This is a genomic window from Pseudomonas syringae, from assembly GCF_021605415.1.
Taxonomy (GTDB): Bacteria; Pseudomonadota; Gammaproteobacteria; order Pseudomonadales; family Pseudomonadaceae; genus Aquipseudomonas; species Aquipseudomonas syringae_S.
This window is the reverse complement of record NZ_WKEQ01000037.1, coordinates 1-49,128: the sequence shown is the minus strand read 5'-3', so window position 1 is coordinate 49,128 and position 49,128 is coordinate 1. Positions and strand designations below refer to the sequence as shown.

General features: G+C 59.5%; 41 protein-coding genes, 1 tRNA gene, 1 pseudogene and 1 riboswitch. Of the genes and pseudogenes, 19 read left to right on the top strand and 24 right to left on the bottom strand.

Going from position 1 to position 49,128, the window contains the following annotated elements; genetic code table 11:
* Positions 1-184: 184 nt before the first annotated feature.
* Positions 185-496 carry a cupin gene (locus tag GIW69_RS21820; protein WP_236484851.1) on the top strand — a complete coding sequence of 104 codons (312 nt, stop codon included), beginning with the start codon at positions 185-187 and terminating at the stop codon, positions 494-496.
* Between the two features lie 47 nt (positions 497-543).
* Here GIW69_RS21820 and GIW69_RS21815 read toward each other — a convergent pair whose 3' ends face one another.
* Positions 544-681 carry a hypothetical protein gene (locus GIW69_RS21815; RefSeq protein WP_236484850.1) on the bottom strand — a complete coding sequence of 46 codons (138 nt, stop codon included), beginning with the start codon at positions 679-681 and terminating at the stop codon, positions 544-546.
* 164 nt (positions 682-845) lie between these two features.
* On the opposite strand from GIW69_RS21815, the pseudogene GIW69_RS21810 reads away from it, so the two are divergent.
* A pseudogene (locus GIW69_RS21810) lies at positions 846-1,236 on the top strand (HAD-IA family hydrolase); the annotation flags it as partial.
* Between the two features lie 78 nt (positions 1,237-1,314).
* On the opposite strand, the gene GIW69_RS21805 reads toward GIW69_RS21810, so the two are convergent.
* Positions 1,315-1,788: a MarR family transcriptional regulator gene (locus GIW69_RS21805; protein ID WP_236484849.1), complete on the bottom strand. Its 474-nt coding sequence runs from the start codon at positions 1,786-1,788 to the stop codon at positions 1,315-1,317.
* Positions 1,789-2,042: 254 nt separating this feature from the next.
* Here GIW69_RS21805 and GIW69_RS21800 point away from each other — a divergent pair, with 254 nt between their 5' ends.
* Both GIW69_RS21800 and GIW69_RS21795 read left to right on the top strand, forming a co-directional pair.
* On the top strand, positions 2,043-2,996 hold the full coding sequence (locus tag GIW69_RS21800; RefSeq protein WP_236484848.1) for a PDR/VanB family oxidoreductase: 954 nt from the start codon (positions 2,043-2,045) through the stop codon (positions 2,994-2,996).
* A 36-nt stretch (positions 2,997-3,032) separates the two neighbouring features.
* Entirely contained in the window at positions 3,033-4,109 is a 1,077-nt protein-coding gene (locus tag GIW69_RS21795; protein WP_236484847.1) for an aromatic ring-hydroxylating oxygenase subunit alpha, read from the top strand.
* A gap of 54 nt (positions 4,110-4,163) precedes the next feature.
* On the opposite strand, the gene GIW69_RS21790 is transcribed toward GIW69_RS21795, so the two are convergent.
* The 13 genes from GIW69_RS21790 to GIW69_RS21730 form a co-directional block, all read right to left on the bottom strand.
* On the bottom strand, positions 4,164-5,807 hold the full coding sequence (locus tag GIW69_RS21790; RefSeq protein ID WP_236484846.1) for an arylsulfatase: 1,644 nt from the start codon (positions 5,805-5,807) through the stop codon (positions 4,164-4,166).
* Between the two features lie 47 nt (positions 5,808-5,854).
* Positions 5,855-6,646, bottom strand: a complete 792-nt coding sequence (locus GIW69_RS21785; protein WP_236484845.1) for a cyclase family protein — start codon at positions 6,644-6,646, stop codon at positions 5,855-5,857.
* Positions 6,627-7,619, bottom strand: coding sequence for an NAD-dependent epimerase/dehydratase family protein (locus GIW69_RS21780; RefSeq protein WP_236484844.1), 993 nt, complete (start codon positions 7,617-7,619; stop codon positions 6,627-6,629). The genes GIW69_RS21785 and GIW69_RS21780 overlap by 20 nt, the downstream gene beginning before the upstream one ends.
* A gap of 10 nt (positions 7,620-7,629) precedes the next feature.
* Positions 7,630-8,613, bottom strand: coding sequence for a fumarylacetoacetate hydrolase family protein (locus GIW69_RS21775; RefSeq protein ID WP_236484843.1), 984 nt, complete (start codon positions 8,611-8,613; stop codon positions 7,630-7,632).
* Positions 8,610-9,191 (bottom strand): cupin domain-containing protein, encoded by a 582-nt coding sequence (locus GIW69_RS21770; RefSeq protein ID WP_236484842.1) that lies wholly within the window; start codon positions 9,189-9,191, stop codon positions 8,610-8,612. The genes GIW69_RS21775 and GIW69_RS21770 overlap by 4 nt, the downstream gene beginning before the upstream one ends.
* Positions 9,192-10,427, bottom strand: a complete 1,236-nt coding sequence (locus GIW69_RS21765) for an MFS transporter (protein ID WP_236484841.1) — start codon at positions 10,425-10,427, stop codon at positions 9,192-9,194. It abuts the gene before it with no gap.
* Complete coding sequence (locus tag GIW69_RS21760; RefSeq protein WP_236484840.1) at positions 10,417-12,891, bottom strand: MMPL family transporter; 2,475 nt, start codon at positions 12,889-12,891, stop codon at positions 10,417-10,419. The genes GIW69_RS21765 and GIW69_RS21760 overlap by 11 nt, the downstream gene beginning before the upstream one ends.
* A gap of 4 nt (positions 12,892-12,895) precedes the next feature.
* Positions 12,896-13,996, bottom strand: a complete 1,101-nt coding sequence (locus tag GIW69_RS21755) for a YCF48-related protein (RefSeq protein WP_236484839.1) — start codon at positions 13,994-13,996, stop codon at positions 12,896-12,898.
* Positions 13,997-14,059: 63 nt separating this feature from the next.
* Positions 14,060-15,448, bottom strand: coding sequence for a DUF1329 domain-containing protein (locus GIW69_RS21750; protein WP_236484838.1), 1,389 nt, complete (start codon positions 15,446-15,448; stop codon positions 14,060-14,062).
* A gap of 12 nt (positions 15,449-15,460) precedes the next feature.
* Complete coding sequence (locus GIW69_RS21745) at positions 15,461-17,158, bottom strand: DUF1302 domain-containing protein (protein ID WP_236484837.1); 1,698 nt, start codon at positions 17,156-17,158, stop codon at positions 15,461-15,463.
* A gap of 58 nt (positions 17,159-17,216) precedes the next feature.
* Complete coding sequence (locus GIW69_RS21740; RefSeq protein ID WP_236484836.1) at positions 17,217-18,341, bottom strand: FAD-dependent oxidoreductase; 1,125 nt, start codon at positions 18,339-18,341, stop codon at positions 17,217-17,219.
* An 85-nt stretch (positions 18,342-18,426) separates the two neighbouring features.
* Positions 18,427-18,837 (bottom strand): Rieske 2Fe-2S domain-containing protein, encoded by a 411-nt coding sequence (locus tag GIW69_RS21735; protein ID WP_236484835.1) that lies wholly within the window; start codon positions 18,835-18,837, stop codon positions 18,427-18,429.
* Positions 18,838-18,840: 3 nt separating this feature from the next.
* Positions 18,841-19,782, bottom strand: a complete 942-nt coding sequence (locus tag GIW69_RS21730) for a VOC family protein (protein WP_236484834.1) — start codon at positions 19,780-19,782, stop codon at positions 18,841-18,843.
* 291 nt (positions 19,783-20,073) lie between these two features.
* Here GIW69_RS21730 and GIW69_RS21725 point away from each other — a divergent pair, with 291 nt between their 5' ends.
* The 4 genes from GIW69_RS21725 to GIW69_RS21710 all read left to right on the top strand — a co-directional run bounded on the left by GIW69_RS21725 (position 20,074) and on the right by GIW69_RS21710 (position 24,689).
* Positions 20,074-21,036 carry a LysR family transcriptional regulator gene (locus tag GIW69_RS21725; RefSeq protein ID WP_236484833.1) on the top strand — a complete coding sequence of 321 codons (963 nt, stop codon included), beginning with the start codon at positions 20,074-20,076 and terminating at the stop codon, positions 21,034-21,036.
* Positions 21,037-21,094: 58 nt separating this feature from the next.
* Positions 21,095-22,252 (top strand): prolyl oligopeptidase family serine peptidase, encoded by a 1,158-nt coding sequence (locus GIW69_RS21720; protein ID WP_236484832.1) that lies wholly within the window; start codon positions 21,095-21,097, stop codon positions 22,250-22,252.
* A gap of 629 nt (positions 22,253-22,881) precedes the next feature.
* On the top strand, positions 22,882-24,231 hold the full coding sequence (locus tag GIW69_RS21715; protein ID WP_236484831.1) for an amidohydrolase family protein: 1,350 nt from the start codon (positions 22,882-22,884) through the stop codon (positions 24,229-24,231).
* An 11-nt stretch (positions 24,232-24,242) separates the two neighbouring features.
* Positions 24,243-24,689, top strand: coding sequence for a heme-binding protein (locus tag GIW69_RS21710; RefSeq protein WP_236484830.1), 447 nt, complete (start codon positions 24,243-24,245; stop codon positions 24,687-24,689).
* Here the strand turns inward: GIW69_RS21710 and GIW69_RS21705 are convergent.
* The gene (locus tag GIW69_RS21705; RefSeq protein ID WP_236484829.1) at positions 24,674-25,609 is read right to left on the bottom strand and encodes a LysR family transcriptional regulator; all 936 of its coding nucleotides are present in this window, start codon (positions 25,607-25,609) and stop codon (positions 24,674-24,676) included. The two genes, GIW69_RS21710 and GIW69_RS21705, sit on opposite strands and share 16 nt — an antisense overlap.
* A 285-nt stretch (positions 25,610-25,894) precedes the next feature.
* Between GIW69_RS21705 and proP the strand changes: the two genes are divergently transcribed.
* Positions 25,895-27,394, top strand: a complete 1,500-nt coding sequence (proP, locus tag GIW69_RS21700) for a glycine betaine/L-proline transporter ProP (protein WP_236484828.1) — start codon at positions 25,895-25,897, stop codon at positions 27,392-27,394.
* 54 nt (positions 27,395-27,448) lie between these two features.
* Here proP and GIW69_RS21695 read toward each other — a convergent pair whose 3' ends face one another.
* Positions 27,449-28,375 (bottom strand): Gfo/Idh/MocA family protein, encoded by a 927-nt coding sequence (locus GIW69_RS21695; RefSeq protein WP_236484827.1) that lies wholly within the window; start codon positions 28,373-28,375, stop codon positions 27,449-27,451.
* A gap of 154 nt (positions 28,376-28,529) precedes the next feature.
* The gene (locus tag GIW69_RS21690; RefSeq protein WP_236484826.1) at positions 28,530-28,994 is read right to left on the bottom strand and encodes a nuclear transport factor 2 family protein; all 465 of its coding nucleotides are present in this window, start codon (positions 28,992-28,994) and stop codon (positions 28,530-28,532) included.
* Positions 28,995-29,094: 100 nt separating this feature from the next.
* Here GIW69_RS21690 and GIW69_RS21685 point away from each other — a divergent pair, with 100 nt between their 5' ends.
* Positions 29,095-29,520 carry a winged helix-turn-helix transcriptional regulator gene (locus GIW69_RS21685; protein WP_236484825.1) on the top strand — a complete coding sequence of 142 codons (426 nt, stop codon included), beginning with the start codon at positions 29,095-29,097 and terminating at the stop codon, positions 29,518-29,520.
* Between the two features lie 19 nt (positions 29,521-29,539).
* Here GIW69_RS21685 and GIW69_RS21680 read toward each other — a convergent pair whose 3' ends face one another.
* Entirely contained in the window at positions 29,540-31,642 is a 2,103-nt protein-coding gene (locus tag GIW69_RS21680) for a TonB-dependent siderophore receptor (protein ID WP_236484824.1), read from the bottom strand.
* Between the two features lie 310 nt (positions 31,643-31,952).
* Here GIW69_RS21680 and yghU point away from each other — a divergent pair, with 310 nt between their 5' ends.
* Positions 31,953-32,792 (top strand): glutathione-dependent disulfide-bond oxidoreductase, encoded by an 840-nt coding sequence (gene yghU / locus GIW69_RS21675; RefSeq protein WP_236484823.1) that lies wholly within the window; start codon positions 31,953-31,955, stop codon positions 32,790-32,792.
* A gap of 170 nt (positions 32,793-32,962) precedes the next feature.
* On the opposite strand, the gene GIW69_RS21670 is transcribed toward yghU, so the two are convergent.
* Positions 32,963-34,063 carry a polyamine ABC transporter substrate-binding protein gene (locus tag GIW69_RS21670; RefSeq protein ID WP_236484822.1) on the bottom strand — a complete coding sequence of 367 codons (1,101 nt, stop codon included), beginning with the start codon at positions 34,061-34,063 and terminating at the stop codon, positions 32,963-32,965.
* Between the two features lie 265 nt (positions 34,064-34,328).
* Entirely contained in the window at positions 34,329-35,735 is a 1,407-nt protein-coding gene (locus GIW69_RS21665) for a cytosine permease (RefSeq protein ID WP_236484821.1), read from the bottom strand.
* A 317-nt stretch (positions 35,736-36,052) separates the two neighbouring features.
* Here GIW69_RS21665 and GIW69_RS21660 point away from each other — a divergent pair, with 317 nt between their 5' ends.
* Positions 36,053-36,538 carry a flavin reductase family protein gene (locus GIW69_RS21660; RefSeq protein WP_236484820.1) on the top strand — a complete coding sequence of 162 codons (486 nt, stop codon included), beginning with the start codon at positions 36,053-36,055 and terminating at the stop codon, positions 36,536-36,538.
* Positions 36,539-36,844: 306 nt separating this feature from the next.
* Positions 36,845-37,888 (top strand): LLM class flavin-dependent oxidoreductase, encoded by a 1,044-nt coding sequence (locus GIW69_RS21655; protein ID WP_236484819.1) that lies wholly within the window; start codon positions 36,845-36,847, stop codon positions 37,886-37,888.
* A 126-nt stretch (positions 37,889-38,014) separates the two neighbouring features.
* Here the strand turns inward: GIW69_RS21655 and GIW69_RS21650 are convergent.
* A tRNA-Gln gene (locus tag GIW69_RS21650) sits at positions 38,015-38,089 on the bottom strand.
* A gap of 382 nt (positions 38,090-38,471) precedes the next feature.
* Entirely contained in the window at positions 38,472-39,485 is a 1,014-nt protein-coding gene (locus GIW69_RS21645; protein ID WP_236484818.1) for a GlxA family transcriptional regulator, read from the bottom strand.
* A gap of 148 nt (positions 39,486-39,633) precedes the next feature.
* A riboswitch (cobalamin riboswitch) is annotated at positions 39,634-39,827 on the top strand.
* A gap of 146 nt (positions 39,828-39,973) precedes the next feature.
* Between GIW69_RS21645 and GIW69_RS21640 the strand changes: the two genes are divergently transcribed.
* Genes GIW69_RS21640 through GIW69_RS21625 form a run of 4 tightly spaced genes read left to right on the top strand, consistent with a single transcriptional unit; the run spans position 39,974 to position 44,121 of the window.
* The gene (locus tag GIW69_RS21640) at positions 39,974-40,987 is read left to right on the top strand and encodes an ABC transporter substrate-binding protein (RefSeq protein ID WP_236484817.1); all 1,014 of its coding nucleotides are present in this window, start codon (positions 39,974-39,976) and stop codon (positions 40,985-40,987) included.
* Positions 40,984-42,000, top strand: a complete 1,017-nt coding sequence (locus tag GIW69_RS21635; protein ID WP_236484816.1) for an iron ABC transporter permease — start codon at positions 40,984-40,986, stop codon at positions 41,998-42,000. Before GIW69_RS21640 ends, GIW69_RS21635 begins: the two co-directional genes overlap by 4 nt.
* Positions 41,997-42,770: an ABC transporter ATP-binding protein gene (locus tag GIW69_RS21630; RefSeq protein ID WP_236484815.1), complete on the top strand. Its 774-nt coding sequence runs from the start codon at positions 41,997-41,999 to the stop codon at positions 42,768-42,770. Before GIW69_RS21635 ends, GIW69_RS21630 begins: the two co-directional genes overlap by 4 nt.
* A gap of 19 nt (positions 42,771-42,789) precedes the next feature.
* On the top strand, positions 42,790-44,121 hold the full coding sequence (locus tag GIW69_RS21625) for an OprD family porin (protein WP_236484814.1): 1,332 nt from the start codon (positions 42,790-42,792) through the stop codon (positions 44,119-44,121).
* 102 nt (positions 44,122-44,223) lie between these two features.
* Here the strand turns inward: GIW69_RS21625 and GIW69_RS21620 are convergent, their stop codons facing one another.
* Entirely contained in the window at positions 44,224-45,129 is a 906-nt protein-coding gene (locus GIW69_RS21620; RefSeq protein WP_236484813.1) for a glycine betaine ABC transporter substrate-binding protein, read from the bottom strand.
* A 253-nt stretch (positions 45,130-45,382) separates the two neighbouring features.
* On the opposite strand from GIW69_RS21620, the gene GIW69_RS21615 reads away from it, so the two are divergent.
* Both GIW69_RS21615 and GIW69_RS21610 read left to right on the top strand, forming a co-directional pair.
* Entirely contained in the window at positions 45,383-47,419 is a 2,037-nt protein-coding gene (locus tag GIW69_RS21615; protein WP_236484812.1) for an NADH:flavin oxidoreductase, read from the top strand.
* A gap of 169 nt (positions 47,420-47,588) precedes the next feature.
* Positions 47,589-49,128 (top strand): DUF6531 domain-containing protein (locus GIW69_RS21610; protein ID WP_236484811.1); only part of this gene is annotated, 1,540 nt, incomplete at its 3' end.

The window sequence follows — 49,128 nt, the reverse complement described above, 5'->3', positions numbered from 1 at the left end:
CCTAAGCAGATCATCTGTGCAGCGATGCGCAAACTGCTGCACTTCGTATACGGAGTGCTCAAATCGGGTCAACCATATGACCCAAATCTTGCAGTTGCGCGGTGAGATTTAAGACGGTATCTACAGGTGGCGAACGGCTCTGATAAATTAGTACACATCACTGTCTGTGCGAGAACCACGACCCATGAGAGTTATCCGTAGCAAGGACTTCACCGCCACCCGCGCTTGGGGGGCTGACGACATAGCTAACATGGATGGAACCACCGTCCGCCTCCATTGGACCGACCAACCTTACAAGTGGCATGTGAATGATGGCGAGGAGGTATTCGCAGTCCTGGACGGCACTGTGGATATGCATTATCGCGAGTCAGGAATCGAACACGTCGTGACATTGGTGGTTGGCGATGTCTTTTACGCAGGGGTTGGATGTGAACACGTTGCGCATCCTCGTGGACAAGCGCGGATTCTGGTTATCGAACGTGAGGGCAGCGTTTGATGAGCTGTTCATCTGCGCCGAAAGAACCACATCAAAAAACGACGTAATCAGTCGACTGGAGCGACGTTCTGCCAGGCATAGGTTTCGGTGTAGAGCGGATCCCCTTCGATGCGGATCGTGCGAATACGAGGGTCGGCAATAAACTCCGAATCGCGCTCTGCAGACGGATGCTCCTGATGCGCCATGCAGTGCCTTGGTGCTGGCCGTCATTCTGACACTTCACTCGAGGATCGAAGCGCTCCAGGCTACCGGCGCACGCCCCTTGCAGGTCATTGCGCAACGCGATCCAGCGTGGCGCTCACAACTGACACTCCGCTGCCAAGTACTCACATCGAATCAAGTATCGGCCCATGGCTACGTCGCCAACCACGTGGTAGCGACCGACGAAGTGCCTAATGGTCGCCCACACCCAGCCCAGGCGTTGGCTAACGTGATCGCATTGGGCATCAGCGACGTCGCCGCTTGCGTCAAGGTCGACGACACCTGGCCCGGCATCCTCGAAGGCCGCAGTGCCGGCATGTGGACAGTCGCGCTGACGTGCTCCGGCAACGCCTTGGGTTTGACCTACGAACAGTACAAGGCGTTGTCTGCTGACAAACTGGCAGAAGAACGCGCGCGCATCATCAAGATATTCGAAGGCTCTCGCCCGCACTATCTGATCGACACCATCGTCGAGTTGCCGGCAGTCATCGAAGACATCAATGCCCGCCTGGCACGCGGAAACCCCTCAAGGCTCCTGAATCTACCCGGCCACTGAAGTGACAGTGGCCGCTCCCAGGACGCGCCCAGGCCTGATTCCTTGGTCAGGCATTTCCATCCTATGCCTGAATATCGGGTTCCACCGCATTCACTGCCTCCAACTGAGCACTCATGCGGTGCAAGAAGCCAATGAGCATTTCGACTTCATCATTCTTCAGGGTCGCCAGTAGCAACCTCTCTCTCTCAAGGGCTGTCACCAACACTTCGTCATGCAACTTGCGGCCTGCGGGTGTCAACGACACGGTGTATCGGCGTGCATCTACCGCGTCCATCTGAGTCGAAACATGTCCATCCCGCTCTAACTGCTTAAGCGCTCGACTGACAGCGCTTTTATCCAGGCCAATGACCTGAACGATTCGATTAGCGCTGATGTGGTCTTCAACCGCAAGCATTGCCAGCACCCGCCATTCAACGATGCCAATCCCGAAATGCTTGCGGTAGCAAGCTGATGCGCCGCTCGCCATCTTGTTCGTCAGCGAGGTCAGCAGTGCCGGAACGTAATGCTCCAGGTTCAAGGGAGATGGTTGAGTCATGACGAGCGGTTCCTGAAAGGCGATTGAATTGGTTGACACCGCAACCGAAAAGCTTAGGATAAGAATCACACACGATTGCGCGTCCGCATCATAAGCGAGCGGCAAAACAATAAAAAACCCAGAGGTGCCGTGTCATGACCTGCCTGCTCCTATCGCTCACTTCCTGATCTCCATTCTCAACGCATTTAGCCGGTAACACCGGCTCAACATCCACTTGCTTTCAAACACTGCACATCCGCGGTGGGGTTACGCTCATGCTCGAAGTTTATGTATCTAGAAAAATATCTGAAGCTGAGGGTGTCTGCAGTTTCGAATTGATGGCTGCCAACGGCGCAGAACTGCCCGCGTTCTCAGCGGGGGCCCATGTCGACGTGCATGTTGCTCCTGGGCTTACTCGGCAGTACTCACTGTGCAACGCCCCACACGAACGCGACAGATACGTTATCGCGATACTTAACGAGCCTGCGTCTCGCGGAGGATCCAAGCGCATGCACGCCGATGTGACAGAGGGCTCAATACTCTCCATTGGCAGCCCTCGTAATCTTTTCGATTTAGACCTTTCAGGCGAACGCTATGTCTTGTTCGCCGGTGGTATCGGCATTACTCCGATCATTGCAATGGCTCATACCCTGATCGCAGCGGGCAAGTGCTTCGAGCTCCACTACTGCGGCCAATCCATTGAACGGTTGGCATTCCTCGGGATTTTGAACGCCCCCCCCTTCGCTGATCATGTTCGGCTGCATGTCGATAACGGCCCGTCCGAGCAACGCCTGGATGCTGCTCAAATCCTCGCGAATCCAGCGCATGGCGACCAGCTTTATGTCTGCGGCCCGTCCGGCTTTATGTCACATATTCAATCCACCGCGAAGGCTTCTGGATGGAGTGACAAGCAGGTCAATCGGGAGGACTTTAGCGCCCCGCCTCAGGCTCTCGAAGGTGATCAGCCCTTCGAAATCGAGCTGTCTCGGTCAGGTCGTGTGATCGAAGTTCCTGCGCAAAAAACCGCCCTTGAAGTGCTGCTAGAGCACGCTGTGGAAATCGAAAGCTCCTGCGAGCAAGGCATCTGCGGCTCTTGTGTCACTCGCGTTTTGGCGGGTCAGCCTGACCATCGAGATCAATACATGAATGCATCGGAACACGCACGGAACGACTGTTTTACACCGTGCTGTTCACGCGCGCGCAGTCCTCGTCTTGTGTTGGATCTGTAACTCCTTAAAAAACAATCCTGATAGCTGGAGATCGTTATGAGTACATCGCAAGCCCAATCGCTCGCTTATGATGCTGCACCTCCAAAAGAGCTGGCCAAATTCCCGCTGAACCAGTGGTACGTCGCTGGGTTTGCCTGGGAGCTTAAAGACAAGCCTCTAGGTAGAACCCTGCTCGGCCAACCTGTTGTGCTGTTCCGTATGGCAGATGGTAAACCTGCGGCTCTAGAAGATCGCTGCTGCCATCGAGCCCTGCCCCTCTCCCACGGGACGCTCGAAGAGCAAGGCGTTCGCTGTGGGTATCACGGGCTACTGTTCAATGGCGAAGGGCAATGCGTGGAAGTGCCAGGACAGGCCAAAGTGCCTTCGAAAGCCAAAGTGCCTGCATTTCAGGTTCGTGAACGCGATCAGATCATCTGGATCTGGTTCGGTAGCTCAGATCAGCAGGAGCCCACCTGCGAGCCACCGTCGTACGACATCCACAGCAATGGCGAGTACCTCTTCGAAGGGGACGTCTACCACTACGACGCGCCCTACCAACTCATCCACGACAACCTGCTTGATCTGAGTCACTTGGGCTACGTGCACCTTCGCACTATCGGTGGTAACGCTAGCGTCCATATGAACGCTCAAATGCGTGTCGAAAGCGACGAGACCAGCGTGAAGGTGACTCGCCATATGCCGAACTCAGTGCCGCCACCTACCTACACCGCAGCCTACCCGTTCCAAGGCAACGTCGATCGTTGGCAAGAAATCGAGTTTCACGTTACGCACCTGCGTATCTGGACAGGTGCAACGGACGCCGGCAACGAGTCGCTCGATGACCCTCTGCGTGGAGGCTTCCACATGCGAGGTTTCCATGGCGTAACGCCTGAGACTGAAACCTCAAGCCACTACTTCTGGACTATCGCAACCAACCCGAAGAGCAATCCAGAGGAAATCAAATCGAAGGTCGTAGAACAGACTGTCATGACCTTTGATGAGGACAAGGTCGTTATCGAAGCTCAGTACAAGAACATGCTCAAGCTTGGCCCCAAACCAATGGTGGACATCCATGTGGACGTGGGAGCTAACCGCGCACGCAAGATTATCGAGCAGTTGCGCCAAGTCTCTTAGGGGTCATCCACGAGGCGGCTAAAGCCGCCCACCCTTGTCGCCCTCGCTCTCCTCCTACTGCGCCGCAAACACTACGCCCACCTGCTCGGCGTATTTCAACCATGCACGCTTGAGCCGCTGTACGGTTTCGGGTTGTGTGGCCGCCAAGTCAGTGGTTTCGCCCCGATCCTGCGCCACGTCGAACAACTGCCATTGCGGCGGTTGTGCATGATCACCGAAGCCTGCCTGAGGTCGCATGCCCAGCAGTTTCAGATTGCCTTCGCGGTAATAGGCGTTGCCGAACAACTCACCGGCCAGGCTTTCATTCGCGTGTGGGCTGCCGTTACCGGCGAGCATCGACAGCAGGGACTTTCCAGTGATCGGGTGCTTGTCGGCTTCTGTCGGTGGCTTGATCCCGGCCAGTGCCAAAAAGGTCGGCGCCAGGTCATCGACCCGGGCGACGCCGCGTTCCACACCCTGACGGCGCAGTGCCTTGGGCATCTGAACGATCGCCGGCACGCTGATGCCACCTTCGGCTGTGGTGCCTTTAAACAGATGAAACGGCGCCGCGCTGACCTCGGCCCAACGCAGTCCATAGTCGATTTGCGAACCGGCTCGACCCAGGTTGGCGTAGCTGTTATCGGTGCGCGGGCCCGGCGGGTAGAACTGCGCATGGTTTTCTGCGGCCGCGCCGTTGTCCGACATGAACACGATCAGCGTGTTGTCGTACTGGCCGCTCGCGCGCAGATAATCGATCAAACGGCCGATGTTGTTATCCAGGTTGTCGACCATCGCCGCGTAGATTTCCATCTTGCGGGCTTCAGTACGCTGCTGTTCGGGGCTTAATTGTTCCCAGCCCGGCAGCTTCGGATTGACCGCCAGCGGTTGCGCCAGCTGGGTGGCCTGGGGAATAACGCCAAGCTTTTTCATCCGCTCGATACGCGCCAAACGCACGCTGTCGTAGCCTTGATCAAAACGCCCACGGTATTTATCCAGATATTCCCTGGGTGCTTGCAAAGGCCAGTGCGGCGCGGTGAACGCGGCGTAGGCAAAAAACGGCTTGCCGTCCTTTTTGCTGTTCTGCAGATAACCGATCAGCTTGTCGGTATAAAAGTCGCTGGAGTAGAAATTGTCCGGCAACTCCACGGCTTTGCCGTTTTCGCGGTAATGCACTTGTTCGATCTTCGTCGGTTCAGCAGCCGACGGTTTGAAGTGCGACGCGCCACCTTCGAGCAGCGTAAACGACTGCTGGAAACCGCGTTGATCCGGGCCCTGATCCGCCTCCAGGCCCAGATGCCATTTACCGACCATCAAGGTGTTGTAACCCCCCTCAGCGAGTAATTGGGCAATCGAGTAAGAGCGCTGATTCAGATACCCCTCGTAGCCCGGTTTGCCGCGCTGAAAAGGCTGCAGCGCTTCGGCCATGGTGCCAAGCCCGGCGAGGTGGTTGTCGGTGCCGGACATCAGCATCGAGCGGGTGATCGAACAGGTCGGCGCGGCGTACAGACTGGTGAATTGCAGACCCTCGTGGGCGAGCGAATCCAGGGTTGGCGTGTTGATCTCGCCGCCAAAGCTGCCGAGGTCGGAATAACCCAGGTCGTCCGCGACAATCAGCAAGATATTCGGTTGCGTTGATTCGGCAGTGGCGGCCATCGCCAGGCTGCTGCCGAGCATCAACGCGCCGAGCAACAGGTTCAAAGGCATTCGCAGAACAGGCATAAGTGCTCTCTTGTTATGTGTTCACATTAATCGGCATCAGCTAGCGGTCATTCCTCGAAAATGGCCACCGCGCGCACGAATCCGGCCGACGCATGTTTGATCTTGTAGGGGAAACACGACACCACGAAGCCATTGGCGGGCAAGGCCTCAAGATTGGCAAGTTTTTCCATCTGACCGTAACCGATATCACGCCCGGCCTTGTGCCCTTCCCAGATGATCGAGGCATCGCCGTCGGCGGCGAACCGTTCGCGGGTGTACTTGAACGGCGCGTCCCAGCTCCACGCGTCAGTGCCGACAACACGCACACCGCGTTCCAGCAGATACATCGTGGCTTCGCGGCCGATTCCCACGCCGGCATCGAGATAACCGGGCTGGCCGAACAATGCGCCGGCACGGGTATTAATCAACACGATGTCCAGTGGCTGCAACGCATGATCAATGCGCGCCAGCTCCGCTTCGATCTCGTCGGCGGTCACCACATGACCGTCAGGCAGGTGCCGAAAATCAAGCTTCACGCCCGGCTGCAGGCACCAGTCCAGCGGCAATTCGTCAATGCCGAAGGCCGGTTGGCCGCCATCGGTGGTCGACGCGTAATGCCACGGCGCGTCCATGTGCGTGCCGCTGTGGGTGGTGATTTGCAGGCGCTCGGCCGCCCATGACTCGTTGCCCGGCATTTGCTCCAGTTGCAGCCCGGGGAACATCGCGGCCATTTCAGGCCAGCCCTGTTGGTGATCCATGTAGTCGATCTTCGGCAACAGCGGTGGCGGATCGGTGTAAGGGTTGTTTTCAAGGGTGACCGAGAGATCGACCAGGCGACGCTTAGGCTTGGCTGGCTGCATGAAGGGACTCTCCAGTAATCGACAGATGCCGTGGGGCGGCAGGGTTCAAAGAATTGCGGATCAGCGCAGCGGCGTTGCCGTCATGGCTGAAACCGGCGGCTCGCGCCTGGGGTGTTTTCAGCGGTGGCAGGCGCCCGAACAGGGCTTCCAGTTCGCCGTCCGGGGCGTGGGTGATCAAGCTGCGACGTTCTTCCCCGTAACTTGCCGCCAAAGCATCGACCACTTGGGCAATCGACAGGTGCAGTACCGGCAATTGCCACAGCCGTTGTGAGCCGCGATCAAGCTCGGCCGCGTGAATCAGGTTATTCACGCAGCAGCGCGCCGACATCCACCAGGCCGTTGCCTCGGCGGACACCGGGCACCGATAGGCGTCGCCCTCAGCGAAGGCGCGCAGCAAGTCACTCATGAACGCCGAGCGCAAACCGTTCGATTCGCGCGGCCGGGCAACGATGCCGGGCAAGCGCAGCGCGTAACCGTCGACTTCGCCGCGCCGGGCAAGGTCGACAATCACGCTTTCGACAATCGCCTTGTGCGTGCCGTAGGACAGCTCCGGACGCAACGGTGCCTGCTCGTTCATGCGCGACGGCAAGCCGCCGCCGTACACCGCGACGCTGCTGGCGTACACCAGCACCGGAGGCAGGGATTTGTTGCGCAACTGGTCAAGCAACTCCAGGCTCGCCAACAGGTTGACTTGATAACCCAGCGCGTAGTGTTCTTCCGCCGCGCCACCGGCGATGCTCGCCAGATGAAAAACCACGTCAATGCCATCGGCCAGAACACGGCGCATCAACGCCGCATCGGTAATGTTGCCGCGATGTGGACGCACCCGCGGATTATCCGGCAGGCCTTGCAAATCGGTGTCCAGCACCAGCAACGCTGCAATGCGCCGGCCGCGCAAGCTGCCCCTCGCCAACAGGCAGCGCACCAGTTCGCGACCGACGAAGCCATTGGCTCCGGTAATCAACACACGCATATGCCGCTCCTCAGCCCTGAGCCTTGACGACGCATTGGTCAATTGCACCGAAGACCGACTGACCGTCGGCCCCGACAACATCCATGTGCACGCGGTCACCGAAGTGCATGAACGCGGTTCGCGGCGCGCCGTGCTCGATCATCTCAATGGCACGGCGTTCGGCGATGCAGGCAGAACCGACGCTGCGTTCGGCGTTGGAAACCGTGCCGGAGCCGATCAACGTGCCGGCCCCCAACCGCCGGGTCAGTGCGGCATGGGCGATCAACTGGCCGAAGCCGAAGGTCATTTGCCCACCGTGCGGATGACCGAACCACTGACCATTCCAGGTCACCTGCAACGGCAGTTGCACACGACCGTCGTGCCAGGCATCGCCCAACTCGTCCGGGGTAATCGCCAACGGTGCGAAACTCGACGAGGGTTTGGCCTGCAGGAAGCCGAAACCGGTTTTCATTTCCCGAGGGGCCAGCGCCCGCAGGCTGACGTCGTTTATCTGCAAGATCAGTTTGATGTGTCCAAGCGCTTGCTCCGCGCTGCAACCCAGCGGCACGTCGTCCACCAACACGACGAATTCGCCTTCGAAGTCGATGCCCTGACTTTCGCTGGGTAACGCGATGTCATCGCGGGCGCCAAGGAAATCATCGCCCGCGCCCTGATACATCAGCGGCGTGTGTTCGACGCCTTCGATGGGGTCGAGGTTGAAGGCCTTTTGCATCAGCGCGCCATGGCTGAGAAATGCCGAGCCGTCGCACCATTGGTAGGCGCGCGGTAACGGCGCCATGGCCTGGGTTGGATCAAAGGCAAACGCGTCCTGTGCGTCGCCCGCGTTCAAGCGGTCGGCCAGCGCCTGCAAGCGCGGCTCGACACTGGCCCAGTTTTCGATGGCCTGCTGCAAAGTGCAGGCTACAGGCGCGGCACTGAGCGCCCATTTCAGATCTCGCGAGACAATCACCAGTTGCCCGTCACGGCTGGCATTTTTCAGGGTGGCGAGTTTCATGACGAGGCTCCTTGCACAGGCTTCAATTCAGCAGCAAAGCGCCCGTCGAGCAGGATGAACACCATGCGCGCCATGGCTTCGGTACGGTTGCTCCAGGCATGGTTGGTGCCGCGTTGCACCACCACATCGCCGCGCTTGAGATGCACTTCTTCTTCATCCAGCACCAGCCACACCTCGCCTTCAGTGACGATGCCGTAGTCGAGGGTTTCGGTGCGGTGCATCAGCTTGTGCTTGCCGCCGCCCTGCCCCGTACCGGCATGCGACTCGCCGATCTCGGCGAATACGGCAGCGGCGCTTTCATCGCTGACCTGGTTCTGGACACTGTCCGGTGGAATGTCGACGACACGAATCACGCTGCCTTGCGGCCCCGGACTGAGTCGCAAAGGCTGGGCGCTCGGATCGCTGGCGTTGTCGAGCATTGCCGGGCTGGCGCCGGTATTCCATAACTCGTGGAACACCGTGCCGGGCACGGCCAGCAACGGAAACACATTGGGCGTCGGGCCGCTGCTGGCGACGATGGCCTGGCCTTGCGGGTTATGGCCGGTGACCACTCTTTTGAATTCGGGAAGTGAGTGCATTTAAAGTTCTCGTTCAGTTGTCATCGGCGCGCGGGGAAGCACGCCGCCGAGCTTGGGAACCGCGAGGCAAAACAGCGCGATCAGCAATTGCAGGCCACCCACCAAAGCCAAGGCCTGCGGCAACGCCGAGCTGACGCCATGGCTGATGCCAAGCACGACCAGAGGGCTGATGAATTCGCCGGCAAAAATCGCTGCGGTGAAACAACCCGCCGCGCGCCCGCGTTGGTGAAAGTCGACTTGCGCCATGATCCAGGTGATCAGCGTCGGCAACATCAGGCCGATGCCCAGCCCGTTGATCGTCACCGCGACCACTACTTGCAAATGGCTGCCTGCGCTGGCCATCAACAAACCGCCAACGCCCGCCAATGCATAGGCAATCAACAACATGTGCTGCGCGCGCATGCCGCTGAACAGGCGAAAGCTCAGCGCCCCGACCAAGACACCCAACTGGTTGGCGCCCATGGTCATGCCGATTTCTTGCGGCGCATCGACGTGCAACAGATTGAGCAGATACCCGGCCTGCACCGGCACGATGAACAGACTCAGACCGGCCAGCAATGCCAGGGCATACATCGGCGTCAGCGCGCGCCACGGGAACGCATCGGCCGGTGCGCTGCGCAGCGTTTGCTGGGTCAGCACCTGCGATTTAGGCTCCCAGAGTTTCCACGCCATCAACGGCAGGAACACCAGACCGACTGCGTACAGCGCAAACGGTGTGCGCCAGTCGTCCTGGCCGAGAAATCCACCGAGCGCGATAAACACCGCCGCCGACAGCGAGGTGGCGACCATTTGTAAGGCAAACAAGCGCTCGCGGCGGGCGCCGCTGTAGTAATCGCCCATCAGCGTGGTGCAGCAGGTCATGATGCCCGCCTCGGCCAGACCGATTCCGGCGCGACTGAGGACGATGGCCTGCAACGATTCCAGCCACAGCGGCAGCACACCGCACAGCACGTAAAGACACATGCTGGCGAGCAACAACGGTTTGCGCCCGAGGCGGTCGGCGATCAACCCCGCAAACGGCGCCAACAGGGCAATCACCAGCGCCGGCAAGGTCAGCACGATCGGCACCAGCACGGCGCTGTTCGGTACGTCGGCAAAGTGCGCTTGCATGCGCGGCAGTACCGGCGCCAACAGCACCGCGCCAAGTACCGGCAGGCAACTGCCGAGCAGCAACAACAGCGATTGCGCCAGACCGGCGTGCCGGCCGGCATTCGCGGCGGAGGATTTAGCGAGCATGGCAACGCTCCTGAGTGCGCAGAGAATCGGGATTGGTTGCCACCGCAGTGGCCGGTTTCGCCACGTTCTGCACAGCGGCAGGCGTCAGCACATCAGCGGTCGAACGCCGAACCGGCAAGAGGAAATGCGCCAGCGCCGGTAGCAACACCAGCGCGCCGACCATGTTCCAGACGAACATGAACGCCAGCAGCACGCCCATGTCGGCCTGGAATTTGATCGGCGAGAAAATCCATGTGGCCACGCCAATTGCCAGGGTGATACCGGTCAGCATCACCACTTTGCCGGTGGAGACCAGCGCCAGGTAATAAGCCTCGGACAGGCTCGCGCCGCGACGCAGATGGCCGAGCAAAATGCTCATCACGTACAAGGCATAGTCGACGCCGATGCCCACACCGAGGGCGATCACCGGCAGCGTGGCGACCTTCACGCCGATGTTCAGCCACACCATCAGCACTTCACAGAGAATCGAGGTGAGCATCAGCGGGATCACCGCGCAGAGCGTCGCGCGCCAGGAACGGAAGGTGATCAGGCACAGCACGATCACCGCGCCATACACCCAGAACAGCATTTCGCGGTTGGCCTGTTTGACCACGATGTTGGTCGCCGCCTCGATGCCGGCATTCCCCGCCGCCAGCAGGAACTGCACCTCCTCGGTGTTGTTGGCGGCGGCAAACGTTTCCACGTGCTCGACCAGCCGCGTGAGGGTTTCGGCCTTGTGATCGGTGAGGTAGGCATACAGCGTCAACAGACTGCAATCTTCGTTGTACAGACCACGCGGTGCGCTGGCGGTGATCATGTTAAGCATCGCCTGGTTGTTCTGCAGCTCGTACCACTTGGCGCTGCCTTCACTGAGACCGACCAGCATGCGGCGGTTGAGCAAGGCCAGCGAGTTGGTCGAATCCACGCCGGGCAGCGCACGCAATTGCCAGTCCAGCGCATCGACTTTGGCGAGGATGTCGTAACGCGCACAACTGCCCGCCGGGGTTTTCACCATGACCGCAAACAGGTCGCTGCTGGCGCCGTAATGCCGGGTCAGAAAGGCGTCATCCTGGTTGTAGCGCGAATCGGCGCGCAGCTCCGGCGCGCCGGCATTCAGGTCACCGATCTTCAGTTGCAGGCTGACCACAAAACCGGCCGCCGCCAACGCTAGGCTGATGGCGATGCACAGACTGGCCCAACGACGCTGGGTGAACAGATCGAGGAAGCGCCAGAAGGCGTGACGACGCAAACCGGCCTGCTCGGTTTGCTCGCTCTTGAGACTCAACTGTGCGGCACGCGGCGTGACGCCGATATACGACAGCAACACCGGCAGCAATATAAGGTTGGTGAAGATGAGAACCGCGACCCCGATGCTGGCGATGACGGCGAGATCCTGAATGACCTGAATCTTTATCAGCATCAGCACCGCAAACCCCACCGCATCACACAGCAGCGCAGTCAGCCCGGCCAGGAACAGTCGGCGAAAAGTGAACCGCGCCGCCACCACCCGATGCATGCCGCGTCCGATGTCTTGCATGATGCCGTTCATTTTCTGCGCGCCGTGGCTCATGCCGATGGCAAACACCAGAAACGGCACCAGCACCGAATACGGGTCGAGCTGATAGTTGAGCAACGGCAACAGACCGAGTTGCCAGACCACCGCGACCAGCGAGCAGAACACCACCAGCAGCGTGCTGCGCAGGCAGCGGGTGTACCAGAACAACACGGCGGTAGTGATGAGGATTGCCACGGCGAAGAACAACAGAATCTGTTTCAGTCCGTCGATCAGGTCGCCGACTTTTTTCGCGAAACCGGTGATGTGAATCTCGATGCCGTCTTTTTGATAAGTGCTGCGTAAAGCCTCCAGATGGTCGGACAGGGTCGAATAGTTCAGTGCCTGGCCGTCAGAGGTGTTAGCCAGCAACGGCACATAAATGACGCTGGAAGTCTGATCGAACGCTACCAGTTGACCAAGCTCATTCGAGCGTTGGACATTGCGCCGCAGTGCTTCGAGGTTAGCTTGAGTGCCGCTGTAGTCATCGGGAATGACCGGGCCGCCGTCCAGGCCTTCTTCGGTGACGGCCACCCAACGTGTGGCCGGCGTCCACAGTGATTTCATGTACGCGCGGTCGACGCCCGGCAGCAGATAGAGTTTGTCGCTCAGGGCTTGCAGGGTTTTCAGGTACTCGGCGTTATAGATATCGCCGTTGCGGTTCGCCACCACGATGCGCAGGGCATTGCCCAACCCGCTGAGCTGTTTCTGATGCTCAAGGTAATTGGCGATGTAGGGTTGGCCGGTCGGGATCATTTTTTCGAAACTGGCGTTCAACTCGATGCGCGTTGCTTGATAACCGAGCACCAGGGTCGTCAGCACGCACACCAGCAGCACCCACAGGCGATGGTTGAACAGCGTGCGCTCGACCACCGAACCGGAACGCGGATCGAAATTCGCGAGACTGGCCGTGGCATTGTCAATTGGCTGCATAACCTCACTCCGAAGCAATAGCGGTTGGCGGCAATACGCGCGTCAAACCGGTGAAACCCGCCAACACCAGGCTGCCGTCCGCGGCCTGAACGACGCTGGCCACCGGCATGCCGAGTGGCTTGCCATAGGGCTTAAGCGCTGCGCCCGGCTGATCGCCGGTACGAAACAGCGCGCCACCTTGGTTGACCAGCAGCAGTTGCCCGTCCTTGGTGCGAATGGCATCGCTGAAAGAAATCGGCATTGGCACCGGCGCCGGCTGGAAGCTTTCGCCCAAGTCGTGGGAGACAAACGCGTTACCCTTCAAACCGGCGACCAGCAACGTGCCGTTGTCGGTGGTTTGCAAGGCGAAGAAACTGCCGGCGTATGGACTTTGCAGAGCAGTGAACGACTGACCGGCATCGTCGGATCGTGCGAGAAAGCCTTGCTCGCCGGCGATGAACCAGTGCTCGCCCTGCCGCGCAATGGCATAAAGATGCGAGCCCGACGGGTTGTCGATCTGCCCCATCATCGATTGCCAGGTAACCCCGCCGTCGTCAGTCTTGAAGGCCAGGCCGTAGGCACCGACCACGAGGCCATGGCGCGCATCGACAAACTCGAGGGCGAGCAGCGGTTTGTCCGGGCCGTCATTGACCAGGCGTTCAGCGATTTGCACCCGTGCATCAGCGGCGTCCTGATCCGCCGCGCCGGGCGGTTGTTGGCGCGCCGCATCCAGTTCAAGTTGCGCCGCTCGCTTGCCGTCCAGTTGCACGGCCCAATGCTCGCCGCCATCACGGGACATCAGCACAACCCCGGCATGACCCACCGCCCAGCCCGTATCGGCATCGGCGAACTGCACCGCAGTCAGGCTGACCGACACTGGCACTTGGGCCTGACGCCATTGAACGCCGTTGTCATCGGACAGCAGCACGATGCCCCGCTCGCCCACCGCGACCAATCGCGTACCCGCGCGGGCCAGATCCAGCAACACCGCGCGTTGCGCTTGTGGCGCCTGCATCGCCGCCGTGTTCAGTGCATCGCTGACCGGCGCCGCGTGGACGACGCTCAACGGCAGCACCAAAGCCACTCGCCATACCAGTCGACCCATCACCTGACAGATTCTGTTCATACCAACCTCGAAAACCCCTGTAAAACCGGATCACGGCGTACCCACCGCGATCCCGTTCTCGACTCAACGAACCCCGGCACCGGCCATCGCCGCCGGGGAAAATTCCGAAGCCTTGTAGCGATCGACCAGGCCGTACTGCTCAGGCAGTCCGGTGTAGACGTTCTGGATGAACCAGGCGCCGGAGGTCAGGTCATAGAAGCCCGAAGACAGTTGCGCCTGGGCAGGCAGATCCGGCAGCACCGCTGGCAGCGACCACAGGGTTTTGGCCAGTTGGCCGTTGGCGTCCCAGCGATCGCCGAGCATGGCTTGCCAGGTGTCTTCGTCGAGGTAGTAGCGGCCCTTCGGCAATTGATGACGCTTGCCCGGCGCCAGTTCGGCGTCGACCACCCAGACCCGGTGCAATTCCCAGCGCACGTAGTCAGGGTTCATGTGATGGGCGAGAAACAAATCCTCAGGCTTGGCGGCGGTCTGCACTTTGTTGGTGTTGTACGGAATGTACATTTCCTGCTTGCCGACCAGTTTCCAGTTGAAACGATCCATGCGGCCCTGGAACACACTCAGTTCATCGAACGACATGACCCCGGCGGTTGCCGGCGTCGGTGTGTCGCAGCAAGCGTTTGGCAATTTGCGCACGCGGCGTTGTCCGGTCAGGTAGACGTGCGCCTGGGACTGGTCACCGTTGATGTTGGTACGGCCCATGATCTGCTCGCCGGCACGCAGCGGCGGCCCGACATTGAGCAGACGGAACAGCCAGTAATCCCCGGCAAAAGATTCCGGCGTGCCTTCCTGGTAGTAATACGGCATTTCCTGGATGGCTCGGCCGTCGGTGGTCATCACCTGTTTGCCGTCGGCGGTCATCAGATAATGCCGAAAATGCATCGACACAGACGTCCCACGCCAGTTGAGCACGTGGTTCCACATGGCTTCGGCGCCGTTTTTCGGGATCGGAAACGGAATGCCGCCAAACGCGCCTTCCGGCACCGGACCGGCGCTGCTGTCGACCAGTTTGGCGCGGGTGGCGTTCTTCAGGGTGTTGTCATAAACCCATTGCGGCGCGGCAGCGCTACGGCGTGTCGGGTAGACATCGATGCGATAGGTGTCGGGGAAACGCTTGAACATTTCCTTGGTGCCGTCGGTGAGTTTGCCGGCGTACTGCGCGAGATTTTTCGAGGTGATGCTGAACAGCGGCTTGTCCGCTGCAAAAGGGTCGCTGCGTTTTCCACCCTCCTTGAATCCGGCATCAACCTTGGTGTAACCACCGTCCCAGGCCGGAATCGAGCCGTCGGCATTGCCCGCGCGCTCGGCACCGAAGGGCGTCAGCGACGTGTTCAGTTTCGCCGCTTCGTCAGCCGTAGCCGCCGCTGCGCCGTGACTCAACACCACCAGGCTACCGAGCAGCGCGAAGCACAAGGCTTTGAGTGTGAACGCCGCATCTTTATTGTTAGGGGTCATGCGCAAGTCCTCTTAAAACGTGGTCTTGACGGAGAAGGCCAGGTAATCCCGGTCTTTCAGCGATTGCTGGAAATTGAATTGGCTGGTCGCGTTGAGGTTGGTGTTTTCAGGGCCGTAGTAATGCGTATAGGTCAGGCCGGCGGTCACGCGATCGAGGTAGGTCGCGGTGATGCCGATGTTCATGTCGCCGCCGTTATCCGGGCCGAACGAACTGACCACCGCCGACTTGCCGAGCGGGAAGTAGCTGAAACCCACCGGAATGCTGATATCGACGCCGGGGAAAAACTGCCGATAGGTCGGGGTGTAAACCACCTTGAAGCCGAGGCCGTCATCGGTCGCGCCAGGATCGAGCGCGGCACGGTTTTTGGTGACGTTAAGCAGACGGTTCCAGGCGATCTCACCGACGAACCCGGATTCCCTGGCAATGAAGTTCGGCCCGAACGAAGCAATCACATTGAGGTTGATGTGCGCCGTGCGACCGACCGCATAAAGTGCGTCATCGTCGTTATCCGCCTCGACACCTGGCAGCACCGTGACGCCGTTGGACACCAGTGGCATGTTCCAGCGCATCGAGGCTTCACCGGCGAAGCTGTAGGCATCCACCGTGGTGGAGAAACTGGCGCCGAATGCGCGGATGTCTTCGGGGTAAACCCAGTAGTAATCGCCGATCTGGCCGGTGCTGAAATTCGGTGCGCCGGCCGACGGCTTCAGATAAAGCTTGGGTGTCTTGTCGTGATACTGGATGGCGTAGAGACCATATTCCACGGTTTCTGCGCTGTATTTCAGTTGCAGGCCGCCCTGCCCCGAATCCCTGGCGTCTTTGTCTTTGCCATGGAAAAACGCCGCCGGGCTGCTGGCGTTGCCACCCAGGAACGCCGGGAAAGGCGCGCCGACGATCAGGCGTTCGTTGCCCTCACCGATGGTGTCGCTGGTGGAGAAATAACTGCCCGCACCCGGCAAGCGGGTTTCTTCCCATTCGAGCTGGTAGAACGCCCCGATGGAAACATCGTCGGTCACCTGAAACGTGCCCGACAGTTGATTGACCGGCCGGGTGATTTCCTTGAACTGCGTGTTGGGCACCGACTGCGCCTTGACCACGTCGACCGGCGCCATGCCGCCGGCAATACCATTGGCGCCAAAGAACAGGCTTTCGCCCCAGATCAGGCCATGACGCCCGGCCCGCACGGAAGTGGCGCGCTCGGCAACCTCACCGTTCCAGTACACAAAGGCGTCGAGCAGTTCGCCATCGCCGCCGTGCAAGTGGCGGGTGTCGTCGGTGAATTCGTCGTAGCCGACTGACCGTGCGTTGGCGCGGCTCGGGTCATTATTGTCGTTGTCGTTCTGGTATTCAGTGTCGTACCACGCGGCGCCACTCAGGCGTGCACCGACGCTTTTGAACGACATGTCCAGTTCGGAGAGGATGTCCATGCGGTTGGAAATCAGGCCTTTCGCAAAGGCGCGATCACCGTCGTCCTGGTTCAGCGCGACCTGGCCCCGCGTCAGTTTGTGGCTGGGATTCTCGGTTCGCCATGCGGCGCTGTACTTCACCGTGTTGTCCCAGCGCAGGTTGAAATCGGGATTGCCGGTATCGATCTGAAAAGCCTGCGCAGCCTGGCTGCACAGCACCAATGCCGCCGCCAGACTCAAACCGCAGGGTGCAGACAGGCGAACCGGGCGGCGCGCAAGCGTCGCAGTCGTTGAGCTAACCATCGCGTTAACCTCTTGTTTTTATAGTGGTAACTGCTGTGGGAATTGCTGTGGTATGGCGTTAGATGGGTTCGGCGGTGCGCGCCAGCATCTGCTTGACCAGACCGATACGGTCGAAGTCGCGGTCGTGCTGCATTTCCTTTTCGCCGGCCAGCACCGAGCTTTCGCTGATGAACTTGCACCGCGCAAAACGCCGTTCCATGAAGCGTTCGAGTTGCTGTTCAACGCTGCCGTCAGTGGTGAGTTCTTCACTGAGCACGATGGCATCTTCAATCGCCATGCCGGCGCCCTGCCCCAGGTGCGGCGTGGTGGCGTGGGCGGCATCGCCGATCAACAGGACGCGCCCGCGATGCCAGGGTTCGTCGACAAAAATCACTTCCATCGGCTTGTAGACGACCTGGCTGCTGTCGGTGATTTGCTCGCGCAATTCGCCGATCAAGCTGGTAAAGCTCTGCAGGCGCTGGCGCATCTGCTCGGCCATCGTGGCGGGATCCATCCACGGATTGGTCGGTTCATGGGAGGTCAGGAACATGTACATCAGGTCGCCGGCCAGTGGCACCAGCCCGGCATTGCCTTCGGCGCTCTGATAGTTGGCGAGGTGATCGATCTGCGCGGCGCGCGGGAAGTTGTAACGCCAAACCGATTGGCCGGTGAAGCGCGGCTGGTAAGTGTCGCCGAACAGCAGTTCGCGCACTTTGGAGAACAATCCATCGGCGCCGACCACCAAGTCATAGCGGCCGTTGCTGCCGTCGGTGAATACCACGTCGACGTTGTCACCCTGGTCGTTCAGCGCTTCGACACTGAGGCCGAGGCGCACTTTGGCGCCCAGCTCGATCGCCGTAGAACTGAGCACATTGTGCAGAGCCAGCCGCGAAATGCCGACGTTCGCCGGGTACTCGGAGCCCGCCAGACGCTGGCCCGGAATGCGCGCCAGTTGCTGGCCGCCGGGGCCGTAAATGGCGACGTCTTCAAAGGCGTACGCCGCATCGAGATAGCCGTCGAGCACGCCCAGCTTGGCCATTTCGCGCACCACGTTGCTCTGCTGGATAATCCCGACGCCGTACACCGTCCACTGCGACTTGAGTTCGATCAGATCAACCTCAATGCCTTTGCGGCGCAGCGCAATGGCTGCACACAGACCACCAATACCACCGCCCACGATCAGAACGTTGTTCACTGCACTCATGGCAATCTCGCTTCTTATTCTTGTGATTCGATGCAGCGCAGGGCTGCGTCGTTGGGTTGAGCTTCAGGGCAAACCAGGGATTTGACTAATCGCGAACAGGGATGCGATGTATCGCCAACCGCGATACCTCGTTTTGTCCGCAAATCTCTCCCTCGACGAGCATTTTCAGCACCATGCAGCCATCCTTCTGAAACCAGTCGAGCGCCTCCAGCCTCTGGCCGAGGCACGGGCCGTAGACGCATTCGCCGGTCGCGGGCAAGAACTGCGCACCGTGGGCGTAACAGACGATCAACTGGCCATCGGCCGACAGAAAACGGTCTTTGCGATACTCCAGGCGCACGTCCAGGTGCGGGCAACTGTTGCGATAAACCCGCACCTGCCCCTGGTGCATCAGCGCGAAGACACTGTCTTTGCCACGCTGTTGCGGATCAAATCCGCGTGCCTGGCCTTCGACCAATTCTTCAAGCCGACACAGGTAAAACTGCTGCTCGACCATGGTTCAGCCGAGCTTCGGCGGTGGGCCGCCCGGCGCCCATTTAGCTTTCGAATTGAACAGGAACAGCTGCGAGTTATCCGCCGACAATGGCGCACGTCGCGCCTCCCAGGCGTCATCGTGCTTGTCCATGTCGGCGTCGTATTCGATGTGGCAACCCAGCGGGCTGTTGAAGTACCAGAACCAGTTGGAACCGAAGAGATGACGACCCGGCCCCCAGAAACTGGTCCAGCCTTGCTGCTCGAAACGCGTGCCCGCCAGCAACACTTCCGTGCCGCTGCCCATGTGGAATGTGAAGTGCTCGCAGCCCTTCATGTGTGGCGGCGTCTGGATCATGAACAGGCAGTGATGGTCATCCGAACCCGCCGGACGCATGAACGGCCCGGCGCCGATGAAGGTGTCAGTGGTTCTGAAACCCAGGCGTTCGGCATAGAACGCCTCGGCCTTCGCCGCATCCGGCACGAAATACACTACGTGCGACAAGGTGCGTGGCAATGCGCGCATGTCCAGGCTGATACCTGGTTGGTTGAGCGGACGTTGCGGCGGATTGCCGGCGGCGTTGGTCAGGTCATCCGGTGCGCTGTAGGGCTTGCGCACGGTGACCTGGAAAGCAATCGCAAACCCCATGTCGTCGACGCTGTGCAACACGCCGTCGGCATCGCGGGTCACCGGCCGATCACGCGCCAGTTCGTCTTCGATCGCATCCAGATCCGCCGCGCCGGCCACGCCGTAGACGGTTTCACGAATCGATGGCGCCGGGCCGATGGCGGCGGGCAAGCTCGCATCATCGGCGCGGCGGATAATCACGGCGGTGCCGTCCAGTGCTTCAAAACGTCCGCCATTGCTGTCGACGGCAACCGGGTCGAGGCCGTAGTCACGCAGGCAATCGGTACAGGCTTGAATGTCATCGACGCCAAAGATCAGGGCATCAAGGCCAATGATGTTCATGGCTACCACTCCATTGAAATTATGATTGTGGAGACTGCTGCCAAAGGCTGTTCAGGCGAACAAGCCGTGCTTGGAATCCGGTGGTGGTGTCGGCTGCAAGCCCGACTGCTGCGAAGGTTGACCCGTGATCAGGCAACTGACTAATCGCGTGTCGGGATGCGACCTATCGGCGAATGCGATACCTGGATGGCTCACGCAGGTGGCTGATAAAAGCGATTAACGGGAGGGTTGACGCGGCGATGTATTCGTCCGAATGTATCGCGAAAATAAATATAAAAACGGACGTGGCCTATGCGGTTCAATCATCTGGATCTCAATCTGTTGGTGGCGCTCGATGTGCTGCTTGAAGAGCAGAACATCACCCGCGCCGCCGAACGCCTGCATATGACGCAATCGGCCACCAGCGGCGTTCTCAGCCGACTGCGCACTTATTTCGAAGATGAATTGCTCGTCCAGGTCGGCCGCAAAATGCAGCCCACTCCCTATGCGGTGGAACTCAGCGAGCCGGTGCGCGAAGTGCTGTTGACGATCAAGTCCTCGATCACTGCCAAGCCGGTTTTTTCCCCGGCAGCCAGCAAGCGGCATTTTCGCCTGGTGACGTCGGATTACCTCATCAGCGTGCTGTTCGCTCAGGTGATCCAGAAAATTCATCAGGAAGCGCCGAACATCACGTTCGAGATGCTCGGACCCAGTGACAATTCCGGCGAATTGCTGATACGCGGCGAGGTCGACCTGATGATCGTGCCGGAGCGCTACATCATCGAAGGGCACCCGTCCGAACTGCTCTTTGAAGAAGACCACGTGTGCGTGGTGTGGCAGGGCAACACCCAGGTCGGTGACAGCCTGACCCTTGAGCAGTACATGGAAATGGGCCACGTCTCGGTCGGGTTCGGGCGCAGCCGGCACATGAGTATTGAAGAGTGGTTCATGAACCAGTACGGCTTCAATCGCCGACTGGAAGTCATCACCAATGACTTCAATACCCTGCCCCAACTGATCGTCGGCACCCAACGCATCGCCACCATGCACCAACGGCTGGCGCGCCTCTACGCCGAATATCTGCCGCTGCGTATCCTGCCGCCGCCGGTCAAAATCCCGGTGATGCGCGAATACATGCTGTGGCACCGCAGCGTCGATGGCGACCCTATGCACCGCTGGTTTCGCGAGCGCATCAGCGAATTCATCCAGCATCTGGAACAGGATGCTATCGCCGCTCGCGATACCTCCCATCCCGCGTCACGATTGGCCAAATAGTCGGGCGGTCCTTAACGTGCCTTGCAATCGCAAGGCAACCACAAGGATAAAAATAATCATGTTCCGTTATTTCCCGACCAACTACGTGTGGAATCTTTCCGTAGACCTCGCCATCGAAATGGGCGCCCGCATGGGTGAAATCGAAGAGATGTGCGCCCCTTTGCAAGAGGCCGCCAAGCAGCCTGACGCTGCGGGCAGCAAAGCCTTCCGCGAGACCTGGGCGAGGATGGCCGACAAGCTTTGCGGCTTGGCCGAGGAAGATGAAGGCAACGGCAGATTGCTTTCCGCCGGCGAAAAATATAATCGAGCCGCCACGTATTACCTGACTTGCGAACGCCTCCAGGCCCATGGCGCTGCGGGGCGTACCGAGCTGTATCAACGTTTTTTGCAGACTTTCAAACGCGGTATCGAGCTGTCGCGGGAAAACTGTGAGCGGGTAGAAATACCTTATGAAGGCAAACACATTTCCGGCCTGCTGGTGCGTGCCGAAGGCGTGAGCGGCCCTGCGCCGCTGCTGGTTCAGGTCAACGGCCTGGATTCGACCAAAGAAATGAAATACCGCGTCGGCCTGCCTGCATGGTTGGCGAAACGCGGCGTGTCATCGCTAATCATCGATCAGCCCGGAACCGGCGAAGCTCTGCGCCTGCACAATTTAATCGCCCGTTATGACAGCGAGCATTGGGCCAGTCGCGTGGTCGACTGGCTGGAAACCCGTAGCGATGTCGACGCTAAACGTATTGGCCTCGAAGGCGTTTCCCTCGGCGGTTATTACTGCCCACGCGCCGTGGCCTTCGAACCGCGTTTTGCCTGCGGTGTCGTCTGGGGCGCGAACCACGACTGGCGCGATGTGCAGAAACGTCGAATGGAAAAAGAAGGCAGCTTCCCGGTACCGCATTACTGGTCTCATGTCAGCTGGGTGTGGGGCGCGAAAGACATCGACGATTTCATGGCCATCGCCGAAAACGTACACCTGGACGGCGTGCTGGATCGGATCAAAGTGCCGTTCCTGGTCACCCATGGCGAAAAGGATTCGCAAATCCCGTTGAAGTGGGCACACCGCACCTATGAGCAACTGATCAACAGCCCGAAACGTGAACTGAAAATATTCACCGAGCGCGAAGGTGGCGTACAGCATTCCAGCTTCGATAACAGCATCAACGCCGGCCACTACATCGCCGACTGGATCGCCGAAACCCTGGGCGGCCGCACTGTCTGATCCGCAAGCACCAACACACACTGCGGCAGCTCCATGGGAAGTGGATATTGCCGCCAGTGATTGGTTGCCTGTCGGGCCGCCATCGCTGGCAAGCCAGGCTCCCACAGGGACTTGTGGCAGGTCGCGAAAATCTGGATCCATCACCGGAATTTGTGAGCTGCCGCAGGCTGCGATCTTTTGATGTTGCTTTTTAACGGCAGAATCAAAAGATCGCAGGCTTCGGCAGCGCCTGCATTGACCTTGATTTGATCAAGCCATCCGAGCCAGCGCCGATCCTGACTCAGCCCGACGCACGCGTCGCATGAAACGAACTGATCTGCCAGCCCCGAACGCCACGCACCCACACCTGCGTGGCAAAGCCCTCGCCACTAAACGCCTGATCACCGCCGCGGATGAGCGCGCACTCTAAGTGTCCGCTACCCACACTAAAAAATCGCCGTTGACGATGCCACCCATCGCTACTCGCGATACCAGGTCGATACGCTGCGCTTGGTTTGCACCCCCCCGCCGTTACTGACTATTTGCACCTATTGACGCCATCAATACGCGAGCATCGATGCAATCTGTTGGTGCCGCCCTCGCCCGCTCCCTAGCCTCGCTTTGCACAACAATCACAAAGCGAAAATGCCATGAGCGCCCTGCACCTGAAATGCCAGACCTTGTTCGACGGCACCGGACTCGAAACCCGCCAACAACAGACACTGATTGTCGAAAACGGCGTGCTGACTTACGTCGGTTCAAGCGCCTTGGCACCCGCACCCCGGCCAGGCGATACGCAGGTGGACGCTGGCGACAACTTCGTGATGCCGGGGCTGGTGGATGTGCACACCCACTTGGCGTTCGGTAACGCTCAAAGCGAAGAAGACATTGATCTGTGGACCAGCGACGAATTTCGCGCACTGCGCGGCATGTTCTTCGCGCAACACGTATTGGCCGCCGGCGTGACCAGCATGGTCTGCCCCGGTGACAGCGGACAACTCAGCATCGCCGTACGCAATGCCGTCGCGGCAGGCTTGTTCGAAGGCCCGCGCGTCGCGGCCAGCAGTCGCGTGATCACCAATCGGCAGAGCCTCAACGATTGGTTCCCGAGCCGGGTGGGCGCCCCGGAATACTTCACCGCGCAACTGGTCACCAGCCGCAGCGACGCGCTGGCGGAAATCCGTAAACAGGCCAAGGATGGCGTCGACTTGATCAAGATCGCCATGGACGGCACTCATCGCCGCCCGAATGGCGAAATCATTGCCGCATTCACCGCCGATGAAACCTTCGAAATGGTCGAGGAAGCGCATCGCCTGGGCTGCAAAGTCGCGACACATGCCTATGGACGAGAGGCGGTGATGTACGCAGCGCGCGCCGGTGTCGATCTGGTGTTCCACGCTTTTTATATGGACGACGCCTGTATCGAAGCGTTGCTTGAAGCCGGCAGCATCCTCGCCCCGACCATGACTTTTCCGCAAAACACCGTGGATTTTTGCCAGCCCCACGATCCGGCGATCAGCACCGGTTACGCCGGTTACTGCGCTCGTACCCTGGAAGTCGGCTCAGCCGTACTCAAACGCGCCAAGGCTGCCGGCGTGCCTTTTGCCTGCGGCAGCGACAGCGGTTTTGCGGTGACACCCTACGGCGAGTGGCACGCCCGGGAGCTGGAACTGTTGGTCACGCGTCTCGACTTCACCCCGGCCGAAGCGCTGTATGCCGCGACCAACGTCGGCGCGCGCTGCATGCCACGCGGTGAGAACCTTGGCTCGCTGCAAGTGGGCAAACACGCGGACTTCCTTTTGCTCGACGGTTCACCGCTGGATGACATTCGCATCCTCCAGGATCGTTCGCGCCTCAAAGCCGTGTACAAGGCCGGTCATCCGGTGCGTATGGATCGCAACCCCTACAACCCTAAACAAGTCTCCGATTTCAACTCGCTGAAATGGACTGATCTTTACACCCGAGACCGCGTTGCCCAACTGGGCAAGTGGGCCGTATGAGGACAGATACCGTGAATCAACTTGACCTGCTGACCGCTACAAACATGGCGAGCGATGCCATCCGCATCGCCCGCGAATCCGGGGGCAAACCTCTGGGCGTCGCCGTGCTGGATGCCGCCGGCCATCCACTGGCGATCCTGCGTGATGAGCAGGCTACTTTCCTGCGCCCACAGATCGCCACCGGTAAAGCTCGCGGTTGCTTGGGCATGGGGTTCGGTGGCCGTGAACTGGCGCGGCGCGCGCAGGCGATGCCGGGGTTTTTCGATGCCATCAACAGCTTGACCGGCGGCGAAGTCATTCCGGTGGCGGGAGGCGTGTTGATCCGTAATGCCGAGGGGCTGATCCTCGGCGCCATCGGCATCAGCGGCGACACCTCGGACAACGACGAACGCTGCGCCATGCAAGCCATTACCCAGGCAGGATTGGTCGCTGACAACGGTGATCAGGCGCCAGGCTGATCGAGCAGTGCGGCCTGCGCCAGCAGCAGGCCGCGAAACCACTGCATGGCCGGGTCGTGCTCTTGATAAGGATGCCATTGCAGAACTTGAACGGCCTCGGGAAAAGCCAGTGGCGCCGGGTGAATACGCAACGGATAACGTTGCGCGAAACGCTGCGCCTGACGATGAAAAACAGTGGCGATGCGCGCGGTGCCGACAATGAACTCCGGCATCAGCACAAAGCTTTCAACGGCCACCGCCACTTGCCGCTCCATTCCCAACTCGTGCAGGTGCACCGCATCCATCGCCAGATTTCGCCCGTCGGCAAACTCGCGCACCACGTGCTCGGCGGCGCAATAGTCGGCCAGACTCAAGCGCTCGGCAAACTGAGACTGCTGCGCGCAGACGATGCAACAGAGCCGGTCGCTCATCAACGGCACATGCGGATAGGCGGGGTTCAAGCGACGTTGCGGCACGATCACACAATCACTGCGGCGATAATCGAGCGCTTCGCTGACAACGTCGCCATCACGCGCAACAGGCATGTCGCGCAGACTCAAACGCACACCGGGGGCCACGCTGGCCAGTTCACGACTGACGGCTGGAAACAGCACGCCGGCGACGTAATCGGATGCAACAACAGTGATAGACCGCTTGCAGGTCGCCGGATCGAAATCCAGCGGTGTGTCAACGATTTCCCGCGTCAACGCGAGGGCTTCGCGCACTTTGGGCAGCAATTGCAGACCTAATGCCGTCGGCTCCAGACGCCGTCCGACCTGAACCAGCAAGGGATCGTTGAAATGTTCGCGCAAGCGTCCCAGCGCAGAACTGGTGGCCGACTGCCCAAGGCAAAGCTTTTCAGCGGCGCGACTGACGCTGCATTCACTCAACAAGGCATCGAGCGCCACCAGCAAATTCAGGTCAAGACGTCGATAACGCATGCTGTTTCCGTTGCTGGAGAAGGATTGTGTTCGCTGTAGAACAGGGTCGAGCACAACCATAATCAGCCAGCCATGCAAGCGACCAATCGCATAACGCGCTAGGACATATCGCGCCCCGTGATAGTCCGTTAGCGAGCCGGACAGTGCTGAGCGCGTGGGCTATTTGGCTCGAAAACGAAAAATATCGGCCAGCGGTGAATTATTTTGTGTCTTCTTGTATCTGAAAGGAAAGAGTGTGTGCCACCAAAACAATGGCATGGAATCCGGTCTGTAACGAGAAATCGCATGAAATCACGAAAAAATGTCAGTCCTATCGGACTGAAAGACATCACCATTGTCGACGACGCCAAGATGCGTAAAGCGATCACTGCCGCTGCGCTGGGCAATGCGATGGAATGGTTCGACTTTGGTGTCTACGGCTTCGTCGCCTATGCACTCGGCAAGATCTTTTTCCCGGGCGCCGACCCGAGCGTGCAGATGATCGCGGCGCTGGCGACGTTCTCGGTGCCGTTCCTGATCCGTCCGTTGGGCGGCCTGTTTTTCGGCGCGCTGGGTGACAAGTACGGGCGGCAGAAGGTGCTGGCGGCGACCATCGTGATCATGTCGTTGAGCACGTTTGCCATCGGCTTGATCCCGTCTTATGACTCGATTGGCATCTGGGCGCCGATCCTGCTGTTGCTGGCGAAAATGGCTCAGGGCTTTTCGGTCGGCGGTGAATACACCGGCGCCTCGATCTTCGTCGCGGAGTACGCGCCAGATCGCAAACGCGGCTTCCTCGGCAGTTGGCTCGACTTCGGTTCAATCGCCGGTTTCGTCCTTGGCGCCGGGGTCGTTGTGTTGATTTCCAGCACCATCGGCGAAGAGAAATTCCTCGAATGGGGCTGGCGTCTGCCATTTTTCCTCGCGCTGCCACTGGGCATGATCGGGCTCTATTTGCGCCATGCGCTTGAAGAAACCCCGGCCTTCCAGCAGCACGTCGAAAAACTCGAACAGGGTGATCGCGAGGGGCTGGCCGCCGGCCCGAAAGTATCGTTCAAGGAAGTCGCCACCAAACACTGGCGCAGCCTGATGACTTGCGTCGGCGTGGTTGCAGTGACCAACGTCACCTATTACATGCTGCTGACGTACATGCCGAGTTACCTGTCGCACAACCTGCATTACAGCGAAAACCGTGGCGTGCTGATCATCATCGCGATCATGGTCGGCATGTTGTTCGTCCAGCCGCTGATTGGTTTTGTCAGCGACAAGATCGGTCGCAAACCCTTCATCGTCATCGGCAGTATCGGTCTGTTTCTGTTCGCGATCCCGGCGTTCATGCTGATCAACAGCGGCTCGATCGGCCTGATCTTCTCCGGTTTGCTGATCCTCGCGGTGTTGCTCAACTTCTTTATCGGCGTGATGGCTTCGACCCTGCCGGCCATGTTCCCCACGCACATTCGCTATAGCGCTCTGGCAGCCTCGTTCAACATCTCGGTGCTGATCGCCGGCCTGACGCCGACCGTCGTGGCCTGGTTGGTGGAAAGCACCAACGATCTGTATATGCCGGCGTACTACCTGATGGTCATTGCCGTGGTCGGCCTGGTGACCGGCGTCACCATGAAAGAAACCGCCAACAAACCTCTGCGCGGTGCCGCCCCGGCGGCGTCCGATATCGCCGAAGCGCGCGAACTGCTGAAAGAGCATCACGACAACATCGAACAGAAGATCGAAGACATCGACGCTGAAATTGCCGCACTGGAAGCCAAGCGCAAGGAGCTGGTACAACAGCATCCGCGGATAAATTGAGGCTGTGAAACCACGAAAAACGGCCCTGTGAAGGGCCGCTTTTTGTGGGGCGTATCAATCGTAAAACGGCTCGACTGAAGTCCGGCTGCCGACAAAGAAACTGTCCGCCACCAGCCGCAGCGGTTGCAGATCCAGATCACTGGCCTTGTCGCGAATCAGTTGCTGGAAATGCCGATACACCGCCGCGTACTCGCCCTCCTCCGACACGGCCTGGCGCACGCCATCGATGCTCAACAAGGCGCCGCCGTTGTCCAGGCGCAGCGTGCCTTCCTTGCAGCGAACCTCGATGCTCCAGAGTTCGTCATGACCGTGATCGAAATCGAATTCGGCGCGGATATCGAGGTGATTCGCGTCAGACATTTTGATCGACGCGGCAATCGGTGACTGGCAGTTGCTCGGGACACGCAATTCAGCGGATTCGACAAACAGCGGCAGTGCCAACAGATGGGTCGCTATCGACAAGGCATTGATGCCCGGATCGAACACGCCGAGACCGCCCGGCTGCCAGATCCAAGCCTGGCCGGGGTGCCATTTGCGCACGTCTTCTTTCCAGTCGATCTTCACGCTTTGCAATGCGCGCGAGGCCAGCCAGTCACGGGCGACTTCGATGCCGGGCGCGTAGCGAGAATGCCAGGCAAACAGTCCGCTGACGCCTTGCGCGTGTGCCTGACTTGCCAGCGCCTGGGCTTCACCCAACGTGGCGCACGGTGGTTTCTCGACCAAGACGTGTTTACCGGCGGCCAGTGCTTCTTGCACCAAAGCGTAGCGACCTTGTGGCGGTGTGCAAAACGCGATTGCGTCGACGTGCGGGCCGTTTTCGAGCAGTTCAGTCAGGGATTTGAAATTTTCCACACCCGCGCAGGGCTGGCCTTGGGTCGCCACAGCCACCAACTGGAATGCCGGGTTGGCCTTGATAGCGGGAACATGTTGATCCTGGGCAATCTTGCCGTAGCCCACCAGACCGAGACGGATCGGTTGCATCGATGACTCCTGTTGTTTTTCTTGTCTTGGGAAGCGAACCGGGAGATTACGTTTGTCTGGCGAGGAAGTCATCGGGGACGTGGTACAGAGATGTTGTTTTGCCGCAGCAGGCAACGTTTCCGGTTACCTGCCCGCTCAGTAGCGACTTCGACCGTTAAACGCCCGCGAGCACTTGCGAATCCCCAGAACGCCATACGTTATCGACAGTTACCCGCTGAATCCGCCAGAGATCGCCGTCTCTCGAAAGCTCAACGTCGTAACGGTTTTTCATAAGGTAATGACGTGAGTGATCGCTTTGAGGGACATGCTGCGCCTCCACCAACGCCTCAAGATGCGCCCGGTCACCTTCGACCCTGACCCGAGGATTGCTCACGGAATGCGTCGTATCGATCAGCTTGAGTGAACCGAGCAGCGCGGCAACGATGGTGTCGCGGCCCTCCAGCAGCGGGTATTCAAAACCGGCCTTGGCCGCTGCGGGCCGGATATCGGACACCGCTGTCGCCGTGAACGCGGACGTTAGAAGTTCTGCATCGCGCAGATCGATACCGGCAGCGAAGCGGTACAGCGCTTCCGTGACGGCAAGTTTGTCTGCTGCGCCCGTTGAAGAATTATTAGGCATGGGTAATTCCTGATTTTTGAAAGGAATCACAATGGTATATTTTGGATACCAGATATCAATTACGCACTTTAAAGTCACCAAGTATGTCGGAGGAAACCTTATGCAGGAAACGGACGATCAAATGCCGCCCCAGGACGAACCCCACACTCAAGAAATCAAGGCCGAATGCACCAGTCGTTTCCTTCTGGATCAGATCGCCGATAAATGGTCGGTACTCGCGCTTTCAGCATTGTGTGAGCGTCCGTTGCGTTTCAATGAACTCAAACGCCGCCTGGACGGGATTACCCAAAAATCGCTGACGCAGACCCTTCGACGTCTTGAGCGCAACGGCATTCTTGCCCGTCGCGTCATTCCTTCTTCCCAGATTTCAGTGGAGTACAGCATCACACCGTTGGGGCGGACGCTGGAAAAACCGTTCGAAGCGATTTACCTGTGGACGATCAATCACTTGCCGGACGTCGTGCAGGCGCAGACAGCCTTCGATGCACGCGAGGTCGAGACGTTGGCACAGGCCCAGTCGAACTGAGCCTGGCCGAAAAACGCTGTCAATATTTCCAGGTCAGCGAAGCGACGACATTGCGTGGCGCGCCGTAGCTGGCGGTGGTGGCGCTGTTGTACAGCGACAGCAGGTATTTGCGGTCGGTGACGTTGTTCAGGTTCAGCGACGTGCTCCAGTTACTGTCGATGTCGTAGCTGGCCATCACGTCGACCAGCGCGTAGGCGCTTTGATTGATGGCGCTGTTCGAGTCGTTTTCGACTTTGCTTTGCCAGCTCATACGCGTCCCGATTTTCGCTTGCGGCAGGCTCGGCAGACGGTAAGTGAGCATGCCGCGAACGCTGTGGGTCGGCACGTATTTGCGCGCCCTGTCGCCGTCATCGTTGTCGATGGTGACGTAGGTGTAACCACCGAGCACTTCGAGGCCCGGCAATGCTTCGCCGGACGCTTGCAGTTCGACGCCGTGGCTCTTGTAGTTCATCGGGTTGTAGACGTTTTGGCCGTTGACGGTTTCGGCGAACTCGGCGACGTTGCGCTGATCGGTCTTGAAGGCCGCCGCGGTGACGTTGAGACGCTTGTCCAACAGGCTGCCCTTGATCCCGACTTCGGTGCTTTTGCCTTCGAGCGGATCGAGCAGTTTGCCGTCGGCGCCGAGGTTGTATTGCGGGCTGAAGATCTCGGTCCAACTGGTGTAAACACTCCACTGATCCGTCAGGTCGTAGACCAGGCCGGTGTACGGCGTGACCTTGCCGTGGGCGCGTGTGTAGTAGTCGGCGCCGTAGCTGTCGCCGGTGGCGTCGAGGCTGATCATGCGAGCGCCGGCGATCCAGTGGAGATCGTCCGCCAGGCTGAATCGAGCGCCGGCATAGACGCTTTTTTGCCGATCGGTGAAGTTCTGGGTGTTGGTGTCGCGGGTGAAGTCGAACGATGGATGGGTCACACGCCCAGCCAATACATCGGCAAACGAAACGTTGTAGTAGCCGTCCTCGGCCGCGTCGTATTCCCGAGCTTTCTGATGGGTACGACCGTAAGCGGCACCCACGGTCAACTCGTGCTCGCGACCGAACAGGCTGAACGGCCCTTGCACCTTGGCTTCGCCCAACACCTGGTGGGCCTCGCTGGTGGTGTTGGCGGCAAACACCGAAGCGTCATCGCCGGTGACCTCGGAGACGTAGAACATGTTGGTGTCCTGCTTCTCCTTGATCGCGGTGCCGGTGAGCGTGGCGTTCCAGCCGTTGCCGAAGTCGTGTGTCCATTCAGCAAAGGCGCGCTGTGTCTGTAGATTCCAATAGGTCCACGGCTGGCCGATGCTGGAACTGCGGCTGCCGTAATGGATGGCATTGCCATCGGAATCGACGAGAGGCAGGTTGCCCCACGAGCTGCCGTTGGAGTCGCTGTCGTGTTGGGAGAACCCCACCGTGACAGTGTCGGCATCGGACAGGTCGAACGCCAACAGGCCGGCGGCGACGTTGCGCTCGTGGCTGTAGCGATCCATCCACGAGTTACCCTTGTCGTGGGAATAAATGAAGCGACCGCGCACGTTGCCGGTGTCCGTCAATGGGCCGGATAGATCGACGTCCAGACGACGGCTGTCCCACGAACCGACACGGGTATCGACTTGTGCCTGAAAAGTTTTGGTCGGGCGCTTGCGCACAAAATTGACCGTGGCCGACGGGTTACCCGCCCCGCTCATCAAACCGTTGGCGCCGTGGAGTATGTCGATCTGCTCGAACTCGGCCAGATCCTGATCGCCAATCAGCACGGTGCCCACGAAGGGCATGCCGACGCCGTCGTATTCGAAGGTGTTGATGTCGAAACCGCGCGAGGTGAATTCGGTGCGGTCGGTCTCGGTTTGCTCAACCGTCACCGATGGCGCCGAACGCAAGGCGTCCTTGATGCCGGTGATTTTGAAATCGTCGAGTGCCTGGCGGTTGATTGTGGTGATCGCCTGCGGCGTTTCCTTGTCGGTCAGCCCCAGGCGCGTCGTGCTCGACACCGGGCTGCCCTGATAACCCGCGCTTTCGCCGTTCGCCAAGTCTCTGCTGCCTTCAATTTGGGTGGCCGGTAAGGTCAAGTCGTCTGCGGCATGAACAAAGGACACGGCGCTGCACGCACCGACAAGCAACAGACTGGCTGGGAGGCGATGTTTCAAGGAGGGAATTCCTACGGGTCAAGAGTCAATGTCGGCGTCACATTTGAGAACGCTAATAAGAATCTAACCCAATAACTCGATCGGATTCGAGATTTTTTTTACACTTAGTAACATCTGCCGAAAATACGTAACGTATGAATTACTGATGCAGGCCACGGTTTTAAAGGCCTTTACGGAAAACGGGCGATGGAGTCTCAGCAACGTGAAATCTGAACGTCCGTCCCTCAAGGTGATCTGTTGCATCATGTTCAAGCACATTCTCCATTGCGATCCGACGGGATCACAGCAAGCAAACTGAGAGGTTCGTTTCATGAGCAAAGCGCCCTATGTTCCGCCCAAGGTCTGGAAAAACGACGCCGAATCCGGCGGGCAATTCGCAAGCATCAACCGTCCTACCGCCGGTGCGACCCATGAAAAAGTGCTGCCGGTCGGCAAGCAGCCGCTGCAGCTTTATTCGATGGGGACACCCAACGGCGTGAAGGTGACCATCCTGCTTGAGGAACTGCTGGCGCTCGGGCACGCAGGCGCCGAGTACGACGCCTGGCTGATTCGTATTGGCGACGGTGATCAGTTCGGCAGCGGTTTCGTCGAGATCAATCCCAATTCGAAGATTCCGGCGTTGCTGGATCGCAGCGTGGAACCGGCGCTTCGCGTGTTCGAGTCGGGTTCAATCCTGTTGTATCTGGCGGAAAAATTCGGCGCGTTGTTGCCCGCTGATCTGGCGGGTCGCACCGAAACCCTGAACTGGCTGTTCTGGCAGATGGGTGCAGCGCCCTACCTCGGTGGCGGCTTCGGGCACTTCTATGCCTATGCTCCGGAAAAGCTCGAATACCCGATTAACCGCTTCACGATGGAAGCCAAGCGTCAGCTGGATGTGCTCAATCGGCGTCTTGGCGAAAGTCGCTATCTGGCGGGTGATGAGTACACCATCGCCGACATTGCGGTCTGGCCGTGGTATGGCCAAGTGGTGCGGGACAACGTGTATTCGGCGGCGGAATTTCTTTCGGCACATGAATACACCCACGTGCAACGCTGGGCCGAAGAGCTTGCCAATCGGCCGGCGGTCAAGCGTGGACAGCGAGTCAACAAGACATGGGGAGATGAGGCCGACCAAGTGCCGGAAAGGCATCAAGCCGCCGACCTCGACTGATACCCTGCCCGCACGGGAATCGCCCGTCCCTGTAGGCGCTGCGGAACGCTGCGATCTTTTGACTATTGTCAGGAACGCGGAGCGTCCCGGACGGCATTCCCACGCGGAGCATGGGAACGATCAAACGTCAAAAGATCGCAGCCTGCGGCAACGCCTACACGGGTTGGGTTTTATTTGTCGGATTTGATGCTGGTCCAGACGCGTGTACGTACGCGCTCCAGTTTCTGCGGGAGCGGCTGTACGACGTAAAGGGTTTTCAGGGCTTCGCTGGTCGGCGTCAGGTTCGGGTTGCCGGTGATGTCCTTGTTGATGAGCGACATCGAATCCTTGTTCGCATTCGGATAACCGAGGAAATCGCTGATCGGCGCGATGACTTTCGGATCAAGCAAGGTGTTGAGGAATTCGTGGGCTTCTTCGACGTTCTTCGCACTCTTCGGAATGGCGAAGGTGTCGAACCAGATCGGTGCGCCTTCCTTCGGCAAGCGCCAGTCGACGACCACGCCGTTGCCCGCCTCTTTCGCGCGGTTGCCGAACTGATAGAAGCTGCCCGAGTAACCGATGGCCACGCAGATGTCGCCGTTAGCGATGTCGGTCATGTATTTGGCCGAGTTGAAGTAGGTCACGTACGGACGAATCTTCTGCATCAACGCTTTGGCTTTTTCGTAGTCGGCCGGGTTTTGGCTGTTCGGGTCCAGGCCCAGGTAATGCAGGGCCAGCGGCAGGATTTCCGACGGCGAATCGAGCATCGCCACGCCACAGGATTTGAGCTTTTCCATGTTCTCGGGCTTGAACACCAGATCCCAGCTGTCCACCGGCGCATTCTCACCCAGCGCCGCCTTGACCTTGGCCGGGTTGAAGCCGATCAACACCGTGCCGTACATGTAGGGCACGCCGTACTGGTTGCCGGGGTCGTTGGCGTCAAGCAACTTGAGCAGTTCCGGATCCTGGTGTTTCCAGTTCGGCAATTTCGATTTATCGAGTTTCTGGAACACGCCGGCCTTGATCTGGGTGTCGAGAAACTGGTTCGACGGCACTACCAGGTCGTAGCCAGAGTTGCCGGTGAGCAATTTGGCTTCCAGGGATTCGTTGGTGTCGAAGGTGTCCCAGGTCACTTTGATGCCGGTTTGCGCGGCGAAGTCCTTGGGTACGGCGGGCAAGATGTAATCGGCCCAGTTGTACACCCGCAGTTCGCGTTGTTCGGCCTGGACGGCGCTGGCGATCAGCGTCAGCCCACACACAGTGGCGCCCAGAATGCGTTTGATCGTGACCATGGTTGTGTCCCCGGATGCGGCGTGAGTTCGATGGTTTTTATGCTCTGTACACGGCAGCGGCTCGAAAAGAGCCAAGGGCAAGCAGGTGGTGAGTCTAGTTGTGGTTTTGCCTCATGAGCGATGACTAGATTCTTGCCGACCTCAACGGTCGATCACAGTAGGCCCGTTGGCCAAAAGGGGATCGAAATGGCCAATGTGCGTGACCCGGATGATGCGCAAAAAAATACCCGGCAATGTGCCGGGCATCTTTTACCTCGCGAATCGATCAGTCGGTGTAACCCAGTCGCGCCGCCCTGCTCTTTTGGGTTTTACCCCGTGTCGCCAGGCAGTAATACAGCGGGCACGTGACGATCAGGCCGACCAGCCACGACAGATCCGCACCGTCCACCAGATTCGCGTACGGGCCGACATACAGCGACGTGTTGGCGAACGGCAGTTGGACGATGATGCCGATGAAGTAGGCGATGATCGCGTGCAGATTGAAGCGGCCGTAGATGCCGCCGTCGGCGCGGAAGATCGACGCGATGTCGTACTCGCCGCGCTTGATCAGGTAGAAGTCGATCAGGTTGATCGACGCCCACGGCACCAGCACCAGCAGCAAGGCCAGAATCAGGCCGATGAACTCGGAAATGAAGTCAGCCGAAGCACTCAGCGCCACGAGGCAGCAGCCGGTCAGCACCACCGTCGACAGCACCACTCGCACCTTGATACTCGGCGTCCATTGGGCGGCGAATGTCTGGATCGAGGTAATGATCGACAACACCGCGCCGTACAGATTAAGCGCGTTGTGGCTGATGATGTTGAGCAAAAACAGCACCATCAGGATCGGCCCGAGCCAGCCAGTGGACTGCTTGACGGCGGCCATCGCCTCGGTGCCTTCCGGCGTCGCCAGCACGGCTACCGCGCCGAAAGCGAACGACAGAATCGTGCCCAGCGTGGCGCCCAGATACGTGGCGATAAATGGCTTGCTGATGCCGATGTCCGCTGGCAGATACCGCGAGTAGTCGGACACATAGGGCGAGAAGCTGATCTGCCAGATGATCCCCAGCGACACCGTCGCCAGCCAACCTGAGAGGTTGAAGCTGCCACGGGTGAAGAAATCCACCGGCAGGTCGTGAGCGAAGATGTAGATGAAACCGGCCAGCAGCGCCCCGCCCATCACCCAGGTGCCTATGCGGTTCAGCGTATGGATGAAGTTGTAGCCGATCACGCCGATCGCCGTGGCGCTCAACGCGCCGATCAGAATGCTCAGCGGCGCAGGCACCGACGGTGCGATGCCGACAATGGATTTACCGGCAAGCACAATGTTGGAAATGAAGAAACCGATGTAAATGATCGCCGCGAAAAACACGATCAGCAGCGCGCCATAACGACCGAACTGACCGCGACTCTGCACCATCTGCGGAATGCCCATGCGCGGGCCTTGCGCTGAAGCAAGTGCGATCACCAGACCGCCAATCATATGGCCGAGGGCTATCGCCAGCAGGCCCCACCACAAGTCGAGATGGAACACTTGAACCACCATGGCGCCGGTGACGATGGGCAGTGGCGCGATGTTGGTGCTGAACCAAAGCGTGAATAGGTCGCGGGCCTTCCCGTGGCGTTCCGCGAGTGGGACGTAATCGACCGTGTGATTCTCGATCAACGGATCTTGCCGGGACATCTGGGACATATGCATGAACTCGAGTTTGTCTGTTCTTATCTTTGTATGAAGCCAAACCGGGGGGACTCTATGGCCGCCCCTCAGATGCAGACCATATTATGGTATTCCAAGCATTTCACAAGACTGATCCGCTACTTGCGACGCTATCTGATGCGCAATCCTCGCTGATCCATTGCGTCGATGGCTAGTCGAAACACCCGTAATCATTGAGTTTCCGACGAAAGCTGCACGTTTATCGGTTCACCTAAAAACATCTTGCAATGCATGTATTACGGTATACCATCAGACCTACAAACACATAAAAACCATCACCTGAGGACTGCCCAATGATCGATGCCGCCATCTACAAACAAGTCATGGGCTCGTTCCCCTCTGGCGTAACCGTCATCACCACGCTGGATGATGACGGCCAGATCGTAGGCCTGACCGCCAGCGCATTTAGCTCGCTGTCGATGGATCCGGCACTGGTGCTGTTCTGCCCTAACTACAGTTCCGATTCCTACCCTGTGCTGATCAAAAACAAGCGCTTCGCCATTCATGTTCTGTCCGGCAGCCAGCAAAGCGAAGCCTATGCTTTCGCGCGCAAAGGCAAGGACAAGGCGCAAGGCATCGAATGGACATTGAGCGAACTGGGCAATCCGATCCTGGCGAACGCCACGGCGGTGATCGAGTGCGAGCTGTGGCGCGAATACGAAGGTGGCGACCACGCGATCATGGTCGGTGCGGTGAAAAACCTGATCGTCCCGCAGCAGCACACCGCGCCATTGGTGTACTGCCACGGCAAAATGGGCGCCCTGCCCGTTCCGGCGTGATCCAATTCAAAATCACCACAGTTCGCCATGTAGGAGCCAGCCTGCTGGCGATGAGGCCGGCACATTCAACATTACTGTTGCCTGACCTGACGCCTTCGCAAGCAGGCTCGCTCCCACAGCGGATCTGCGGTGGATGCAGAATCCGGTATCAGCCGAGCACCCTGTAGTAAATTATTTTGCGGATATTTCGTATTATGGTATACCAGATATCAAGCAGCCGATGAGGCGTCCATCAGGGCATGCTCCAGTGCTGAGAACTCAGGCCCGCAAGCGACCGGCCATCAACAAAAGATCCGAGGTAGCGTCATGAAATTTTCCCTGTTCGTACACATGGAACGCTGGGACGAAAGCGTCAGCCACCGCCAACTGTTCGAAGACCTGACCGAACTGACGCTGATGGCCGAAGCCGGTGGTTTCAGCACCGTGTGGATCGGCGAACACCACGCCATGGAATACACCATCTCGCCGAGCCCGATGCCACTGCTGGCGTACCTGGCCGCGAAAACCACCACCATCCACCTCGGCGCCGGCACCATCATCGCGCCGTTCTGGCACCCGCTGCGGGTGGCCGGTGAATGCGCGTTGCTCGACGTGATCAGCAACGGCCGCATGGAAGTAGGTCTGGCGCGTGGCGCCTATCAGGTTGAATTCGACCGCATGGCCGGCGGCATGCCCGCTTCGAGTGGCGGCCAGGCGTTGCGAGAAATGGTGCCGGTGGTACGCGCCTTGTGGAACGGCGACTACGCCCACGACGGCGACATCTGGAAATTCCCCACCTCCACCAGCGTGCCGAAGCCTGTGCAGAAGCCGAACCCGCCGATGTGGATCGCCGCTCGCGACCCGGATTCGCACAACTTCGCGGTGGCCAACGGCTGCAACGTGATGGTCACGCCGCTGATGAAGGGCGATGAAGAAGTCCTCGACCTGAAGAACAAGTTCCAGACTGCCCTGGACAACAACCCGGACGTACCGCGCCCGCAACTGATGGTGCTGCGCCACACCCACGTCCACACCCAGGACGATCCGGACGGCTGGAAAGTCGGCGCCAAGGCAATCTCGCGTTTCTACCGCACCTTCGATGCCTGGTTCGGCAACAAGACCACGCCGGTCAACGGCTTCCTCGACCCGAGCCCGGAAGAAAAATTCGCCGCCCGCCCGGAATTCGAACTGGAGAGCCTGCACAAAACCGCCATGATCGGCACCCCGGAAGAAATCATCCCGCGCATCAAGTACTACGAGGAACTGGGCGTCGATGAATTCAGTTTCTGGTGCGACAACAGCCTGCCGCACGCGGAGAAGAAGAAATCCCTTGAGTTGTTCATCAAGCACGTCGTGCCAGCGTTTCGCTAAACGCTGAATAACACGCAAAAAAAGGCCCCGATCCATGGATCGGGGCCTTTTTTGTATTTGATGAAATCAAGTGGGCGCTGAGCCTTGATGGCTGGGCGAATCAAAACGGGATTTACATCAGGAAAATGGCAGGGGCGGCTGGATTCGAACCAACGCATGGCAGGATCAAAACCTGCTGCCTTACCGCTTGGCGACGCCCCTGTATCTGTTGCGATGAGTGCCTGGCACCCGGATTCCTGCATCAGCGAGATCGGGAAAGGGATTCCCTTCGCTGCGAGCCGTTTGAGGCTCTCTGTAAGAATGCGCGGCAATTTAACAACTTTATGCCCGTCTGTGAACCCCTGATGAGCATAAAAATCTTGTAAAACAGCCACTTATTTTTCCGATGATATGCATCAGAACGAATGACTCCGGAAACTCGCCTGGAAACGCAGACGGCAGCTGCGTCGATATCCATCTATTTTTGCGCGTTGTTTTGCGGGCGAGCCCGGCCCGAGTGATTGTGACGAGCTGTGAAATCTGTAGGAGCCTGGCTTGCCAGCGATGGCGGCAGGTCAGCCGATAAAAATGTTGGCTCATCGAATCATTTGACCAACCGGGTTTCTCTGGACGGGCGATAGCCGAAATAGGCGGTGTAGCATTTGCTGAAATGGCTCGGTGACACGAAGCCGCAAGCCACCGACACTTCAACAATTGACAGCGTCGTGTGCTGAAGCAGTCGCCGCGCTTCGGTGATGCGCAAATCCATGTAATAACGCTGCGGTGTGGTGCCGAGCTGATCCTTGAACAAACGCTCGATCTGCCGCCGTGAACGCCCGGCATATTCACACAGCGTTTCCAGCTCCAGCGGCTCTTCCAGGTTGGCGTCCATCAAATTCACTACTTCGCGCAACGGCCCGCTCACCGATTGGCTCAGAGACGGTTTGATGCGCCGATACCGCGATGCCTCGAATGCGAGAATGTCTTCAATCCCGTCGGTCAAACCTTTGTCGTACAGCGCCTTGATCCACTCCAGCGCCATATAGAACGAGCCTGTCGGGCTGGATGCGGTCAGACGGTTGCGATCGACCACATACGCTTCACTGGTGACCTGCGCGAGCCTCGCGATTTCCGCCAAGGCCGGACGGTGTTCAGGGTGCACGGCACAACGATACCCATCGAGCAAACCGGCGCGCCCGAGAAACCACGCACCATTCCAGATCCCCGCCAGCGTTACGCCCTGCTCTGCCGCGTCTTGGAGAAGATCAATCAAAGCGTCGTCCGCCGTCAGCGCCGTGCGATAGCCACCGCAAACCACCAGCAAGTCCAGCGCCTCAATTGCGGCGTGGCTCAAACGGGCATCAGGGCGAATCACCAGCCCCAAGTCGCTGACCACTTCGCCGTCGGCCAGACCGAAGGTTCGCGTGGTGAATAATTCGGGCCGCAACAGGTTCGCCGTGACGATGGTGTCGAGCGCCTGGGTGAAGGCCGGCAATGAAAAATGCTCCAGCAACAAAAAACCTGCCCGCGCTTTCAGCGGCGCCTGACCTTCTGGATCTTTCAGATAACGAAGGTTTTTGCCTTTCATTGCACCACTGAACTGACGTCGCTCTACCAACCTTTGCCTCACTTGATCACATTGAAGATCACCTGCGATTAGCCGCAGGCCTTAGGGCGCGAGCACGAAGGCTAGGCCAGTTGGGTTGCGGGGGCCAGTCTATCCTGTGCATCCGCGCAATTCAGCCTCCCCAAATGCGAGCGGATAATATAACATGCCGTCCGCCGGTTCCTTAACGGGACTAAAAGGGAATTCGAGATGCCGCCACGGCATTAACCGGAACTGCCCCCGCAACTGTAGATGCCGAGCCTTGCTCCCTCAGCGCCACTGGATGATTCCGGGAAGGCCGGAGCGCGGCGACGACGCATCAGTCAGGAGACCTGCCGGCCAAAGCAACATCACTAACCGGCGGGGTGTCCGGGAAGGACATCCTTGCCGCGTACTATTTGATAGTCACCCGGCCTCGCACTGCCTGCCCGGCAGCGTTTGATGATGTGTTTCCAGTTCCGTGCCCCCGCCTCTCGTACGGTTCAAATGGAGTTTGCGTCATGCTGCTGTCCCGTGTTGCCACCCTTGTCACCGGCCTCGGTTTTTGCGCGTTGGCGCAGGCGAGCCCTACCCACTTTCCCCTGACAATCGACAACTGCGGCAACCACCTGACCTTCCAGCATGCCCCCACCCGCGCCGTGACCATTGGCCAGACCGGCACCGAAATACTTTACGCCTTGGGCCTTGGCGAAAAAGTCGCCGGCACTTCCCTGTGGTTCAACGATGTCTTGCCCCAATACAAGGCGCAGAACGACAAGATCGAGCGACTGGCCGACAACGATCCAAGCTTTGAAGCCGTGATCGGCAAGCGCCCGGAACTGGTCACCGTGGAGTTCGAATGGCAAGTCGGCCCGCAAGGCGTGGTCGGTACTCGCGAGCAGTTCCACGAACTGAAAATCCCCACCTACGTCCTGCCGTCCGACTGCGAAGCCAAGGACAATCTGGTCGGCGCCGACGGCACTCGTCTGAAGCCATTCAGCGTCGACAGCCTGTACAAAAGCGTCAGCCAACTCGCCGACATTTTTGATGTGCAGAAGCGCGGCCAACAACTGAACGCTGAACTGAAGGCGAGCCTGGCCATGTCCATCGCATCGGTGAAAAAACAAAACTTGAAAGACGCCAGCGCATTGGTCTGGTTCTCCAGCGCCGAGATGAACATCGACCCGTTTGTCGCCGGCCACCAAGGCATTCCTCAGTTCATGCTCGACACCCTTGGCGTGCGCAACGTCGTGCAGTCGGATGAGGAGTGGCCGACCGTTGGCTGGGAAACCCTGGCCAAGGCCAACCCGACCTTTCTGGTCATCGCGCGCATGGATCGCCGGCGCTACCCGGCAGACGACTATGAAAAAAAACTGGCTTTCCTGCACAGCGATCCGGTGACCCGAAACATGGACGCGGTGAAGAACAATCGCATCATCATCCTCGACGCTCTGGCCCTGCAGGCCAGCCTGCGGATGTTCGATGGCCTTGAGCAACTGGCGACTGCCATTCACGGCTACGACGTGCCGAAATGACCCACCGTTTACTGCGTATCGTCCTTGCCGTCACGACATTGCTGATCGCCGTGCTCGCCGGCGTGACTATTGGTGAGACGCCGATTGAACCCGGCGTAGTGTTTCAGGTACTGGCGAACAAGCTGTGGGCGGCCGGTCATGTGCTCGACCCTATCGACGAAGGCATCGTCTGGAACTACCGCCTCACCCGTGCGCTGGTGGCCGCCGCGTGCGGTGCGGGCCTGGCGACCTGCGGGGTGATTCTGCAATCGCTGTTGCGCAACCCGCTGGCCGATCCCTATCTGCTGGGCATTTCCGCCGGCGCGTCGACCGGCGCGGTGATGGTGGCATTGCTCGGAGTCGGCGCGGGGGCGATTACGCTATCGGCCGGCGCCTTCGTCGGCGCAATTGCCGCGTTTGCCTTGGTGATTTTGTTGGCGCGGGCCAGCGGTTCCTCCAGCGGAGCCGGGCAGATCATTCTCGCGGGCATTGCTGGCTCGCAGCTGTTCAATGCGCTGACCGCGTTTCTCATCACCAAATCGGCCAGTTCGGAACAGGCACGCGGGATTATGTTCTGGTTGCTCGGCAACCTCAGCGGCGTGCGCTGGCCGTCAGTGTGGCTGGCGGTGCCGGTGGCGCTGTTCGGTCTCGCCGTGTGTCTGTGGCATCGACGGGCGCTGGATGCGTTCACCTTTGGCACGGATTCGGCGGCGTCGCTGGGCATTGCAGTGCGCCGCGTGCAAATCGTGTTGATCGGTTGTGCAGCGCTGGTGACGGCGGTGATGGTGTCGATAGTGGGTTCGATCGGCTTCGTCGGGCTGGTGATTCCTCATGCTGCTCGCCTGTTGCTGGGCACCGGTCATGCGCGATTGCTGCCGGCCAGTGCGCTGGGGGGCGCGCTGTTTTTGATTGCTGCGGACGTGCTGTCGCGCACGCTCATCAAAGGTCAGGTGATCCCGGTGGGTGTGGTCACGGCACTGGTCGGCGCGCCGGTTTTTGCGCTGATTCTCATTGGCCGGAGAAACGCGAGATGAGTGATCCCGGCGTTCTGAGTTGCCGTGACCTAACGTTCAAGATCCGCGATGCCGAGTTGCTGGTGGGCGTCAGCCTTGACGTTCGACGCGGCGAAACCCTTGGCATCGTCGGCCCGAATGGCTCGGGCAAATCCACGCTGCTCAAACTGCTTGCCGGATTGCGCCCGCCCGCCAACGGCGAGGTGCGTCTGGAAGGACAACGCCTGGCCAAATTGTCACGGCGAAGCATCGCCCAACGCCTGGCAGTGGTCGAACAACAAGCCGACACCGACGACAGCATCGGCGTATTCGACGCCGTCGCGCTGGGCCGTACGCCCTGGCTGTCGGCACTGAGCCCGTGGTCGCCGGAAGACGACGCCATCGTCCGCCAGGCCCTGAGCGATGTCGACGCGACGCACCTTGCCCGTCGCACCTGGCGCAGCCTTTCCGGCGGTGAACGCCAGCGCGTGCACATCGCCAGGGCGCTGGCACAGCGACCGCAAATCCTCTTGCTCGACGAGCCGACCAATCATCTGGACATCCAGCATCAACTGGCGATTCTGCAGCAAGTGCAGTCCTTGCCGGTGACCACGCTGATCGCCCTGCATGACCTCAATCAAGCCCTGACCTGTGACCGCCTCGCCGTACTGGAGCGCGGTCGCCTGGTCGCTCTCGGCAAGCCCTTCGACGTGCTGACGCCGCAACGTTTGCACGACACCTTCGGCGTGCAGGCGCACTACCTGACCGACCCTTTCGATGGAGCGCAGATTCTGCGTTTGCGCCCGACGTGATTCTGTTTACGGAGTTTTAATGATGCGGAATTCATCCTTGACCCTGCCGCTGGCGGGCGCCCTGCTCTGCTCATCGGTACAGACCAGCGCCGAAGGCTTTATTGAAGACAGCACCTGGAGCGTGCTCAACCGCACCGTCTACGACAACCGCGAATACCGCAACGGCGCCAGCAACAGCGGCGCGCGCAACGCCTATAAGCCGCGATCCGAGCGCAACGGTTATGCCGAGGAGTGGGCCTACGGTTTGATGGGCACTTATCAGTCGGGATTCACTCAAGGGTTGGTCGGCGTGGGTGTCGACGCACACGCCTATTTCGGCGCGCAACTGGACAGCGGCGGCGGCCGAGCGGGCAAGGCGCGGTTGCTCGGCCTGGACAATGACGGGCATCCGAAAGACGAATACAGCCGTGGCGGCGCAGCGGTGAAGCTACGCGTGTCCTCGACCGTTCTATCGATGGGTGAACAACGCGTGAAGACGCCGGTGTTCAGCTCTTCCGACAGCCGCCTGTTACCGGAAACCGCCACCGGACTGTTCCTCACCAGCCACGAAATCGACTCGCTGAAACTGGTCGCCGGGCACTTCAACGAAAGCACCGACCGCAATGCCAGCAGCCACGACCAAGGCTTCGTCGTGAATTATTCCAACGGCGTGCAAGGCAACACTTTTGACCTCGCCGGCATGGTGTACACCCCGAGCAAAAATTTCACCACGAGCCTTTACACCTCGCGCTACGAAGACACCTGGAACGAGCACTACCTCGGCGCCACGTTCATTCAACCGCTGGATGACCGGCGCTCGCTGAGTTTCGACCTCAACCTCTACCGCACCACCGACACCGGCAAAGCACTGTCGGGACAAATCGACAACACCACGTGGAGTCTGTTGTCGACCTACGCACAAGGCCCGCACAGCGTGACCCTCGGGTACCAGAAAGTGGATGGCGACACGCCGTTCGACTACGTCACTCGCGGCGCAATCTTCCTCGGCAACGCCGTGCAGATGTCGGACTTCAACGCGCCGAACGAGCAGTCCTGGCAAGCGCGATATGACTTCAATGCGACCACGGTTGGCGTGCCGGGGCTGGTTTTGACTGCGCTCTATGTGCGCGGCAGCCAGATCGATGGCAGCCATGTTGACCCGCGCGGAGGCTACGCTTATCTGGGTTATGGCGAGGGCGGTAAGCACTGGGAACGTGATCTTGAGGCGCGGTACGTCGTGCAAAGCGGCAGCGCCAAAGGCACGACGTTTTCCCTTCGTCACAATATGCATCGGGGTAACACGGCGCAGGCTGAGCTGGATGGCGATCAGATTCGTCTAGCCGTGGAGTACCCGCTGACGGGGCGGTTTTAAAGACTCAGCTGCATGTGCGTGGTCTGCCACAGCAGATCGGCTTCGACATCAGTATGTCGGATGCGTCGGCCGACCATGCTATCCCGTTCGCCAGGCATTCACCTAAGGCGCGCGACTCCCCACGGTTTGCCCGGCTTCGAACATCGCCTCAAAACGTGGTTTGTTCGCCGCGTAATATGCCGACACCGCCTCGTCCGACGACGTCTGCCGCGCCTGCATCATCAGCGCTTCAAGGTCAGCCTGAGGGATTGAGTAGTGCGCAAAGAAAGACGCCACCTGGGGAAACTCCTGAGTGAAGCCTTTGCGCCCCATCGCATGAATCTGCTCGGCGCCGCCGAAGATGCCCTTCGGATCATCGAGATAACGCAGCGACCATTTGGAGAACATCCAGTGCGGGCTCCAGGCATTGACCAGTGACCACTTGTCGCGTTTGTTGTTGCGATCCAGTTCGTTGAGCATGCCGGTTTCAGACGACGCCACCAGTTTGTAGCCGGCCAGTTTGTACTCGTCGATCGCTTTGACGGTGAGCTTGTACTGACCGTTGCCCACTTCTGAGGTGAGAATCTTGCCGTCGAATTTGTCGCGAATACCGGGCTTGTTTAGATCTTCGACGCTGGCAATTTCGCTGACCGGAATCGACGTCGGCACGGCCATGCCGATTCGCCCTTCGTAGAGCACGCCGAGGTCTTCGAGACGGTCGCGATACTTGTCGTAGAAGGCTTTGTGCGTGCTCGGCAGCCAGACCATCGGGATCATGTCGATGTTGCCGTTGGCCAGTGCCTGGAACTGAATGCCGATGTCGGCCATGACCAGTTTGACCGGCTGTTTGAGGTGATCTTCGAGGGCTTTGGTGGCGAGTTTGACGGTGATTTCGGTGTCGGACCAGTTGACCCAGCCAATTCGCACAGGCGTGGGGTCAGCGGCGTGCACCAGCGTAGCACTGGCGGCGAGTACTACACCGGCCAGGCAGGTGCGGAGTCTTTTTCGATTCGTCGAATGAGCGTTCATCAAGCGTCTTCCTGTTGGGTTGTTATTGGCAGGTTTTTCTTAATGTGAACGGCCTTGCGGTCGCAAAAAGTGCAGCCTTGCGGGTGGCCCGATCGACCAATAGCCCTTCTCCTTGTGTGCCGATCTTATGCGCAGGCAGCGTACAGCGCAAGCAAAATGTACATGTATGTCAGCCACCATTGACACACATGTACAGTTACCCTAATTTCAAGTGGCCGAGCCTGATGAAGCCCACCCTTGGAGCGCACCCGCCATGTCCAGCGATCCCTTGCTGCAGCCCTATAAGATCAAACACCTGACCCTCAGAAACCGGATCATCACCACGTCCCACGAACCGGCCTATCCGGTCGACGGCATGCCCAAGGATTTGTATCGCGCCTACCATGTCGAACGGGCCAAGGCCGGCGTCGCGCTGACCATGACCGCTGGCTCCGCGGCGGTTTCGCGCGACAGTCCGCCAGTGTTCAACAACGTCCTTGCCTACCAGGACGAAGTGGTCAAATGGCTCAAAGACCTGACTGACGAGTGCCACGAACACGGTGCCGCCGTGATGATCCAGTTGACCCACCTGGGCCGTCGCACGCGCTGGGACAAGGCCGACTGGCTGCCGGTAGTCTCGCCCTCGCATCACCGCGAGGCGGCGCACCGTTCCTTCCCGAAAAAAATGGAAGACTGGGACATCGACCGCATCATCAAGGATTACGTCGATGCCGCCGAACGCATGAAAGCGGCGGGCATGGACGGTCTGGAACTTCAGGCTTACGGGCATTTGATGGATCAGTTCTGGTCACCGTTGACCAACGAACTTGACGGCCCTTACGGCGGCTCGCTGGAAAATCGCATGCGCTTCACTTTCGACGTTCTGCGCGGCATTCGTCAACGGGTCGGCGAGGACTTCCTGCTCGGCGTGCGCTATACCGGCGATGAAGCACTGCCCGGCGGCTTCAACGCCAGCGAAGGCATGCAGATTTCCCACATGCTCAAAGACAGCGGGCTGGTGGACTTTCTCAACGTCGTACGCGGCCATATCGACACCGATGCCGGGCTCACTGATGTCATCCCGATCCAGGGCATGCGCAACTCGCCGCATCTGGATTTCGCCGGCGAGATCCGTTCCGCCACCGGTTTTCCGACCTTCCACGCCGCGAAGATTCCAGACGTCGCCACCGCGCGCTATGCGGTTGCCTCAGGCAAGGTCGACATGGTCGGCATGACCCGCGCGCACATGACCGATCCGCACATCGTGCGCAAAATCATCGAGAAACGCGAAGAGGACATCCGCCCCTGCGTCGGCGCCAACTATTGCCTGGACCGCATCTATCAGGGCGGCGCCGCGTACTGCATTCACAACGCCGCGACCGGCCGCGAAACCACCATGCCCCACGAGATTCCCAAAGCGCCGCTCAAGCGCAAGGTGCTGGTGATCGGCACCGGCCCGGCGGGACTTGAAGCGGCGCGCGTCGCGGGCGAACGCGGCCATGACGTGACCGTGCTGGAAGCCGCCGACCAGCCCGGCGGACAGATCCGCCTGACCGCCCAGAGCGAGCGCCGCCGCGAGATGATCAGCATCATCGACTGGCGCATGGCCCAGTGCGAACGGCTCGGGGTCAAGTTCCATTTCAATACATGGGCCGAAGCCGACACGGTGCTCGCCCATGAACCGGACGTGGTCATCGTCGCTACGGGCGGCCTGCCCCACACCGAGGTGCTGAGCCACGGTAACGAACTCGTCGTATCGACCTGGGACATCATTTCCGGGGACGTCAAGCCGGGCCGTCAGGTACTGATCTTCGACGACGCCGGCGACCACGCCGCACTTCAGGCCGCCGAAGTCATCGCCAACAGTGGCGCGACCGTGGAAATCGTCACCCCGGATCGCGCGTTTTCCCCCGAAGTCATGGCCATGAACCTGGTACCCTACATGCGCAGCCTGCAGGATCTGGACGTCACGTTCACCGTCACCTACCGCGTCGACGCCGTGGAGAAACGCGATGGCCGTCTCGTCGCAATCTTCGGCAGTGATTACGGCAAGGTGAACAAACAACGGGTCGTCGACCAAGTTGTGATCAACCACGGCACGATTCCGCTGGATGACCTGTATTTCGATCTTCGTCCGCATTCGAGCAATGGCGGCGCGGTGGAGCAGCACGACTTGATCGCGGGCAATGCGCAAAACATGATCACCAATCCGCAGGGCCGCTTTCAGTTGTTCCGCATTGGCGATGCCGTGGCGGCGCGTAATACCCATGCGGCGATTTACGATGCGTTGCGGCTTGTCAAAGACCTCTAGCCCCTAGTGATGTGGCGAGGTCGTCCTCGCCACTGTTTTCTCCGTTTCCACATCGAGAAGTACATTTAGCGAATCGCCCTACAAACACCGTCTCTTTACCCGACTTCTTTCTTTTTTGATCCCTTGCAAAGTCTCTCGCCTCTTCATTGATTGGCGCGAGTGACTGCGGATGTACAAACCCGACCAGCTTTTGGCCCTGAACAACAGCATCGGCTTGCTGGTAGTCGCCGCCATGGATCCCGACCAGCCTGATATCGAGAGCTTGCTGGCGGAGTTCCGCTTGTGCTTGAACACCTATGACAATTGGGCCGAGCAGTTCTGGACGGGGTCGGCGCTGGATATCGAGCAGGTGTTCAAGGTCGGCAACGACGTTCGCCTCAGCGCCCCGATCAGCCAAAACAAACCGGTCAGTTCCTCGGTGGCCATGTGTTCGGCCAGTGGGTCACTGACGCTGGTACACATGTTCGAAGCCGCACGGTTTGTGCCGATCGGCGATACGCCGGTGATGCTCGAACAGGTCATCGCCGACGACGGCGGTGTATTGACCCTCGGCGAACCTGTCCACGCCAGGATCGGCCCGAGCGGCATTCTCGAAATGGCCGGATGTGCTCGTCATCAGCGTTATCGCATTACCTTCTTTCCCGACGTCTCCACCGCCCATGTCAAAGCGCTGCATGACTCCTACCAAGGCCTTGTCGCCGGGCTTGAAGCGTGGCTGCTTGAAGAATGGAAAAGCTTTGCGCCCCAGTGGAAAGAATTTTCCAGCTCCGGTTTTCTGGATCGTTACGGGCAGTTGCAACAGGCCGACTGGCGCGGCTTTGAAAATGCGCTGAATGGCATTTGGGATGACGTGAAACAGCTGTATGCCCTCCTCGCGGATTTGCAGGCCAACAGCGAAAAACTGCTGCAATACCTGAGCGACGCGGATCTTCAAGCATTGCTCCAGGCCTCTGACGAAGCCATCGCCAATGGCCTGTTGATGCTCAGTGATGAACCGTCGCTGTTCATCCACCTCGCCGCGTTTACCAGTTGGTTGAAGATGTTGCCGCCGCAGCATGTGGCCGAAGTGATAGCCGAAGTTCGGGTTGAACTGCTGATCGGTTTTCTGCTGACCAGCGTGAGCGCTGGCATGGGCGTGCCACTGCGGCTGAGCGGCAAAGTGCTGAACAAAGTCAGATCGCCCCGGGCCCGGGAATGGCTGGCGGCGTCGGCGCTGCGCTTGGCTGCGCGGACTTCCGCGCCCGATTTGACGGCCCATGCGGGCGCGTTGAAACCGTTGATGGTCAATGCGCGTCAGGCACCGCTGAGGCCTACGCCTGCGATCCCTCTGTTGGTGCGCAAGGCTGATTCAGCCGAGCTTTCGGTGACCAATCCAGCGACTATCGCGCGTGACAAGTCTCACAACATGACCCGCATCGAGCGTCATGAACCCCGCGATGATGCGCCCGATCAAGCGAAAAACCCCAACGGCGACAGTGCCGACTGCGCGCCGCTGACCTGCACCAACGGCTGCCCGGTGTCGATGGTCACGGGCGAAGAACTGCTGACGCTCACCGATGGCACGCTGGATGGGGTGTTGCCGTTTGCCTTCACCCGACTGTATCGAAGCAGCGCGGCCGAGATTGATGCAGGGCTTGGTTTCGGCTGGAGCCATTCGCTGGCCCATCGTCTGGACATCGACGGTGACGAGGTTGTCTGGATCGACCATG

What these genes read in the sequence shown, in the direction of transcription:
- GIW69_RS21820 (WP_236484851.1), top strand. Translation starts at nt 185, where the DNA reads ATGAGAGTTATCCGTAGCAAGGACTTCACCGCCACCCGCGCTTGGGGG.
- GIW69_RS21815 (WP_236484850.1), bottom strand. Translation starts at nt 681, where the DNA reads ATGGCGCATCAGGAGCATCCGTCTGCAGAGCGCGATTCGGAGTTTATT.
- GIW69_RS21805 (WP_236484849.1), bottom strand. Translation starts at nt 1,788, where the DNA reads ATGACTCAACCATCTCCCTTGAACCTGGAGCATTACGTTCCGGCACTG.
- GIW69_RS21800 (WP_236484848.1), top strand. Translation starts at nt 2,043, where the DNA reads ATGCTCGAAGTTTATGTATCTAGAAAAATATCTGAAGCTGAGGGTGTC.
- GIW69_RS21795 (WP_236484847.1), top strand. Translation starts at nt 3,033, where the DNA reads ATGAGTACATCGCAAGCCCAATCGCTCGCTTATGATGCTGCACCTCCA.
- GIW69_RS21790 (WP_236484846.1), bottom strand. Translation starts at nt 5,807, where the DNA reads ATGCCTGTTCTGCGAATGCCTTTGAACCTGTTGCTCGGCGCGTTGATG.
- GIW69_RS21785 (WP_236484845.1), bottom strand. Translation starts at nt 6,646, where the DNA reads ATGCAGCCAGCCAAGCCTAAGCGTCGCCTGGTCGATCTCTCGGTCACC.
- GIW69_RS21780 (WP_236484844.1), bottom strand. Translation starts at nt 7,619, where the DNA reads ATGCGTGTGTTGATTACCGGAGCCAATGGCTTCGTCGGTCGCGAACTG.
- GIW69_RS21775 (WP_236484843.1), bottom strand. Translation starts at nt 8,613, where the DNA reads ATGAAACTCGCCACCCTGAAAAATGCCAGCCGTGACGGGCAACTGGTG.
- GIW69_RS21770 (WP_236484842.1), bottom strand. Translation starts at nt 9,191, where the DNA reads ATGCACTCACTTCCCGAATTCAAAAGAGTGGTCACCGGCCATAACCCG.
- GIW69_RS21765 (WP_236484841.1), bottom strand. Translation starts at nt 10,427, where the DNA reads ATGCTCGCTAAATCCTCCGCCGCGAATGCCGGCCGGCACGCCGGTCTG.
- GIW69_RS21760 (WP_236484840.1), bottom strand. Translation starts at nt 12,891, where the DNA reads ATGCAGCCAATTGACAATGCCACGGCCAGTCTCGCGAATTTCGATCCG.
- GIW69_RS21755 (WP_236484839.1), bottom strand. Translation starts at nt 13,996, where the DNA reads ATGAACAGAATCTGTCAGGTGATGGGTCGACTGGTATGGCGAGTGGCT.
- GIW69_RS21750 (WP_236484838.1), bottom strand. Translation starts at nt 15,448, where the DNA reads ATGACCCCTAACAATAAAGATGCGGCGTTCACACTCAAAGCCTTGTGC.
- GIW69_RS21745 (WP_236484837.1), bottom strand. Translation starts at nt 17,158, where the DNA reads ATGGTTAGCTCAACGACTGCGACGCTTGCGCGCCGCCCGGTTCGCCTG.
- GIW69_RS21740 (WP_236484836.1), bottom strand. Translation starts at nt 18,341, where the DNA reads ATGAGTGCAGTGAACAACGTTCTGATCGTGGGCGGTGGTATTGGTGGT.
- GIW69_RS21735 (WP_236484835.1), bottom strand. Translation starts at nt 18,837, where the DNA reads ATGGTCGAGCAGCAGTTTTACCTGTGTCGGCTTGAAGAATTGGTCGAA.
- GIW69_RS21730 (WP_236484834.1), bottom strand. Translation starts at nt 19,782, where the DNA reads ATGAACATCATTGGCCTTGATGCCCTGATCTTTGGCGTCGATGACATT.
- GIW69_RS21725 (WP_236484833.1), top strand. Translation starts at nt 20,074, where the DNA reads ATGCGGTTCAATCATCTGGATCTCAATCTGTTGGTGGCGCTCGATGTG.
- GIW69_RS21720 (WP_236484832.1), top strand. Translation starts at nt 21,095, where the DNA reads ATGTTCCGTTATTTCCCGACCAACTACGTGTGGAATCTTTCCGTAGAC.
- GIW69_RS21715 (WP_236484831.1), top strand. Translation starts at nt 22,882, where the DNA reads ATGAGCGCCCTGCACCTGAAATGCCAGACCTTGTTCGACGGCACCGGA.
- GIW69_RS21705 (WP_236484829.1), bottom strand. Translation starts at nt 25,609, where the DNA reads ATGCGTTATCGACGTCTTGACCTGAATTTGCTGGTGGCGCTCGATGCC.
- proP (WP_236484828.1), top strand. Translation starts at nt 25,895, where the DNA reads ATGAAATCACGAAAAAATGTCAGTCCTATCGGACTGAAAGACATCACC.
- GIW69_RS21695 (WP_236484827.1), bottom strand. Translation starts at nt 28,375, where the DNA reads ATGCAACCGATCCGTCTCGGTCTGGTGGGCTACGGCAAGATTGCCCAG.
- GIW69_RS21690 (WP_236484826.1), bottom strand. Translation starts at nt 28,994, where the DNA reads ATGCCTAATAATTCTTCAACGGGCGCAGCAGACAAACTTGCCGTCACG.
- GIW69_RS21685 (WP_236484825.1), top strand. Translation starts at nt 29,095, where the DNA reads ATGCAGGAAACGGACGATCAAATGCCGCCCCAGGACGAACCCCACACT.
- yghU (WP_236484823.1), top strand. Translation starts at nt 31,953, where the DNA reads ATGAGCAAAGCGCCCTATGTTCCGCCCAAGGTCTGGAAAAACGACGCC.
- GIW69_RS21670 (WP_236484822.1), bottom strand. Translation starts at nt 34,063, where the DNA reads ATGGTCACGATCAAACGCATTCTGGGCGCCACTGTGTGTGGGCTGACG.
- GIW69_RS21665 (WP_236484821.1), bottom strand. Translation starts at nt 35,735, where the DNA reads ATGTCCCAGATGTCCCGGCAAGATCCGTTGATCGAGAATCACACGGTC.
- GIW69_RS21660 (WP_236484820.1), top strand. Translation starts at nt 36,053, where the DNA reads ATGATCGATGCCGCCATCTACAAACAAGTCATGGGCTCGTTCCCCTCT.
- GIW69_RS21655 (WP_236484819.1), top strand. Translation starts at nt 36,845, where the DNA reads ATGAAATTTTCCCTGTTCGTACACATGGAACGCTGGGACGAAAGCGTC.
- GIW69_RS21640 (WP_236484817.1), top strand. Translation starts at nt 39,974, where the DNA reads ATGCTGCTGTCCCGTGTTGCCACCCTTGTCACCGGCCTCGGTTTTTGC.
- GIW69_RS21635 (WP_236484816.1), top strand. Translation starts at nt 40,984, where the DNA reads ATGACCCACCGTTTACTGCGTATCGTCCTTGCCGTCACGACATTGCTG.
- GIW69_RS21630 (WP_236484815.1), top strand. Translation starts at nt 41,997, where the DNA reads ATGAGTGATCCCGGCGTTCTGAGTTGCCGTGACCTAACGTTCAAGATC.
- GIW69_RS21625 (WP_236484814.1), top strand. Translation starts at nt 42,790, where the DNA reads ATGATGCGGAATTCATCCTTGACCCTGCCGCTGGCGGGCGCCCTGCTC.
- GIW69_RS21620 (WP_236484813.1), bottom strand. Translation starts at nt 45,129, where the DNA reads ATGAACGCTCATTCGACGAATCGAAAAAGACTCCGCACCTGCCTGGCC.
- GIW69_RS21615 (WP_236484812.1), top strand. Translation starts at nt 45,383, where the DNA reads ATGTCCAGCGATCCCTTGCTGCAGCCCTATAAGATCAAACACCTGACC.